The organism is Streptomyces sp. NBC_01352, assembly GCF_036237295.1.
Taxonomy (GTDB): Bacteria; Actinomycetota; Actinomycetes; order Streptomycetales; family Streptomycetaceae; genus Streptomyces; species Streptomyces plumbiresistens.
Genome location: NZ_CP108354.1, coordinates 1,252,920 through 1,310,590, shown reverse-complemented (window position 1 = coordinate 1,310,590; position 57,671 = coordinate 1,252,920). Strand labels below are relative to the sequence as shown.

Genomic DNA, 57,671 nt, shown 5'->3' with positions numbered 1-57,671 from the left:
ACCGCTGCGCCCCCACCACAATGACTCCCCGAACAGGGCCCGCCCACCATCCGCATTGGGGCGGGCCCTGTTCACCACGGCACACCGCTACTCGCGCGTGAACGTCCCCAGGCCGTTCTCGTCGAATGCCTCGATCGTCACCCGGGTCGCCTTCCCGTCCTTGACGTCGCGGAAGGTGACGCCGGAGGGGCCGGTGGCGTTCTCGCCGGTGGTCTCGAAGCTGAACGTGTCGCCGTCGTAGTGGGTCAGGCGGAACGTCTTCGGTTCCGGGCCCAGTCGCATGGTCAGGGTGCCGTCCGTCGCGGTGACGGTCAGAGGGCCGTAGTAGTCGCTGGCGTAGGTGCCGGTGTAGGCGCTGTCGGCGCGGGCCGCGGACGCATCCTCGGGCGGCTCGGCGTAGTCGGTGGGGGAGCGCTCCTCCTGTTCCTGCTGCTCGTAGACCTTGGCGACCAGGTCGAGCCAGTCCGCCGTCGGCCTGCCGTGCTGGGCGGTGTCGAAGAAGTCCAGGGCGATGGCGTCGGCGAGACCGACCGGCTGGCCGTTGGTGAGGACGACGATCCCGAGCTGTTCGCCCGGCAGCATGGTCACGTTGGTGTTCGCACCGAGGGCGAAGGCGCCGGAGTGGCTCAGCCGCAGGCGGCCGAGATCGTCGTAACTCACGTTCCAGCCCAGGCCGTAGAAGCTGGTGCGGCCGGCGGGCGCGGGCGGCGGCTGGGAGACGATCGCGGGGACGTGGGTGCGTTCCAGTGGTTCGGCCGGGATGATCCGCTCGCCGCCGAGTTCGCCGTTCGCCAGTTGCAGCCGGAGCCAGGCGGCCATGTCGCGGGCCGTGGAGCTCGCGCCGCCCGCCGGTGACTGGGCGTCGGCGTCGCGGACGTACCTGGCCTCCCAGGTGCCGTCGGCGCCCCGGACGTGGGTGAGAGCCTTGTCACCGGCCCTGGCGTAGTCGGCGAAACGCGAACTCGTGGCGTTCATGCCGGCCAGGTCGTAGAGCGTGTCCTCGGAGAGCTTCTCCCACGTGGTGTCCTTGGCGTTCGCGACCGCCTCGCCGGCCGCGGTCACCCCGTAGTTCGTGTACGCGTAGCTCGCGCGGAAGGGCGTCAGCGGCTCATGGCGCAGGTGGCCGAGGATGTACGACCGGTCGTAGCCGAGGTCTTCGAGGAGGTCACCGGCGTGGTCCGGCAGTCCGCTGCGGTGCGCGAACAGGTCGGCCACGGTGACGTGTTCGGTCACCCACCGGTCCTTGAGCGCGAAGCCCGGGAGGTGGCCGGCGACGGGGTCGTCCCAGTCGATCACCTTGTCGCCGACAGCCCCGGCCACCACGGTCGACGCCAACGGCTTGGACAGTGAGGCCAGTTGGAACACCGTGTCGGGGCCGACCGCCGCGGACCGCCCGGCCTCCCGCGTCCCGAATCCCGTCAGATGGACGACCCGGTCCTTGTACACGACCGCCACCGCGACGCCCGGCACGCCCGTCTCGTCCATCCCCTCCCGCACGATGCCGTCCAGTTTACCGACGGCCTCGTCCACGTCCTCCTGGGTGAGCTGCGGGGGCGGCTGCGGCGGGGGAGCGGCGGTGGCGGGGGCGGCGAGGAGGAGCGGAGCCAGGGCCGCCGCGACGGCTGCCGTCCTGACGTGGTGTGTCGTCCTGCACCGAACACCCATGTTCCTATTCAAGTCCTCGCCCGGGAGGTTGTCCTGTGGAGCGGGTCGCAGGAGATCGACGGCGACCATCAAGCGCAGGTGAACGCGGTCCGGTGCGTGCGCTGCCGAGACCGGCCGCCGTCGTGGACCGGGTGTTCCGCCTGGACGAGAACGCCGCGGCGCATCGCTACCACGGAAAGCGGGGCGACGGCAGAACGGCCCCGACGGTCCGGAGGAAGTCCGGCACCGTCGAGGCCGTCGCCGGCGTACTACGCGCCGCTCGCCTTGAGCATGTCCTCACGCTCGACCAGCTTCACGCGCTCGCGGCCCTGCGGCTCGCCCAGCGCCTTCTCCGCGGCGTCCAGCTTGTACCAGCCCTCCCAGGTGGTGAAGCGGACGCCCCGCTCGGCGAGGTACGCGTCCACCGCCTCGGGCTCGGGCGAACCCGGCGTCTGCAGACGGCCGTTGCCGTAGTCGTCCAGCAGGTTGGACACCGTCTCGTTGGCGTCGCCCTTGGTGTGGCCGATCAGACCGACGGGGCCGCGCCGGATCCAGCCGGTGACGTACGTGGACTGCAGGTGCTCGCCGCTCTCCTGGAGGACCCGGCCGCCCGCGTCCGGAACCGTGCCCGAGTCGAGGTCCCAGGGCAGCTTGGGCAGCTTGTCGGAGAGGTAGCCGACCGCGCGGTAGACCGCGGTGACGTCCCAGTCCTTGAACTCGCCGGTGCCCTTGACGTTGCCGGTGCCGTCCAGCGCGGTGCGCTCGGTGCGCAGACCGACGACCTTGCCGTCCTCGCCGAGGATCTCCGAGGGCGACTCGAAGAAGTGCAGGAACAGCTTGTGCGGGCGGTCGCCGACGTCGCGGATCGCCCAGTTCTCCAGGGTCTTGGCGACCATGTCGGCCTGCTTGTTGCCGCGCCGGGTCTCGATCGAGCCCTCGTCGTAGTCGATGTCCTCGGGGTCGACTATGACCTCGATGGTGGGGGAGTGGTCCAGCTCCCGCAGCTCCATCGGGCTGAACTTCGCCTGTGCCGGGCCACGGCGGCCGAACACGTGGACCTCAAGCGCCTTGTTGGCCTTCAGACCGTCGTGGACGTTCGGCGGGATCTCCGTCGGCAGCAGTTCGTCCGCGGTCTTGGCGAGGATGCGCGCCACGTCGAGCGCGACGTTCCCGACGCCGAGCACGGCGACCTTCTCGGCGTCCAGCGGCCAGGTGCGCGGCACGTCCGGGTGGCCGTCGTACCAGGAGACGAAGTCCGCGGCGCCGTACGAGCCGTCGAGCTCGATGCCGGGGAGGGGCAGCTCGCGGTCGGCCGTCGCGCCGGTGGAGAAGATCACGGCGTCGTAGAAGGCCCGCAGGTCGTCCAGGCTGATGTCGGTCGGGTAGTCGACGTTGCCGAACAGACGGATCTGCGGCTTGTCGAGCACCTGGTGGAGGGCGGTGATGATGCCCTTGATGCGGGGGTGGTCGGGGGCCACGCCGTAACGGATCAGGCCGAACGGGGCCGGCATCCGCTCGAAGAGGTCGATGGACACACCAGGTTCGGCGGCCACCTCGGACTTGAGCAGGGCGTCGGCGGCGTAGATTCCGGCGGGGCCGGCTCCGACGATTGCTACCCGCAGGGGGCGGGGCATGATCAGGTTCCCTTCGAGCGGCGATAGATCGACTCGACGGGAAGCCTAAACTAAGGCAAGCCTTAGTCGGTACGCGGGTCCGGTCTATGAGCCCATAAGGTCACTTTATGAGTGGGCCGCCCGACCAGGGTGCTTCGGACGCTTCGGTCATCGAGTGGTCCTGGGCCGAACCGGAGGCGTTCGCCGAACTGTGCAACCGCTACGCCGACGACATCCACCGGTACGCGGCCCGTCGGCTCGGCACCTAGGCGGCCGACGCCCTGATGGCCGAGACCCGGGCCGGTGGGCGCGGTGCGTTCCCGGCCACTGTTCACGGCAGCGACTGCTCGGCCCAGATCACCTTGCCGTCGGGCGTGTAGCGCGTGCCCCAGCGTTCGGAGAGCTGCGCGACGAGGAACAGGCCGCGCCCGCCCTCGTCGGTCATGGCCGCGTAGCGCAGATGCGGCGAGGTGCTGCTGCTGTCGAAGACCTCGCAGATCAGGGTGCGGTCGTGCAGCACCCGGACGTGGATGGGGTCACCGCCGTAGCGGATCGCGTTGGTGACGAGCTCGCTGAGGATCAGCTCGGTCGTGAACGTCAGCTCGTCCAGGCCCCACCGGGCGAGCTGCCTGCTGACCGAGGCTCGTACCTCCCCGACGGCCGCCGGGTCGCCCGGCACCTGCCACTCGGCGATCCGGTCGGGCGTCAGCGACCGGGTGCGCGCCACGATGAGGGCGATGTCGTCGCCGGCGCGGGCCGTGAGCCGGGAGTCGTCGAGGACGACCCGGCAGGTCTCCTCGGGTGAGCGGCCGGCCCGTTCCAGTGCGCCGCGCAGCAGTTCCAGACCCTCGTCGATGTCCCGCTCCCGGTCCTCGACGAGCCCGTCCGTGTAGAGCACGAGACGGCTGCCCTCGGCCAGTTCGAGCTCGGCCGTCTCGAAGGGCAGGCCCCCGAGGCCGAGCGGGGGGCCGGCCGGCACCTCGGGGAACTCGACGCTGCCGTCCGGGTGGATCAGTGCGGGCGGCGGGTGTCCCGCCCGGGCGATGGTGCACAGCCGGGACACCGGGTCGTAGATCGCGTACAGGCAGGTCGCCCCGGTGACCGGGGCGTTGGCGCCCTCCGCCGCCTCGTCCTGGTCGATGCGCCCGACCAACTCGTCGAGCAGCGCGAGGAGTTCGTTCGGCGGGAGGTCCAGGGCGGAGAAGTTGTGCACCGCCGTACGCAGGCGTCCCATGGTGGCCGCGGCGTGCAGTCCGTGCCCGACGACGTCACCCACCACGAGCGCGACGCGGGCACCGGACAGCGGCAGTACGTCGAACCAGTCGCCGCCGACCCCCTCCTGCGCGGGCAGATAGCGGTAGGCGATCTCCAGGGCGTCCTGCGCGGGCAGGTTGCGGGGCAGCAGACTGCGCTGCAGTGTCACCGCCATGTTGTGCTCGCGCGTGTAGCGGCGCGCGTTGTCGATGGACACCGCGGCCCGGGCGACCAGTTCCTCGGCGAGGGCCACCTCGTCCACGTCGAACGGCTCGGGCTTCTCGGACCGCCAGAAACTGACCACCCCCAGCACCAGGCTGCCCGCCCGCAGCGGCACGGCGATCAGTGAATGGATGCCGTAGGTCACCACCTGCGCGGAGCGCTCCAGGTCCTGCGCCTGCCAGCCCGCGGCCTCGCTCAGCCGCGGCTCGACCACGGCCTGTTCCGCGGCGAGGCAGCGTGCCTGCGGCGAGGTGTCGACGAGCCGGATCCGCTCGCCGACGGGGTACAGCGGGGCGTCCTTGCGGATCCCGTTCACGGCCGTGCGGCGCAGCGCGGTCGCCGCCTGCGGCTGTCCGCCGCTCAGTACGGCGTCGAACAGGTCCACCGTGACGAAGTCCGCGAACCGGGGCACGGCCAGCTCCGCCAACTCCTCGGCGGTACGGGTCACGTCCAGGCTCGTGCCGATGGCCACCCCGGCGTCGTACAGCATGTTCAGGCGCTCCCGCGCCGTCTCCGCCCGCCCGGACAGGGCGCGCAGTTCCGTGGAGTCGCGCAGGGTGGCGACGCTGCCGGGCGGGCCGCCCTTGCTGTCCGTGGTCCGCTGGTTGATCGCCAGCAGCCGGTCCTTGACCAGGTGCACCTCGTCCGTGGCGACCCGTCCGGAGGCCAGCAGGCCGGACGTGTCGGGGGCGAGGCCGAGGTCGAAGACATGCCGTCCCTCGGCGTCGTCGGGCAGGTCGAGCAGCCGGTGCGCCTCGTCGTTGGCGAGCAGCAGGGTGCCCTCGCCGCCGACGATGAGTACGCCTTCCCGCACGGCGTGCAGCACCGCGTCGTGGTGTTCGTACATCCGGGTCATCTCGTGCGGGCCCAGGCCGTGTGTCTGCCGCAGCAGCCGTCGGCTCACCAGCGCGGTGCCGGCCGTGGCGAGGGCGAGGCCCGCCGCCGCGGCGACCAGCACCAGCGGGAGCTGCCGGTCTGCGGTGCCGCCGACGCTCTCGGTGGTGATGCCCGCCGACACCAGACCCACGACCTTGCCGTCGTCCGCCTTGACGGGTACGACGGCCTGCACCAGCGGGCCGATCGTGCCCGTGATCTCCTCGGTGACGGTCCGTCCGGCCAGCGCCGGGGCGATCGTGCCGACGAACTTCTTGCCGATGCGGTCCGTCTTGGGATGGCTGTAGCGGATGCCGTCGGTGTTCATGACGACGATGAAGTCCACGTCCGTGGCCTTGCGGGCCGCCTCGGCTCGCGGCTGGAGCACCGCCGACGGATCGGGGGCGCGCAGTGCCTCGACGGTCCCCGGCGCGTTGGCGAACGTCTCGGCGACGGCGACCGAACGGTTGCGGGCCTCCTGCGTGCTGTCGTGGCGCACCTGGAGCACCAGGGCCACCACCGCGGCCACGACCAGCAGCAGCACGATCACCACTTGCAGGACGAACACCTGTCCGGCGACGCTGCGTCCGCCCAGTGCCGACCGCAGGCCCGACCGGCCCGTGCCGCGCCGGTTTCCGGTGAGCGGATGGCCCGGCTGCTTCCCGGGCCGCCGCGGATGCCCGTCGGGCGCTCCAAGGGCGCGGTCGGGCGCATGGGAGGGGCGCGGACCGCTGGGACGACGGGTCGACCGGGCCCCGGATCGACCCAAGAGCCGGACCATGTGCCCATGTCTACACTGCCGCGCCTCAGGAGGCGAGGGCGTCACCGGGCGTGACAGCCATGGCTTCGGACGCCTGCCGTCGCCGGGATGCGCGGTGACCTCCCACTTCGGGCCTCATCGCGCGGTGCGGCGGGTGGCGAGCAGGAGGGCGATGTCGTCCGGGCGGTCGACGGCGTGGCGGGCCGTCGTGGTGAGGCGGTCGGCCACGCCCGCCAGCGCGCGTCCGCCCGGGCGGACGGCGGGGGCACCGGCCCTGGCGAGGGCCACGCGCAGCGCGCCGATGCCGTCGTCGATGTCGTCGCCGGGCTTCTCGACGAGCCCGTCGGTGTAGAGCGCGAGGATGGCTCCGGGCTCCATGCGCAGCTCCGTCACCGGGTAGCGGGCCCGCCCGTCCACGCCGAGCACCACCCCGCCGGCCAGATCGAGGGCGTGGGTACGGCCGTCCGCCTGGCGCAGCAGCGGCGGCAGGTGCCCGGCGCGGGCCGCCAGGGCCACCCCGGTGGCGGGGTCCAGCCGGATGTAGCAGCAGCTCGCGAACAGCCCGGGATCGAGGTCCATGAGGAGGTGGTTGGTGCCGCTCATGACCTCATCGGGGGGCCGGTCGCTGAGCGCGAACGCCCTTACGGCGGTGCGCAGTTGGCCCATGGTCGCCGCCGCCTGCACGCCGTGCCCCTGGACGTCCCCGATGACCAGGGCGATGCCGTCGCCGGACTCCACGACGTCGTACCAGTCGCCGCCCACGTCCATGCCCTGCGTGCCGGGCAGGTAACGCCCCGCGGTCTCCACCTGTGGGTGCGACGACAGCCGTCGGGGGAGCAGTGCCTGCTGCAGCCCGCGGGCGAGGGCGGCCTCGTTCTCGTAGCGCTGCGCCTTCTCCATGGCGTGGGCGATGAGTCCGGCGAGCGCGGTGAGCACCGTGCGTTCCTCGCCGCTGAAGCTGCGCGCCCGGTCGAAGCCCAGGATGCAGGAGCCGACCGAGCGGCCGGAGGCGATCAGCGGCAGGAAGGCGCGGGCGCCCTCGGAGGCGTCCAGCTGGATTCCGGGGTAGGCGGCGGCCAACTGCTGCATGGAGTCGAAGAAGAGCGGCCGGCCGGTGGTGAGCGTCTCGACGCCCGGCAGCCGCTCGTCGAGTCCCACCCCTTCGAACGGGGCGAGGAACCCCGGGGGGAAGCCGCTTTCCCAGGCCAGCCAAAGATGCCGGTCCTGGAGCAGATAGATGGCCAGCCGGCGGCCGCCGAACGCGGGCAGCAGCTCCCGCATCACGACGGCGGACACCTGGCGGGCGGTGACCGCCTCCGTCAGCGCGATCGCGAGGACGATGGGGCGGTACACCGGCGCCGGCGTGGCGAGGCCGTCCGCGGGCGTCTCGGCGGGGGCGGTGTCCGCCACCCGGCTCGCCGGACGGACCGTGCAGGTCAGCCGGTCCGGGCCGGGATGCACGGCGAGCGCGAGCCAGTCGCCCTCGGACGGCAGCGACACGGGCTCGGCAGCGTTCGCGGCGGGTCGCTCGACGTGGAAGTGCACCGGGTCCGGCGACAGCAGGGCCCCGCGCAGATGGTCCTCGACGTCGGGCCGGCCGAGCCACGGCACGGCGTCCCACAGGGCCCGGCCCAGCAGCTCGGTCGGCGGCCGGCGCAGCAACTGCGCGGCGCGCGGATTGGCGTAGACGATCAGGCCCTCCCGGTCGAGGCAGAACACCCCGTCCGGCAGCAGGTCGGCCGCCGCGTCCGCGGTGGCGTGGAGACCCGGATCGAGGACGATGCCGCGCACCGGGCCCGGGCCGGGCGGCGTGGTCGGCGGGGCGGCCGGGGCCGCCGGGTCGTTGGGGTGCCACCCGGTGGCCTCGTAGGGACTCCACAGGTCCATCAGCCGCAGTTCGCCGTCGGTGGTCCGCAGGTACAGCGGCAGGGTCGGAGGCCTGCCGACGGCCGTGTCCCGCAGGGCGAGCAGGATCCGGTTCGCCTCGGACGGGGCCACGGCGTCCGCGAACGCCTCCACGGCTCCGGTGAACTCCGTCGGCGGCACGCCCAGCAGGGTGTGCAGACCCTCGTCCCCGGTCACCAGACCGGTCTCGGGCGTCCACACGAATCGCCCGATGCGCGCGAGCGGCGGACGCGGGGCCGGTGGCCGGACGCACAGCGGCTCGTCGTCCCAGGCGACCGGGGCCGCCTCGTCGTCAAGGTTCCGCAGGGCCGCACCCAGGTCCTGGCCCAGCCGGGCCAGCCGGTCACGCTCGGGCAGCACCTCGGCGGCGTCCTGGACGGAGGGGCGCAGCACGGTGAGGACGCCGTACATGTCGGAACCGGCCACCACCGGCACGTACAGGGAGCCGAACTGGAAGGGCAGGCCGGCCGCGAACTGGGGGTAGCGGCGCATCGTCTCCGTGGCGTTCGGCAGCACCACCTGGACGCCCAGCCGATGGGCGTCCGCGACGGGGAAGGGACGGTCCGCGTGCAGCCGCCACCAGGGGCGGAACAAGGGGCCGGGCAGTCCGGCGAGCACGGCCAGGCGCAGCAGTCCGGGGGTGGAGGAGCGCAGGTAGACGCCTCCCGCGTGGCCGCCGGCCGTGCTGACCGCCTCCATCGAGGCGTCGATCAGCAGCGCCGCCAGCCGTGCGGGCTTCGGCTGTGCGTCCTGGGAGCTCCCAGTCATCGGCCCTACCTCGTCCGTGCGCCGTCACGCGGGCGACACAGCAAGAATGCGCCACGACGGGCCCGGACCGCACCTGGGAGGCGACAGCAATCCAGTGGGGAACCCGTGCTCCCTCCGTGATCGGCGGCGTCAGCGGCTGCCGGTCCAGTTGTGGGCCACGTCCACCACGACCCGGTCCGAGATCTGCAGCACCCGGAACGGCAGCCGGGCGCGGACTCCCAGTCCGACCTGCGTCTCGCCCTCGAAGCTGCCGGCGAACCGGGTGTCCTTGAAGGTGCGGTGGTCGGACAGGTCCACGCCGGGCAGCGGGCGTGCCACCCGCCCTGGATAGGTGGGGGCTCCGGTCTCGGGGGCGTAGGCGGGTGCGGCGACCCGTACCTCGAGGACGGCTCCGCCCCCGACGGATATCGGACGGCCCGATCCGTCCTGACGGAGGCGGTCGACGTAGCGGACCCAGTAGCCGAGGCGGGTGCCGCCGCCGGGGACGTCGACGACCAGCCGGTCGTAGCAGGCGTGGCTGCCGGTCCTGATGTTCTTCACCGGCGCCGTCGTGCCGGAGGCGCGGGACTTGTCCAGGCTGCCCCAGCCGGTGGGGCACGCCGTGGCCGCGTCGGCCGGGATCGCGGTGAGGGTCCAGGCGGCGCTCATGAGGACCGCCGCGGCCCATGCTGTTCTGCTTCGTCTCATGATGTCCCCCGAGACGTTGATGTGTCTGTTATCGGGTGAGACATCCGACTTGGCCGAAAGGTTGCACTATTCGCCGTGAAATTAGACCCACCTCTCGAAACATTCGAGAATTCTGACGAATGTTCAGTGCCCCTTGCTCTCGCAGAGCTTTCTGAGCCAATTGCGCTGACTCGGTGTTCGACCCGTTGACGCCTTCAGGGGCCGCTCATATGGTCTGCGACGCCATTCCGAAATCTGCTCGAAACTTTCGGTATCAAGAAAGGGGACGAGATGGTCACCCGCACGTCCATCCGCCTCGGCATGGCGAGCCTGCTCGCCATGGCCGGGGTCACCGCCCTGTCGGCACCGGCCGACGCCGCGAGCACCCTCGGTGCCGCGGCGGCCGAGAAGGGCCGCTACTTCGGCACCGCCGTCGCCGCGAACCACCTGGGCGAATCCGCGTACGTCTCCACCCTCGACACCGAGTTCAACTCGGTGACCCCCGAGAACGAGATGAAGTGGGACGCCGTCGAGAGCACCCGGAACTCCTTCAACTTCGCCGCCGCGGACCAGATCGTGAGCCACGCCCAGAGCAAGGGTATGAAGGTCCGCGGACACACCCTGGTCTGGCACTCGCAACTGCCGAGCTGGGTCGGCACGCTCGCCGCCGCCGACCTCAGAACGGCGATGAACAACCACATCAACCAGGTCATGGGCCACTACAAGGGCAAGATCCACTCCTGGGACGTCGTCAACGAGGCCTTCCAGGACGGCAGCAGCGGAGCCCGGCGCAGCTCGCCGTTCCAGGACAAGCTCGGCAACGGCTTCATCGAGGAGGCGTTCCGCACCGCACGCGCGGCGGACCCGGCGGCCAAGCTCTGCTACAACGACTACAACACCGACGGCGTCAACGCGAAGAGCAATGCCGTCTACAACCTGGTCAAGGACTTCAAGGCCCGCGGCGTGCCCATCGACTGCGTCGGCTTCCAGTCCCACTTCAACAGCGCCTCCCCGGTCCCGGCCGACTACCAGGCCAACCTCCAGCGCTTCGCCGACCTCGGCGTCGACGTCCAGATCACCGAGCTGGACATCGAGGGCTCCGGCACCGCCCAGGCCACCAGCTACGGCAACGCGGTGAAGGCTTGTCTCGCCGTCTCCCGCTGCACCGGCATCACGGTCTGGGGCGTCACCGACAAGTACTCCTGGCGCGCCAGCGGCACACCCTTGCTGTTCGACGGCAACTACAACAAGAAGGCCGCCTACACCGCCGTACTCACCGCGCTGGGCGGCAGCAGCTCCGGCGGTGGCGGTACGGCCGCCTGTTCCGTGACGTACAGCAAGCAGGAGGAGTGGGGCGACCGCTTCAACGGCAGGGTCACCGTCACCGCGGGCAGCTCCGCGATCACCACCTGGACGACGACGGTGACCGTCACCGCCCCGCAGAAGATCTCCACCACCTGGAACGGCACACCCACCTGGGACGGCAGCGGCAACGTCATGACGATGAAGCCGAACGGCAACGGCAGCCTGGCCGCCGGAGCGTCGACGAGCTTCGGCTTCACGGTCATGAAGAACGGCAGCACCGCGGCCCCTGTGCTGGGCTCCTGCACGGCGTCCTGACCGCCCTGGCCCCGCTCCCGACAGAGCCCGGGCCTCCCGGCCGATGTGGCCGAAGCCACGTCACTGATGTGGCCGAAGCCACGTCACCGAGGAGGCCCGGGCCATGTCGTCCGGCAGGACCCGCGGGCTACCGTTCGCGCAGTCCCCCTGTCTCACCACACACATCGGGCGGCCCGGCAGTGCAAGCAGATCTCTCCCCGGTCATCGCGGCGACCGCCCAGTGGCTGACCTGCGCCTACCCGTCGGGCGGCGGCGCGCTGTCCTCCGCCCTGTGCGAAGTGCAGGCACGGCAGGCCGTGACGGTCGCGGCCTGGCTCCGGTATCCCACGCCGATGGACGCCGCGCTCGTCGGCATGGCCGGGCCCGGCGGCTCGGCCCGGCTCGACTGGATCACCGGCGCCGACGGGACCGGCGCCCGGGACACGGACGAGCACGCCTGGCGCACCTGGGTCGACGAGGTCGTGGCGAGCTGGGCGGCCTGTCTGCTCACCGACCCGGAACTGGCCGACCTGGCGGTGGCCGCACTCGCCGAAGGCAGCCACACGGCAGGTGTGTCCGCCGAGTTCCGCCGCCTGCTCGCACCCGACGAGGCGGACCGCCGCGCGGCGGCCCTCCTGCGCCACCCCGACCTGCTGGCTCCCGTGGCCGAACTCCACCACTCCCAGCTCGTGGCCCACCTGAAGCCGGGCCAGGCCCTGATCGCCTGAGGCGGCCGACGGTCAGTCGTGCTTGCCGCGGCCCGTCAGCGCGTCCCGCAACCGGTCGACGAGGCCGGCCCCCGGTGCCAGCAGCTTGTTGGCCGGAGGCGTGTCCGGGGCGGACGGGTGCGGCCGGGTCGGCGCCATCTTCTTGGCCATCCGCACTTTGTCCCCCAGGCCGTCGAGGGCCTCCGGCGGACACGCCGCCCGCAGCTGCGGGAAGAGGTTCTGCTCCTCGTCGGCGATGTGGGAGCGGATCTCGGTCATCAGCATCCCCATGAGCCGGTCGAACTCGGGGTCCTCCGCCTCGCAGCCCTCCAGGTCCTTCATGATCTGCTCGGCCCTGGAGTGGTCCTCGATCTCCTTGTCCGCCATCGTGTTCCCGTTCACCAAGTGCTCGCGCACCGCCGGGTAGAGGTACTCCTCCTCGGCCACCGAGTGCCGTACCAGCTCCATCGTGGCCTGCTCGGCGTACACCTTGCGGTCCTTGTCACCGAACGGCAGGGCCTCGATCCGACCGAAGATGTCCTCGACCTCCCGGTGATCGGTCACCAGCTCGTCGATGACGTTTCCGCCGTGTCCCATGCTCTCCACCTCCAGCCAGACGCAGCGGCTCCGGGGCAGACCCGCCACGGCCCCCGAGTGCCCACCGGCGCCCCCACTACGCGCGGTCAAAGCCCCTGCCGAACGGGTGTGGGTGGGGCACTCGAAGGAACTCGCACCGGGACACAGGCGTACGACGCCCCGGGAGGCCGACGTGACCGACGCTCTGGACGAAGTGCTCGCGCGAGTACGCGGGGAAGTGGCCGCCAGGGCCGAGCGGCTGTGGGACGTCGCGCTGACCCTGCACACCGAGCCCGAGTACGCCTTCGAGGAGCACCGGGCGGCGGCACTGCTCTGCGGCGAACTCGCCTGGGAGGGGTTCGTCGTCGAACGGGGCGTCGCCGGACTGCCCACCGCCTTCTCCGCACGCTCGGGCGCGCGGCCCAGGCCCGCGGTGGCCCTGCTCCTGGAGTACGACGCCCTGCCCGGCCTCGGGCACGCGTGCGGCCACAACCTGATCGCCGCCGCCGGTCTCGGCGCCGCGCTGGCCGTGCGGGCCACCCTGCCCGCCGACGCCGGAAGCGTGTGGGCCGTGGGCACGCCCGCCGAGGAAGGCGGTGGCGGCAAGGTCACCGAGGTCGAGGCCGGGCTGTTCGACGACGTCGACGCCGCGCTGATGTTCCATCCCGGCGTGTACAGCTGGCGGTGGGCGCCGCTGACCGCACAGGCCCAGTACCGGGTCGCCTTCCATGGACGGGCCGCGCACCCCACCGGCAACCCCACCGAGGGCATCGACGCCCTCGCGGCGCTGATCCAGCTGTTCAACACCCTCGCCGTGGTCGGGCGACGGCTGCCCCAGGGCTCCCACGTCCAGGGCATCGTCACCGACGGCGGCCGGGCGACGAACATCGTCCCCGAGTACGCCGAGGGCCTGTTCGGGCTGCGCGCCGCGACGACCGCCGCCCTGGACGACCTGGCCGGGGAGCTCCTGACCTGCGCGCACGGCGTGGCCCGGGCGACGGGCACGACGGTTACCGTCGAACGCGCCACACCGCGCTACGAGCACTTCCGCGACAGCGCGGTGCTGTCCGAACGGTTCGCCCGTCACCTCATCCGCACGGGCCACGGCATCACGCCCCCCGAACCGGGCGTGTACCTGGGCTCCTCCGACATCGGCAACGTCAGCGGGCGCGTCCCGGCCATCCACCCCTTCGTGGCGATCATGGATCCGGACGGCTCCGACCACACCCCCGAGTTCGCCGCCGCGGCGGCCTCCGACCGGGGCCGGGAGGCGATGCTCGCGGCGGCGGAGGCACTGGCCTGCACGGCGGCCGAGGTGCTCCTGCGCCCGGAGGTGCGGGAACGGGCGTGGCAGGACCTCACGGCCGCGGCACTGTGAGGCAGGGGTTCACGCGGGGTCGCACCGGGCACAGCGGGTCATTCGGCAAGGAGTTCGGCGGGGTGCAGCTGGTACACGTTGAACGCTCGCCGGATGACCGGCTGGGCCACGTTACGCACCCGTACGCCACCGGCCGTCATCCCGTGCTCGGTGCCCGCATGGGCGTGGCCGTGGACGGAGAGGTCGGCACCGGCCGTGTCGATCGCCTCCGCCAGCAGATAGCTGCCGAGGAACGGGTAGATCTCCGGCGGCTCGCCGGCCAGGGTGTCGGCGACGGGGGAGAAGTGGGTGAGCGCGATCCGCAGTTCGCAGCCCTTGTCCGCCAGGTCCTCCAGTGCCGTGTGCAGCGCGTCCGCGCTGCGCCGGGTGTAGCGGACGAACTCCTTCATCAGCGGCTCGCCGAACTCGCCGGCGCTGCGTCCGACGAACCCGCCGCCGAAGCCCTTGGCTCCGGCTACGCCGAGGCGCGTACCGTCGCACTCGACGACCGTGCCCTCGCCCTCCAGCACCCTCACACCCGCGTCCTGGAGGATGGCGGTGACCTCTTGGGGCTGCTCGTCGTGATGGTCGTGGTTGCCGAGCACCGCGACGACCGGCACCGGAAGCCCCCGCACCTCCTGGGCCACCACCCGGGCCTCCTCCGGCGTGCCGTGCCGGGTCAGGTCACCCGCCAGAAGCAGCAGGTCGGCGCAGTCGGGCAGGGTGTCGAAGGCGGGCCGCAGCAGGCCCTGACTGTCGGGCCCCATGTGGATGTCACCCACGGCGGCGACGCGGATCATGGCAGGTCCTCCGCATGGTCGGGGGAGGTAATCTCCGCCACCACGACGTCCGTGTGCACGGAGATCCCGGTCAGCTCCTCGCGGACGGTCCGCAGTACCGTCTCGCGGCACTGTGTGGAGGGCACCGTGCCGGTCACCACGACCGATCCGGCCCGCACCTCCGCCCGTACGCCCAGTTCACCTAGTTCCTCGGCGGCGAGCCGGTCGCGCAGGTGGGCGACGCGGTACTCGACGTTCTCCGTGGCCGGGGCATGGCCCACTCCGTGGGCCCGCCCCGCGCCGGTCTCGCTCATCGCCGTTCCTCCTTCGGCCTCGGCGGAATGACCTCGAGCCGCTCCAGGAAGTAGAAGAACGCGTCGGGCATCGGGTCGTCGCCGCACGCCCGCCGCATCCGCTCCCAGTCGACCTTCTCCCGCAGCGTCCGGGCGATCGGGAGCACCGCCCCGAAGTCGCAGTGGTGCTCGGAGAAGGCGGCCACCAGACTGTGCACCAGATCGGTCGGCGACAGCACCGGCATGAACACCGAGTCGACCGACAACTCCTGTGCGCGCTCCAGCAGTTCCGTGGTGACCGGCTGGTGCGCCAGCTCGAAGATCAGGTCGACCTGCTGTCCCAGACAGCTGGACTTGAGCAGCCAGTCCTCGGGCGGCGTGTACACCGGCAGTCCGGCCTCGCGCAGGGTCTGGGCAACGGCGTCCGCGTCCTCGGGCCGGAAGCAGAAGTCGACGTCGTGCTGGAGGTTCTGGGTGCTTCCGTGCGCGTACACGGCGACACTGCCCGCCAGCGCGAAGGCGTGTCCCTTGCGTTTGAGGATCGAGCCGACCTGCTTGGTGGCCTGCAGGATCGCCTGATTGCGATCCAGGGGCAGGTCGTCGGCGAGCACGTCGTTCTGCGGGACGAGTTCGGGGTCTCCCGTTGCCAGACGCAGTTCCGCGACGCCTGCGCGCTGGTCCAGAGCGTCGTCGTCCGCGTGCCGCGTCATCGCTTCCCCCTTTCCTGGTCGACTTTCCTGGTCGACGGCGAGCCCCGAGTACCCGGCGCGCCGCCATCGACACGAACGCCGCACGCACGCGGGGACGCGAGGGCGTCACTCGGCCGTCCGTTTCGGGGCACCCGGTTCCCATGAACGGCAACGACACTCAGCAGCAGACCTCCCCGGAGGAACGCCGCACCGTCGAGCGACTGGTGCCGGTCTGGCTGGAGGAGACGGAGCGGCACGACAGCGCCGCGGCCCGTGAGGCCCGTACGGGCTGGGAGCGGGGCTCGCTGTCGGACCGGTCCGCCCAGGACCTGGCCCACTGGGTCACCGCCCGGGTCACCGACACGGGCTTCAACGAGGAGGAGGCCCGCAGGTGGAGGGCCCCGTCCGGATCACCCCCGCGGACAAGGAGACCGTCCACCGCTGGCTGACGGCACACGGCCACCGGATCTGACTCCGCGGCCGCCCGCACCTACGCAGTATCGAGAGCGCGGACGCCGTCCTCAGCCCTCGGTCTTCTGCTCGGTCCACGTCCACGCGTACTGCAGCCAGTCCGCCACCGTCAGAGCACTCAACCCGACAGACACCAGGCGGGCGGCCCGCGGTGCGGCGGCGTAGGAGGCGACCAGGCTTCCGGCCACCCAGGCGGCGGTGCAGAAGGGGCAGGAGACGAGTTCTCCGACGGCCCGGCGGACACCGCTGCCGCGGGGCGCGTCGTTGACCTCGCCGCCTGCCCCCTCCTCCGCACGGCGGGTGAACGGCGCCCGTACGAAGCTGGTGATCCGGTCCTTGGACAGCAGCCTGGACGCCTTGAACGTCGCGGTGCCGAGCAGTGCCACGTCCCAGGGCGGTACACGGTCGGGCAGCCGCACACCACGACGCCGTGCCGCAACGGAGAACAGCACCGCACCGGAGGCGAACGCCGTGGCGAGCGTGGCATAGCCCGTGAGAGGCACCTCGTCCTGGTCGTCGTAACGTCCGTCGTCAGTGGCCATGCCGCCCCGGGTGCGCCGGTCGTCCCGTCGGCACACGTGACGGGCCGGCGGCCGCAACAGGATCACCGGCCGGGGTGACGGACTCGAGGGGCCGGGTACCCGAGCGGCCGCACGGACGTGACCGACCGGCGGCGGCCGCCCCGCAGCCCGGTCCACGTGTCGCAGCAGCCACGAGTCGAAGGAGCCCAACGAACATGACGGACGTGTCGAGCAAGGGGCCCGCTCCGGACGACGACCGGAAGGTGCTCACCAACCGACAGGGCCACCCCGTTCACGACAACCAGAACCAGCGCACGGTCGGCGCCCGCGGCCCGGCGACCCTGGAGAACTACCAGTTCCTGGAGAAGATCAGCCACTTCGACCGGGAGCGGATCCCGGAGCGGGTCGTCCACGCCCGGGGCGTGACCGCGTACGGCTACTTCGAGGCCTACGGAGCCTGGGGCGACGAGCCGATCAGCCGCTTCACCCGGGCCAAACTCTTCCAGGAGCGCGGCAAGCGGACCGACCTGGCCGTCCGCTTCTCCACCGTCATCGGGGGCCGTGACTCCTCCGAGGCCGCCCGTGATCCGCGCGGCTTCGCGGTGAAGTTCTACACGGAGGACGGCAACTGGGACCTGGTCGGCAACAACCTGGGCGTCTTCTTCATCCGGGACGCGATCAAGTTCCCGGACGTCATCCACGCCCTCAAGCCCGACCCGGTGACCTTCGAGCAGCAGCCGCGGCGCATCTTCGACTTCATGTCGCAGACACCCGAGTCCATGCACATGCTGGTCAACCTGTTCAGCCCGCGCGGCATCCCGGCGGACTACCGCCATATGCAGGGGTTCGGCGTCAACACCTACAAGTGGGTCAACGACGAGGGGCGGACCGTCCTGGTCAAGTACCACTGGATGCCCGAGCAGGGCGTGCGCAGCATGACCGAGGAGGACGCCGCGAACGTCCAGGCGGAGGGCCTCGGCCACGCCACCAAGGACCTGTACGAATCCGTGGAGCGCGGCGACTACCCGGAGTGGGAGCTCCTCGTCCAGATGATGGACGACCACGACCACCCGGAGCTCGACTTCGACCCGCTGGACGACACGAAGACCTGGCCCGAGCAGGAGTTCCCGCCCAAGCCGGTCGGCAAGATGGTGCTGAACCGCATGCCGGAGAACTTCTTCGCCGAGAACGAGCAGATCTCCTTCGGCACCGGCGTCCTCGTCGACGGTCTGGACTTCTCCGACGACAAGATGCTCGTCGGCCGCACCTTCTCCTACAGCGACACCCAGCGCCACCGCGTCGGCCCCAACTACCTCCAGCTGCCGGTGAACCACGCGAAGAACGCCGACGTACGCACCAACCAGCGCGACGGCCAGATGACCTACCACGTGGACGGCGCGGGCGAGCGGGCCGACGTCAACTACGAGCCCTCGATCAGGGGCGGTCTGCGCGAGGCCGAGTACCCCACGCAGGACGAACAGGGACCGGAGATCCACGGGCGGCTCACCCGCAGGCGCATCCCCCGCACCAACGACTATCTGCAGGCGGGCCAGCGCTACCTGCTGCTGGAGGAGTGGGAACGCGAGGACCTGGTCAAGAACTTCACCGACCTGCTCGCCCAGTGCGACCGGCCGGTGCAGGAACGCATGGTCTGGCACTTCCTGCTGGTGGAGAACGACCTCGGTCTGCGGGTCGGCGACGCCCTGGGCATCAGCCCTGACGACGTCTCGGGCCTGGAGCCACTGGCCTCCCAGGACCTGACCGACGAGGACCGGGAGCGCCTGGCCAGGCTCGGCAAGAACCCGCCGCGGGACGTCGAGGGCCTCACCATGACCCACTGTGTCCCCAACGAGCGGCACGTGGTGACCAGGTGAACGCGTGACCAGGTGACCGGCGTGACCGGGCGGGTGCCGGGTGCCGGGCGCGGTCTGGACGACCCGCCCGGCACCGGCGTCCGCACCGGTCAGGAGGGCCGGTCAGGGCCGGTCAGGCGGGCAGTTTGGCCCGCAGGCGGCCGGCCGTCGCGGCGGGCCCGGCGGTGGCTCGGACGGAACGGCGCACCAGATGTGCGTCCCGCCGCAGGTCATGGGCGGTGTGGCGACCTCGCCACCACAGCGAGGGGTGCCCGGCGGTGTCGTCCGCCGCGATGAGCAGCCCACCGAGCATCGACAGGTTCTTCAGGAAGTGGATGAGCTGCTGCTCGCGCTCGGCGGAATCCTCGGCCTCCCAGAACCGGTGCCCGGCGATCGTCGTGGGCACGAGGGTGCCCGCGATGGCCAGCGCCGCGACCCGCGGGACACGGCCGATGCCGAGCAGCACACCCGCCGCCACCTGTACGGCGCCGCTGAGACGTACGACCTGTTCGGTGCGGTCCGGCAGCGCCTCGACGCGTTCGGTGACCGGTTGGACGACGGGCTCGGCCACGGGGGCCACCGCCTCGGGATCGCGCAGTGAGTTCAGGCCGCCGGCGACGAACATCGAGGCGAGCATCGGGCGGCCGACCAGACGCAGAAGACTCATGAGGCCTCTCCAGGGGTGTGGGGGCAAGCTGCGCTCCCCGGGTTCCCGACCGGTGGCGGCTCATTCGACGCCGGCCACTCCGCCCGCGTCGTCCTGGTTCAGTTCGCACAGGCCGGGAACGCGGTCCGGCGTACGCCAGGACCCGAGGCGAGGAAGAAACGGTGCGCCGATGACCGAGTACGAACGTTCCCGCACGATGCCGGCTCAGCCGGAGCACGTCTTCGACCAGGCCAGTCAGGTGGAGCAGCTGGACGCCTGGCTGCCCGGCGCCCTGCACGTGCGCGTCGACGACCCGCCTGCCGTCACCGTGCACGAGGACCACAGCGACCAGGACACCCCGGCGCTGCTCCAGTCGCGTCGTGATCAGATGCGGCTCGAGTGGGGAACGCGCGAGCAGGGCAGCTACGCCGGCTGGCTGCAGGTCGCCGGGCTCGACAGCGGGGCCAGTGAGGTGACCGTGCACCTGTCGTTCTTCGACGACAGCCACGACCCCGGCCACCAGACCGTCCAGGACGCCCTGGACAGCAGCCTGCGCCGCCTGGAGGAGCAGGTCCGCCTGCGCGTCGACAACGCGGCGGGCTGACGCCGGGCCCGACCGGCCGGGTCGGGCCGACCGTCAGCGCTGTGAGTACCTCCCTGTCCGGTAGCTCGGCCGGATCCCGGTCCTGCGCCGGATGGCGACGACCCGCAGGGCCAGCGCCACGGCCAACAGCACCCAGGCCACGACGCAGTACGCCCACGCGGTCACGCCCCGCGCCACGCCGACGGCGCTCCAGATCGCCCAGAGGGCCAGCACCGTGCACAGCGCGGTCCACGCGATGTCCGAGATACGGCTGCGCAGTTGCCCCCGCTGGTTCGTACCCGGTTCGAGATCGCCGAGCCCGGAACTGTCCGCTGCGCCTCGCAGTGTCACGGTTCGCTCCCTTCGCTCACAGGTGTGTGGGCTTCCCGGGTACCCCCGTACGGACCGCGTAGCGCGGCGGGGAACGTGGCCCGACACGGGCACGGCCCCCCGGCTCGTAAGAGATTTCTGTGAATTTCCGAGACGGTTGAACACCCGCGGTCCCGGCTCCGTATAGGGGCGGGGGATTTCCATGCCCGTACGGACGACACGCGCAGGAGTACTTCCGTGGGACACAACAGGCGCAGACGCCCAACAGGCGCACGACGTGCGACCTTTGCCGCAGTGGCACTGATGCTGGGCGGCGGTGGGCTGATGGCGGTCAACGTGTACGCCTCGGCGACCGACGGCGGTGGGCCGGGCGACGAGGGGGACGGCCGCACGCGGGTGCTGGGAGCCGCGACGATCGACTGCCCGGACGTCGGCACCCAGTTGACCACCGTGCCCGACGAGGCGGGGACGGAGGTCGACACGGAACTCGCCGCCCTGGACCAGCAGGTGGCCGAGGCCTACCGCAAACTCCAGGACCCGGCACAGAACGCGGAGCCCGAGAGCGGGATCATGGACCCCCTCAAGGAGGACCGCGCCGCGACGATCGAGCGCATCAACGCCGCCATCGAGCGGGTGGGGGACCGCCCCGAGGGACTCGACGCCCTGGCGGCCTGCACACTGCGCGAGCCCCAGAACCAGACCGGCGAGCAGGACGGCGGCGAGGAGCAGCAGGGCGACGGCCAGGACCAGGGAGACGGCCAGGACCAGGACGGCGGTGCCCAGCAGCCGGGCAACGGCGGCCAGGCAGGCAACGGCCCCGTGGCCGCCGACTACGCGGACATCACGACCGTCCAGCCCAGCGCGGCGAACGCCCAGGCGGACGCCTCCGGTGGCACCTTCGTCACCAGCTGCGGGGTGAACGAGGGCGGCCTGTTCAACTCGGACAACGTGATCGTCGCCCCGGGTGTCTCCAACGGAGCCCACCACTTCCACGACTACGTCGGCAACCAGGCCAACGACGCCTTCGCCAGCGATGAGGACCTCGCCAACGGCGAGACGAGCTGCGTGGACCAGGGCGACAGGTCGTCGTACTACTGGCCCGTGCTGCGGCTGCAGAACGGCACGCAGGAGCAGGACGCGGCCGCCCCGGGCGGCGGCATCGAGGGCAACGCCGGCGAGATCGTCACGCCCCGGCAGGTCACCCTCACGTTCGTGGGCAGCCCGCGCGGCGAGGTCACGGCCATGCCGAGGCTCCTGCGCATCATCACCGGCGACGCCAAGGCCTTCGTCAACGGAACCGCGAACGCCAACGCCTCCTGGAGCTGCACCGGGTTCGAGGACCGGCAGCTGAAGGACAAGTACCCGCTGTGTCCGCAGGGCAGCGACGTGGTGCGCACGTTCAAGTTCCAGAGCTGCTGGGACGGCCGGAACATCGACAGCGCCAACCACCGCACCCATGTGGCGTTCGCCCAGGCCGACGGCGCCTGCCCGGCCGGATTCACGGCCATCCCGCAGCTCGTGCAGCGCATCGTCTACGACGTCGACGCGCCGAGCCTTCAGGACGGCGGCCGTACCACCCCGCTCTTCGCGGTGGACTCCTTCCCGGAGCAGCTGCACAAGCCCGTCACCGACCACGGCGACTTCATCAACGTCTTCGACGAGGACCTGATGGGGGAGATGGTCGACTGCATCAACGAGGGCCGACAGTGCGGCGCCGGCGCGGACCAGGACCCCGGCAACGGTGAGGACCCGCAGGACCCGCCGGCCGACGACCCGGCGGACCAGCCGTCCGAGCAGCCCACCGAGCAGCCGTCCGACAAGCCGACCGAGCAGCCGACGGCGGCTCCCGCCCCCTCGAACGGCGACGACAACGGCAACGGCGGTGACAACAACAACGGCGGCAACGGCGAGCAGGGCGACAACGGCCAGGCGAAGCCCGACGCCTCGCCCACGGCACCGGCCGGCGACGAACCCGAGGACGAGCCCAAGAGCGACACCAAGCCCACGCCGGCACCGAGCGCCTCCGCCACCCTCCCCGAGGCCTGGTCGAACGACCTGGTCGAGACCGGCGAGGACGACAGCACCGCCTCCGGCACCCCGACGACCGGAGCCGTGGCCCAGCCGCCCGCCGGCGCCGGGACCGAGCCACAGACGGCCGGTGGCTCACTGGCCGAGACCGGCAGCCAGCTGTGGCCCGCCGCGGCCGGAGCGGTTCTTCTCATCTGCGGCTTCGTACTGCTGCGGCGCACCCGGCGCGGTTCCCTGTAGGCCGGCCCGGCTCGACGCGCGGAAAGGCGCACCCCTGCCTACGATCACTTGACGTGGGACACGCATTCGAAGAGCTCGTGGAGAAACAGCGCGCGGCGGACCAGGCACACCATCGGGTCGAGGACCTGAGCCACGCCTACGGTCCGCCCGCCGAGCACAAGTGGTCCATGAAACAGACCACCACGTACGAGACCGCGTTCCGTGCCTGGCGCGATCTCGATCGCGACATCCGGACCGCGGTGGCGGAGTACGCGAAGGAGCAGGGCCGGCCGCGCCAGGAGGTGGAGACGGACGTCCGGGCGGCCGTGCGCCGTCCGCAGCCGCAGTAGGGACCCGGTACGGCGGGACCGAAATCTTGCCGTACCGGCAACTCTCCTTGGCCGCCGACCGGGCGCGACGCAGGCTTGGGCCTCATGACCCACATCCACGCGACGACGCAGGCCTCCGAGTTCTGGGAAGCCCGTTACAAGGACAGCGAACGAGTCTGGAGCGGCCGCCCCAATCCGCTCCTCGTACGGGAGGCGAGCCACCTCCCACCGGGTACCGCCCTGGACCTCGGCTGCGGTGAGGGGGCCGACGCGGTGTGGCTGGCCTCGCGCGGCTGGCAGGTCACCGGCGTCGACATCTCGTCCACCGCCCTCGAACGTGCCGCCGCACACGCCGCCGAGGCCGGGGTGGGCGACCGTACGGCATGGGAACGGCACGAGCTGGGCACGACGTTTCCCCGGGGCTCCTTCGCCCTGGTCAACGCCCAGTTCCTGCAGTCCCCGGTGCACCTGGACCAGCGGGGCGTCCTGCGGCAGGCCGCCGCCGCGGTCGCCGAGGGCGGCACGCTCCTGATCGTCATGCACGCCGGGTGGCCGTCGTGGCAGAGCGAACCGCCCTTCGAGGCGGAGTTCCCCACGCTGGAGGGCACCCTCGCGGAACTCGCGCTGCCCGAGGAGAGCTGGTGCGTGGAAACCATGGGCGCGGTACGCAGGGAAAGCGTTTCGCCCGAGGGGGTCGAGGGATACCGCGAGGACAACGTCTGGCGGATCCGACGTACATAAGGGCCGGGAATTGGTGTCCGCGTTTGGAAATCACGGCGACGGCTACCCGACCCGTGGATACACCCGCAGTCAAACGCGGCTTGGAGTGATGGAACGTGGCCGGAGACCAGAAGGCCAAGGCGAAGAAGGAACAGGCCAAGGGAAAGGCCAAGGAGGCGATCGGCCGCACGACGGGCAACGAGCAGATGGAGGCCGAGGGCCGGGGCGGCCAGGCGAAGGGTGACGCACGTCAGGCCAAGGAGAAGGGGAAGGACACCTTCAAGCACTGACGGTGCCTGAACCGACCGAAACTCGACCACACTCTCAGCGGGATCCCCATTCCACACCCGGGGATCCCGCTGACTGCTCTGTCACCGGATGACAAAGGCCCGAAAAGCCACTGCGTTCCCGTGAGCACCGCCTGAATACCCAGCGTTCACGGCCCTACCGTCCGGCTATGAACCTGAGTCGCAGCAAGAAGAATCGCAGTGGGAAAAGAACGTGGCGCAGTGCCGCCCTTGCGGTGCTGCTGATTGCGGGGGCGCTCACGGCCGCCTCCCCGGGCGCCGCGCAGGCGCGCGCCGAGCGGACCGAGACGCCCGTGACCTCGGCGTCCCCGGCCGCCGGGGTGACCGAGTCGCTGGTGCGGGTGAAGGTGCCGCTGCCCGCGTCCGCCGGGGTCCGTCCGGCGGCGTGCGACTGGCTGTCGTACCTGCGCTACCGCTCCTCCGACGGGCCGGCCGCCTCCGCCGAGGCCGACCGGATCCTCGTGGCCCAGCCGGGCATCCTTGAAGGGGCCGGTGCCTTCGACAGCGTCGCCCGCAACACCGTGGCACGAGCCGCCGAGCAGGGCAGCCACATCGAGTTCTGGGCGCTGGACCGCCGCTCCAACTGCCTGGAGGACCGCACCGGAATCGCCTCCGGCGACCAGCACACGGCCGTCGACTACTACTACCGGGGCAAGCAGGTCGAAGGCCGGACCTTCGCCGGATACGTCACCGACGACCGCCTCGGCTGGATGGCGAAGCTCGGCATCGAGCAGACCGTCCGCGACCAGTACGACCTGCTCACCGCCGAGCTGCCCGACCAGGGGCTGCGCAAGAGCAAGGTGCTGTGCGGCGGCCACTCGCTCGGCGGTGTGATCACCGGCTACTTCGCGGCCGCCGACTTCGACGGCGACCGGGCCACCACCTCGGACGCCGGCTACAACCAGTGCGTCGGCTACTTCGCCCTCGACACCACCGTCTCCACCTCACTGGCCGACCTCAGCGGCAGCATCCCGGACGACACCAACCTGCCCGACATCGGCCTCGGACACGGCGCGGTGCAGGCCGGGCTCGACAGCGGGGTGCTGCCCCGCTCCCTGTCCGCTCCGGTGCTGCTCAACCCCGAGACCATGACCGTGCTCGCCATCGCCGGCCTCGGTGCGCTCCGGGACCCCGGCGGCGAGGCCGACCTGCCCCGCTATCTGCCGTCGAACGTCAACATCGAGGCCACCAACCGCTTCCTCTTCTCCAAGGACACCGCGACCTTCCTCAAGGGCTCACCCACGGTGAAGGACTTCCGGCTCACCAACGAGGCGATGCTGGGGGCCCTGATGGACGACAACTCGGTACCGCTCGCGTTCCTGCAGAGCAGCGTGGGCTTCTTCGACGGCGGGCCGGTCGTCGACAAGGACTTCCCCGCCGCCAACGGCGGCGACCAGCAGGCGGGCCTGTTCGGCACCGACTACAAGGCCATCCCCGCCCAGCCGAACGGTCCGCTGTACACATGGCGGAACTACGACCGTGTCGGCGACCCCGACGACCCCGGACACCGGTCAGCCGACGGCACGCCGTTCACCTCGGCCGCCAAGGAGGTCACCGACATCCAGGAGCTGGCCCGCAGCATGGCCGAACAGCCGCTGGACTTCACCGAGCAGTACTTCCCGACCAAGCTGGTCACCGACATCCAGCTGGCGACCTCGCCGCAGGTGAAGCGGCTCGTCGTCCATCCCGAGGGGCTCACCGCCAACCCGACGCTCACCGTGCTCGCGGGCGACGGACTGCTGGCGGGCCGCGCACCGGCCGACCTGGACCCGGTGATCGCCGAGGGCTACCAGCACCTCGACGTGCTGACCGCGGCGCCCGTACAGAACAACGGACTTCCCGAGCCCGTCTCCACCAGCCTCGCCGGATTCGCCGGGAACCCCGCATAGCGGTCCTCGCACGGCTGTGGGCCCGGGAGGATTCCTCCCGGGCCCACGGGCACGTGTACGGCTCAGACCTTGCCGGCGGCGAACGTGGCCGCCTCGTCGGCGTCGTCGCGGTAGCTGAGGTGGGCCCCCGTGTCGCCCCCTCCGGACTCGCAGACGGGGTCGCCCTCTGCGCAGATGTCGAAGGTGCGGCTCTGGTAGGTGCCGGTGACGCTCTTGCCGATGGCCCGGATCGGGTTGCCGAACAGCAGCACGGCGGAGACCTTCGGTTCGAGGGCGGCGGGGATCGAGGCGACGATGGGGCTGCCGACCACCGCACCCGCGCTGCTGATACCGATCGAGTTGTCGACGACGTTCGCGCCCTGCGAATATCCCACCAGAATGAAACGCTGGTTCGGACACGTGGCCGCTTGGCTTGTCACGTGGTTGACGAGATCCCTGTTGCCCTGCGCCGCTGAGGTCAGGGAAAGGTTCGCCGGATAGTTCACGCTGTAGCTGGACAGGGTTTTGCCGGTGATTTTCCTTTGGAGTTCGGAATACACCGGGTCTCCGACGATGAAGCCGAGCGTGCCCGGCTCGAAGGTGCCGCGGGCCGATACGACCTCGACGTCGGTGCAGGGCGCGGCTGTTGCGGTGGGGGCCGACACAGTCGCCAGTCCGGCCCCGCCGGCCAATGAGAGCGCGGCGAGGCACAAGCGGATACGCATGGGGAATCCTCCGCGTGCGGGGCGCGTGATGCGCCTGCGAAATGGAACGGCCCCGAACGTATTCGCTTTTCCAGCGGAGTGTTATGCAGAGGATTATGGAATTGTCGCGGCTTTTTGTGCTCTCGTGAGCAGCGTTCCCGACGGGAATTTCATTGGCTGTCCGGCGCCTGCTCGCGCAATGCCTCGGCGCGCAATGCCAGCACGAGGTCCAGGCGGGTGTCCGGCTCGTGCAGGGCCTCGCCGAAGAGCTTCTCCAGCTGCCGGAGGCGGTAGCGGACCGTCTGCGGGTGGATGTGGAGCCGGGCGGCGACGTCGGGCACGTTGCTGCCGCTGAGCAGCCAGGCCAGCAGGGTCTCGGCGAGGCGGGGACGCTGCCCCGGGGAGACGGCGTCCAGCGGGGCCAGGACCCGTGCCTGCAACCGGGCGAGCAGCGGTTCGTCGCAGTGCAGCAGCAGCGTCGACAGATGGTCGGCGCAGTGCACCACGCCCTGCCGGGGCAGGATCCCGCGGCCCATCAGGCCCAGGGCCCGGGTGGCCCAGCGCAGGGACTGCGCCGCCTCGGTCACGCCGACCGTCGGGCCGATCGCGGCCGGCCGTCCGCGCAGCGCGAGGGCGAACGCCCGGCCGCCGAAACGACCGGACACGTCCGGGTCGGGCACCAGCATGCGCGGCGGCCGCGACGCCATGTCCACCAGCGCGCCCGCGGCGGCCAGCGGCCGCTCCTCCTCGCGCTGTTCCGGCCCGGCCGCCAGCGCCACGACGGCGACCTGCCGCGGCACCGGCCACCGCGCACCGTGCGCGAGATCCTGCACGGCCTCCAAGGCGACCGGCCCCTCGCCCAGCAGCAGGTCGAGCAGGCGCTTGCGACGCCGTTCCACCTCGTCCGTGCTGTGCGACCGGGCCTCCGCGTAGCCGGCCGCGGCCGCCTCCGCGACCTCGTGCACGGTCCGGAACGCGAGTTCGCCCAGTGCCGTCACGACCGCCGAGTCCAGCCCGAGCTGTTCTGCGGTACGGCCCATCAGCCGCCAGGCGTGCAGCCCTCCGACCCGCAGCGCCGACTGCAGCGCGTCCAGGCTGCGGCCCTCCAGGGCCTCGCCGCGCCCGAGTTCGTAGTACGTCGCGGCGATCGCGTCGCCCTGGCCGCGCGGGTCGGCGATGTGGTCGACGAACAGCGTCAGCGCCTGCACCACCCCGGCTCTGAGGTTGCGCCGGTCGTTGCCGTCGGCCAGGCGGAGGTACTCGGGAACCTGTCTGCGCACCTCCTCCTCCACCTCGTCGGCGACGGATTCGAGCTGCGCGCGCAGTAACTCGGCCAGGTCGGGCGGCACCTGCGGTGCTCCGGGGCCGGCCGGCACGCCGTGCGGGACGGGGACAGCCATCGCGGACACTCCTTTCACCCGGAAGCGACTCACCCGCGGGTTGTTTCCCGTGAGGCGAGTGGGACGTCCTGTGTTGGACGGACGATCCCTGCGCTCCGTTCCGTGCCCCGCCGGCTCCGACATCACTCGGGCAGCCCCAGCGCATGGGCGAGCATCGGCCACGACGCCGCGAACTCCCCCTTCCAGTACGCCCAGCTGTGCCCCCCTCCCGCGTAGAAGTGCGTGGTGACCGGGACGCCGAGCCGCGCGAGCGTGTCCGTGAAGCTGTGCGCGGAGGGCCACAGGGCGCTCTCCAGTGCCCCGGGCAGCGGATCACCGCTCCCGCCGGCCAGCCCGCTGCCGTTGGACACGTACAGGGAGGTGCCGCGCAGCCCCTGCGCGCGGGCGCGCGGGTTGAAGTCGCGCCAGGTGAGCAGGTTCAGGATCGGGCTGCCCCACAGCGAGTGCCGCGACAGGTTCTCGCGGGCCACGATGGCGTCCATGATGACCGGCACGCCGGGCGCGGTGGTGTCGAGGATGCCGCTGTAGGAGGCCGCGGCGGTGAAGGCGCCCGGGTGCCGGGCGGCGTGCGCCATGGCCCCGTACCCGCCGGTGGACACCCCGGCGACGGCCCGCACGCCGGAGGCCCGGTAGTCGCGGCGCAGCAGCGCGGGCACCTCCTCGACCTGGAATCTCTCGTAGTCGCGCCCGTCGCGCCAGGCGGTGGGAATGCCGGTGGGGCCCGCGTCCGGCATCGCCACGATCAGGTCCCGGCCCTCGGTGAAGGCCTCGATGTCGGTCTCCCGGGTCCAGGACGTGTAGTCGTCGTGGGCACCGTGCAGCAGGTACAGCACGGGGTACGTCCGGTCCGGCCGCGTGTCGAATCCCGACGGCAGGATCAGCCGCACCGCCGCGTCGCGGCCCAGCGCGGCGGAGTTCACGGACAGGTCCAGGGTGCGCGGCCCGAGCCGGGTCGCGGCCCGGGCCCGGCCGGTGGCGGCCCCGGTTCCGAACAGGACGGCCAGACCGGCTACGGCGGCCGCCTTGGCGACGGTACGCCGGGGCACTTCGGTGGGGCGGTGGGGCATGGCGGCTCCTCGGCTCTCGGTTCAGTGGTTCTGCTGGGCTCCTCCGCCGGCGTGCGCCCGCTCGCCGAGCAGCCGCCGCAGATGGACGGCGATCTCGTCGACGTGCGGCGGATCGAGCAGCGACAGATGGTGCCCGGGCACGGGGACGACCTCCAGGCGCGAGCACACCTCGTCCCAGCCCAGCGCCTCGTCGTCCCGGTCGTACGCCGGGTCGCGCACGGTGTGCGGCGCGGGTTCGGTGGCCCGGTAGAGCACCACCGGGCCGTCGTAGGTGCCCGGCCGGTGCGCCTCGCCGACCCTCAGGTCGAGGTAGGAGGCCCGCTGGTGGTCCAGTGCCGCCGCGGGCACGTCGACGGCCTCGCGCAGCGCCCGCAGCACGGCGTCGATACGGTCGCCGTCGTCGGCCGTCGCCACGAGTTCGTCGTAGGGCAACTCCAGCCGGGCACCGTAGGTCTCCTCGACGTGCCGGGCGAAGCCCTCGAGGTGGGCGCGGATCCGGTCGGCCGGTGAGCGCCCCGGCTGGGGGAGGGGCCGTACGGAGTCGATGAGCACCACCAGCTCCACGTCCCGCCCGGCGGCCGTCAGGTGCCGGGCGGTCTCCTGCGCGACGAACCCGCCGAAGGACCAACCACCCAGCACACACGGCCCGTCGGGACGGGTGGTGGCGATGACCTCCGCATACCGGCGGGCCTTCTCCGCCACCGTCCGCGCTGCTTCCACCCGCTCCAGCCCGTGGACCGGCCGGTCGTCCCCGAGCCGTTCGGCCAGCGCCCGGTAGACGTCGGTCGGTCCGCCGGCGGCGTGCACGAGGAAGAGCGGGGACCCGGAACCGGCGTCCCGCAGCACCGTCACGGGCGAGCCCTCGCCCACCACCCGCCGGATACGCCCGGCCGCTTCCTCGACGGTGGCGGTGCCGAGCAGGTCGCGCAGCGGCAGCTCGATCCCGAACTCGCGCTCCACGGCCGTACGGATGCGGACGGCCATCAGCGAGTCCAGCCCGAGGTCGGCCCACGCGGCGTCCGGTGTGATCCGGGCCGCGGGGTGCCCGGTGACGGCGGCCACGTGCTGGCTGAGCCGGGCGACGACGGACGTGGATTCGGTCCGAACGGAGGCTGACCTGGCCCGAGGGGGCGCGACGGGTGCCTCCGCGGACGCCTTCCCGCGGTCCCGAGCCCCGTCCGTCCACCAGTGCCGCTCATGCCGCCAGCGCGGTGCGGGCAGGTCGATGACCCGGCCGGGCGCCAGGGGCAGGGCGAGCCCCGCGGCGTACAGGGCCCCGAGCTGCCGCACGAACCCGGTCGAGCCGTCCGCGTCGCGGCGCAGGGTGCCGACGGCGAGGGCCTCGGGCACGGTGTCCACCACGGCCCGCGTCAGGACCGGGTGCGGCGAGATCTCCACGAAGACGGTGTGGCCGTCGGCGGCGGCCGCCGCCAGCGCCCGGTCCAGGCGCACGGGCCGCCGCAGGTTGGCCGCCCAGTGCGCCGCGTCGAACTCGCAGTCCCCGCGCGGGTCGTCCAGGACGGTGGAGTACACGGGCACGCGCCGCCGCCGCCCCTGAATCCCGGACAACGCCTCGGTCAGCTCCGGCAACAGCGCGTCGACCTGCGGCGAATGCCCGGCGCCCACCACCCGCATGGCCCGCGCCGCCCGGCCCTCCCGCTCCAGCCGGCGTACGAGCCGACCCACCTCCGCCTCGTCCCCGGTGACGACCTTCTGACGTGGCGAGGAGTGCACGGCGACCTGGACGCCGGGCAACTCCCGTAGAAGGGCGTCCAGTTCGTCGTCGTCCAGGTCCACGACCGCCATCGCGCCCCCGCTCAGCCGGCTCAGCAGCCGGGCCCGTACGGCGATCACGCGGGCCGCGTCCGACACGTCCAGGGCGCCCGCGCAGACGGCGGCGGCCACTTCGCCCATGGAGTGGCCGATCACGGCGGCGGGTTCGACACCGTAGGAGCGCCACAACTCGGCTAGCGCCACCTGAAGGCCGAACAGGACGGGCTGCGCGACCTCCAGGCGGTCCAGGCCGTCGCCGGACGCCAGCCGGTCGTAGAGGGACAGACCGCACTCCGCGGCCAGCTGCGGATCGAGCTTCTCCACGGCGGCCGCGAACGCGGGCTCCTCGTCCAGCAGCCGCCGGCCCATGCCGGCCCACTGGCTGCCGTACCCGGAGAACACCCACACCGGCCCAGGTCCGACGAGACCGCGCTCGCCCGTGACGACCCGTGCGTCGGGGCGCCGGGCCGCCAACGCACCGAGCGCGTCCGCGAGTTCGCCCTGGTCGCGGGCGGCGACGGCGGCCCGCACGGGCCCGCGACCGGTGCGCCCGGCGAGGGTGCGGGCCACGTCGGCGAGGCGCGCGGTGCCGCCCTCGCCCGTGCGGAGCCAGTCGGCGAGCCGGGCCGCGGTGTCGCGGACGCGTTCGGTGTCGACGTCGGAGAGCGGGTACAGGCGGGCGGCGGGTTCCGCCCCGGCGTCGGCAACCAGGCCTCCCGGCCGCCATTCCTCCAGTACGGCATGGGCGTTGGTGCCGCTGAACCCGAAGCCGGAGACCCCGGCGGTGGCGGTGCCGCCGTAACGGGGCCACGGTTCCGGCTCGGTCACCACCCGAAGGCGGGCATCGCCCAGGGCGCCGCCGTCAGCGCAGTGCAGGGAGGACGGGATGCGGTCGTGGTGGAGGGCGAGGACCGTCTTGACCAGGCCGGCGATGCCCGCGGCGGACTCCAGGTGGCCGAGGTTGCCCTTGACGGAGCCCAGCAGCAGCGGCTGGTCGGGGTCGCGGCCGGCGCCGAGGACGGCATCGAGGGCGCCCGCCTCGATCGGGTCGCCGAGCGGAGTGCCGGTCCCGTGCGCCTCGACGTAGTCGACACCCGCCGGATCGAGCCCGGCCCGGGCGTACGCGCTCCTGAGCACGGCCTGCTGGGCGGCGGGGTTGGGCGCCATCAGGCCGCCGGACCGGCCGTCGGAGTTGACGGCGGTGGCACGGACGACCGCCAGCACCCGGTCACCGTCCCGCTCGGCGTCGGACAGCCGCTTCAACAGCACGGCCGCGCACCCCTCACCCCGGCCGATCCCGTCGGCCCCCGCCGAGAACGGCTTGCACCGCCCGTCCGGCGCCAGCGCCCCCGCCCGCCCGAAGGCGACACCGACGGTGGGGGAGAGCAGCAGGTTGACCCCGGCGGCGATCGCCGTGTCGCTCTCGCCGGTCCGCAGACTGACACAGGCCTGGTGCACGGCGACCAACGAGGACGAACAGGCCGTGTCCACGGCCACGCTCGGCCCATGGGTGTCCAGGACGTACGCCAGCCGCCCGGCGGCGACGCTCAGGGCCGCACCGGCCGGTGCCCACGGATCGACGGCGGCCGGGTCGGCCCCGGTGAGCTGCCCGTACTCCGGCGCGGAGATGCCGACGAAGACACCGGTCGCGGTACCCGCCAGGGACGCGGCCGGGACGGCGGCATGGTCGAGCGCCTCGTGGACGACCTCCAGCAGGATCCGCTGCTGCGGGTCCATCACCGCCGCCTCACGCGGGGTGACATGGAAGAAGTCCGCGTCGAACCCGGCGACGTCGTCGAGATAGCCGCCGTACGAGGGCGCGTCGGCGGGCGGAAACGCCGTGAAGTCGCGCCACCGGTCCTCGGGCACCCGCCGGATCGCGTCGACGTCCTCGCACAGCAGCCGCCAGTAGTCGGCCGGCCCGTGCACCCCGCCGGGCAGCCGGCAACCGACCCCGATCACGGCGACCGGCTCACCGGGCGCCGTGGTGACAGGCACCGGGACGGAGACGACCTCCTCCGCACCGCGGCACAGCCGGGCCACCAGCGCGTCGCCGGTCGGCGTCTCCCACAGCAGCGTGGAGGGCAGTTCACGACCGAGCAGGTGCGAGAGTTCCCCGGCCAGGACGACCGCGTCCCGCGAGGACATGCCGAGATCCGCGAGCGGCCGGTCCAGTGGGACGTTCTCGGCAGCCATGTCGTTCCAGGCGGCCGCCCGCTCGGCGATCAGCCGACGCAGCGCCGCCGCGTCGACGCCCGTCATCCCACGCCTCCGGACACCCAGACGGGCCGCCCGTAGGCGCCCTCCAGATAGCGCGCCCGGGTGAGCGCCCGCGACACCTTGCCGCTCGACGTGCGAGGCACGGTCCCCGGAGCCACCAGCACCACGTCCGCCGGTCGCAGCCCGTGCCGTGAGGACACCGCCGCGCGCACCGCACGGACCAACTCGGGTACGTCGATCGCGTCGAGGCGCGTGCTGCGCGCGTGCTCGGCCACGACCACGACCCGCTCACCCCCCGAACCGGGCACCGAGAACGCGGCGAGCCGGTCGCGGCGCACCGCGGGGTGCGCCTCCTGGGCGGTGGCCTCGACGTCCTGCGGGTAGTGGTTGCGCCCGTCGACGACGATGAGGTCCTTGAGCCGCCCGGTGACCACCAACTGCCCGTCCAGCACGGTCCCCAGATCGCCGGTCCGCAACCAGCGGCCACCGGCGTCCGGATCCGCCACCTCACCGCCGAAGACGTCCCGGCTCTCCGCGTCCCGGTTCCGGTAACCCCGCCCGACGTTGGGCCCCTGCACCCGGATCTCACCCACCTCGCCCTCGGACAGGACGACACCCGTCGCGGGGTCGGTGATCCGCACCCGCTGCCCGGCCGGCGTACCGCAGCCGGCCAGCAGCACGGCCCGGGGATCGTCCGGCCGGGCGGGCAGGGCCTTGCCGGCGGCGAGGGCGTCCCGGTCGAGAGCGAACCGGCGCAAGGGCTCACCGGGCCGGGCGGCACTGACGAAGACCGTCGCCTCGGCCAGCCCGTACGAGGGACAGTGACAGTCCGCCGGCAGCCCACGCTCCGCGAAGGCGGCGTGGAAGCGGTCGACGGTACCGGGGCGTACCGGCTCGCTGCCGTTGATCAGCGCGGCGACAGCGTCCAGCCGCAGATCCGCCTTCTGCTCGGCGGTGACGGCGGAGGCGCAGTAGTCGTAGGCGAAGTTGGGCGCGGCGGTGAGCGCCCGCGGATGCGCGGCCAGCAGCCGCAGCCAGCGCACCGGCTGGTGCAGGAACGCCGCCGGATCCATGAGCACCGACAGCAGCCCCCGCACGACGGGAGCGGCCACACTCAGCACCAGCCCCATGTCGTGGTACAGCGGCAGCCAGCCGACGCAGGTCACCGGATGCGCGTCGGCGCCGTAGGCGGTCAGCGCCTGCCGCGCGTTGGCGACGACATTGCCGTGGGTGATCTCCACGCCCGCGGGCGCCCGCGTCGACCCGGAGGTGTACTGCAGATAGGCGACCTCCCCCTCGTCCACGGCGACCGGCCGCCAGTGCTGGGCGGCGGCGTCGGCGACCTGGTCGGCGGTGACGACGCGCACGGAGTCACCCGCGCAGAACTCCCGTACGGACTCCAGCTCGCGACCGGTGGTCACCACGACCGCACAAGAGGCGTCGGCCAGAACCCCCGCGAGCCGGTCGGCATGTCCCGGCAGACCGGGCGGGTACAGGGGTACGGCCACCATCCCGGCCGTCAGTGCGGCCAGGAAGGCGGTGACGTACTCGACGCCCTGCGGGCACAGCAGCGCGACCCGGGCTCCCGGTTCGGCCTCCTCCAAGAGCCGGGCGGCGAGCGCCCGTACCCGCAGGTCCAGGCGCCGCCAGGTCAGGGTGCGGTGTACGCCACGCGAGTGCGGGGCGGGGTGGTCGACGAAAGTGAACGCCCGGCGGTCGGGGGCGACTTCGGCCCAGTGCCGCACGTATTCCGGCAGGGTCCGGCAGACGGGCGTGAGCGGGGGGCGGCTGTCCTTCAAGGGGGTGGCTCCTCACGTCGCGGAAACGTCTTGCGGGGCGGAGGCGTTGCACGGTCGAACGGAACGGGGGCTGATGGGGGCTCAGAGCGGGATGTTGCCGTGCCTGCGCTGCGGCATCGGCGCCCGCTTGCCCTTCAGCGCGCGCAGGGCGCGGCAGACGTGGGCGCGCGTCTCGCGCGGGGCGATGACGGCGTCGACGTATCCGCGTTCGGCGGCGAGATAAGGGGTGCCGTACGTGCTCTCGTACGCGGCCACGAGACGGGCACGCAGCGCCTCGGGATCGTCCGCGGCGGCGAGTTCACGCCGGTGCAGCACCCCGACCGCGCCCTCGGCGCCCATGACGGCGATCCGGGCGGTGGGCCAGGCGAGGTTGACGTCGGCGCCCAGATGCTTGGAGCCCATCACCGCGTAGCCGCCCCCGTACGCCTTGCGTACCACCACGGTCACCTTGGGAACGGTCGCCTCTGCGTAGGCGTACAACAGCTTGGCGCCCCGCCGGATGATCCCGCCCCGCTCCTGCCGCACGCCGGACAGATAGCCCGGCACGTCGGCGAAGGTGAGCAGCGGGATGCCGAAGGCGTCGCAGAACCGCACGAACCGCGCGGCCTTCTCGGAGGCGTCGATGTCGAGCACCCCGGCCGAATGCAGTGGCTGGTTGGCGACGATGCCGACCGAACGGCCCTCGACCCGGGCCAGGGCGCAGATGATGTTCGGCGCGAACAGCTCCTGCACGTCGAGGAGCTCACCGTCGTCGACGACCGCCCGCAGGATGTCGCGCATGTCGTAGACCTGCGCGAGCCGGTCGGGGACGATCTCGTCGAGCCAGTCCGCGGCGGGGGCGCATCCCGGGGCGTAGTCCGGCGGCCGTTCGAGATTGTTGGCGGGCAGATACGACAACAGGTCCCGTACGGTCTCCAGGGCGTCGCCCTCGTCGGCGGCGAGGAAGTGCGCGTTGCCGTTGACGGCGTTGCTGGCCCGTGCGCCGCCCAGGTCCTCGGCGGTGGTGCGCTCGCCGGTCACGGCCTTGATGACGTCGGGCCCGGTGACGAACATGTGCGAGGCGCCGTCCACCATCACCGTGAAGTCGGTGATGGCCGGCGAGTACGCGGCCCCGCCCGCGCACGGCCCGAGCACGACGGAGATCTGCGGGATCACCCCGGACGCCTGCACGTTGCGGCGCACCAGCTCGGCGTAGAGGGCGAGGGAGGCGACGCCCTCCTGGATGCGGGCGCCGCCGGAGTCGTTGAGCCCGACGACCGGACAGCCGGTCTTGAGGGCGAGGTCCATCAGGGCGACGGTCTTCTCCCCGAAGGCCTCGCCCATGCTGCCGCCGAAGACGGTGGAGTCCTGGGCGAACACACACACCGGACGGCCGTCGACCGTGCCGTGCCCGGTGACGACCCCGTCACCGTACGGCCGGCGTCCTGTGCCGTCGGCCGTCCGGGCCCGGACGAACTGCCCCGTCTCGGTGAAGGACCCCGGGTCCAGCAGCCGCTCGATCCGTTCCCGGGCCCCGAACTCCCCGCGTCTTCTCGGCCCGCCCGGCGCCAGCGCCGCCGCTCGGCGGCGTTCCAGTTCGGCGACACGGTCGACGGTGCGGTCGGGTAAACACGGCGTCTCGGCCGTCTCGGCCGTTTCGGCCGCCTCGGGTGTCGTCACCTCTGTCGTCACAGCCACCTCCGAAGTCGCCTTCGAATATGGCAGCGACCAGGAGGCGGCCCGGGCGGATCGGCGGTGCGTTTGCCTGAGGTGAGTGCGCGGGGACGCCGGTTAGTCCCGCTGTGACAACCGGCCCGTGTCCGGCGTCAGTACCAGCCCGTCTGGGCCAGGACATGGCCGTCGCAGGCGAGCAGGGCGCGCGAGACACGGCCGTTGAGGTTGTTGCCGATCTTCGTGTAGGCGTAGGTGATGCCCGGGTCGACGGTCTCCGAGACCCACCCGTCGGCCCGTCCGGCACCGGAGTTGGACCGTTCGAGAACGGCGGCGCAGTTGGCCCGGGAGTTCTCGATCCGCGCGAAGGACCCGCACTTGCTCGAGTAGAAGTACTTCAGCGCCATCCCCTCGGCGTACCGGGTGGCGCCGACCTGCCCGAAGGTGCCCGAGCAGCTGGAGATGGTGGGGTACTGACCCTCCATCCCGTAGGCCCCGTAGTTCCCGCCCTGGAAGGGCGCGGCCTGGGCGGAGGCCGGGGTGAGCGCCAGCACCGCGGCGGCGCCTGAGGTGGCCAGCAGAGTGGTGAACGATCGACGGCTCATGAGCCCTCTTCCCTGTGTCGGCGATGTCCTGACGTGCGGTCGCCGACCGGCTTCCCCCGTCCGCGACTCGTCTTGGACCCTAGGAGGCGGGAACGCCGAGAGGTACCTGACACATGTCAGGGTGGCGAGGCGCCGTGCCGACGGTCAGGCCAGGTGGGCGAAGACGACCAGGTTCTCCGTGTAGTCCTTGACCCTGCGGTCGTAGTCGCCCGCACAGGTGATGAGCCGGACCTGGGCCTGCGGGGTGTCGGCGTACACCCGCCGGTCGGGGAAGTTCTTCTTGTGGAAGGTCTCCACGCTGTCGACCACGAAGGTCGCCGTACGCCGGTCCGCCCGCGTGACCCGGAAGGTGTCCCCTTCGTCCAGTTCACGGAGGTCGGCGAAGACTGCGGGAGACGTCGCCGTGTCGACGTGCCCGGCGATGATCGCCGTACCCGGCTCGCCGGGAGAGGCTCCCTTGGCGTGCCAGCCGACCAGGTTGACGTCGTCGGCGGGCGGCGGTTCGAGCTGCCCGTCGGGGCCGATGGCGAGGGCGGTGAAGGGGGCGTCGACGGAGATCTCCGGGATGATCAGGCGCAGCGGTGTCGCCCGCGGCAGCCGCTTTCCCGCCGGCTCTTCGGGCGGCTCTTCGGCCGGCTGGGCCGACGCTCCCGGCTGCGCGGCACGCGGCTGCGCGACACGGGGCGGAGGCGCTGAGTCGTCCGGCGTGTCACGGTTGCCGATCATGGTCAGGGCCAGGGCCAGAAGGGCCACGGCGCACAGCACCAGCCAGCTCGACCGGGGCTTCTGCCCGGCCGGTGCCGGGTCGGCGCCGGGTGCCGGGTCGGTGTTGTCGGGGGAGGAAGAGGGAGCTGCCATCGGACACCACCTCACTCGGGCACGGCAGCGCGGGGGATGGGGGACAGGGAACCGCCGGCCGGGCCGCCACCCGGCGCACGAGTGGCGGCCGCGGCCGCTATCGCGTCCGGCATGGATCAGGCCACGTTTCCGGCCGACCTGTTGCGGCGCACCGCGTACAGACCGGTGCCGGCGACCGCCAGGACGGCCAGCCCGCCGGCGGTCACACCCGGCGAGGCAAGCGCGCCGCCTCCGGTGTGCATCCCGCCACGGGGCTTGTCGTGGTCGCCCTTGCCGTAGTCACCCTTGCTGTGGTCCCCCTTCGAGTAACCGCTGTCGGACGAGTCCTTGTAGGTCTCCGGGTCGTGCTTGGGGTCCTTGGCGGTGCCCCACTCCTCGTCGTCCGCGACGGTCAGCGCGCCGCCGCCGGTGTGCATGCCGCCGTACGGCTTGTCGTGCTTGCCGTCCTTGTCGTGCTCCTTCTCCTTGCCGTACGAAGAGCTCTCGTGGCTGTCCGAGGACTTCTGGCCCCAGTCACCGTCGGCCGCTTGGGCGCCCGGGGCGGCGATCCCGACGACGGCCGCGGCCGCCGCCGCGGCCAGGAGCATGCGTGTAGAGCGCATCTGCATTCCTTCCGCCTCGGCCGGGACAGCTGCCACTTCGTCAGCTGACGTAACCCGGCCTCGACGTGATCCACCGTCAGTCAGCTTTCGGGATCCCACCACTCCAGAGGCTCACTCGGGCGAACGGCGGTGGCGCAGACGTGGTCTCGGCCTCACCTCAGGACCGCTTCCCAGGTGTCGACGGCGTAGTGGACGCTCATCCCGTTGCGCGCGTACAACTCGGGCGCCCCGGTGGCGTTGGCGGTGTCCACGCCGAGCCCCACCGCGTCCCGTCCCCGCGTGGCGAACGCGGCGAACGCGTGCCGCAGCAGGAACCCGCCCAGCCCCCGCCCCCGGGCCTCGCGCAACACGCCGATACTGCGGATCCACCCCATGGCCTCGCGGTCGTCACGGGCGATCAGGAACCCCACGTCCCCGAGGTCTTCGGCGCTGACGATCCACACCAGGGACCAGTCGAGCCTGTCGGCGTCGATGTCGTGCAGCCACTGGCCGTACGCGCGCGGCTGGAAGTCGAAGTGCTCGGCGAACCCGGCCTGGTAGAGCTGGTGGACGCGCACCCGGTCCGCCTCGGCCTCGCAGGAGCGCACCCGCACCCCGGCGGGCGGTGTGGGCGGCAGGTGCTCGGCGGGCCGCAGGGCCCGCCGCAACACGTGATACCGCCGGACGACCGTCCATCCCCGTGCGCGGAGCAGTCCCGTGTCCAGCGTGGGCGCCACGTTGAGATGCAGATGCACCACGGCCCGCTCGGCACCGTTCGCACGCGCCTTGTCCAGCGCCCTGGCCGCCATCGCGTCCAGAATCCGCTCCCCGGCCGGCTGGTGATCGGGCAGCACATAGTGGTCGGCGTCGATGCGTTCGCCCTTCGACTCGTCCCACAGCAGCCCGTACGCGACCAGCCGCTCCCCCTCGAAGGCCAGCCAGGAGTCCCGCTCGAGATCGGTTTCCGGATGCTTGAGATCCGCCTCGACCGTGTGCAGATCGGTCTCGCCCCGGCCGATCTCGATCAGGTCGACCGCGTTGAGCAGGTCCGTGATGACCGGGGCGTCGGCGAGCGAGGCGGGGCGCAGCGGAGAGGACATGGGGTCAGGGTCCGGCGGGTGGAGTGGCCGCCGCAACGGGTTTTCGCCGGGCGACGCGTCACCGCGACCCGGTGGCCGGATCCTTGGCCGGGCGTACGGCCCGGTCGGGGGCGGCGTGGACCTTCGGGCCCGTAAGGGCGGCGTCGTCGGGAGGTCCGGGCACGCGCGAACTCCATGGTCCGGCGCGCGGACCGCAGGCCCGCGCGCCGGCGTGCGACGGTCAGGCGAGGCGGTGGACGTGCTGGTCGGACAGCTCGTAGCGGGCGCCGACGACGGCCAGTTGACCGGCGCTCACCTTCGCGGCGAGATCCGGCTCGGCGGCGAGCCGCGCGTGGACGGCCCGGATGTTGGCGTCGATGGTCGAGTCGACGCGGGCGTCGCCTTCCTTGGCGCGGTCGATGTTCGGTGCTATCTGGTCGGCCAGATACTGGATGTGGGCGGGCAGCTCCTCGCCGGAGATGTCCGCCTCGACGGCGGCGCGCACGGCACCGCACGACTGGTGGCCGAGCACCAGGACCAGCGGGATCTCGAGTTCGAGGACGCCGTACGCGATGCTGCCGAGCACGGCCTCGTCCAGGACTTCCCCGGCGGTGCGCACGGTGAGCAGGTCACCGAGGCCCTGGTCGAAGACGAGCTCCGGCGGTACCCGGGAGTCGACGCACCCGAGGACGACGGCGAACGGGTGCTGGCCCGACGTCAGAGTCTGCCGGACGGCGGGTGTTTCGTCCGGGTGCTTCTCCCGGTAGGTGCGCCAGCGCTCGTTGCCCGCGGTCAGCTCCCGTAGGGCCTCTTGGGGGGTGCTGGGCCTGCGGCTCGTGCCACGGCTCGCGCCGGAGGCGGGGACCGCGCCCAGGGTGACGCCGGTGCCGAGGACCGCGGCACCGGTCAGACCGGCGCGCAGGAAGCCACGGCGGGCGGGACGGGCCGCGCCGAAGCGGGTGCGGGTGGCGGCGGCCGGCTGGAGACCCGAGGGTCTGAGGGGGGTGTCTTCAGAGTTCACGGACATGAACGTATGTCCGAGTCCGGGGTTGATCCCTGGCGTTACCCAACCATGGCCGGATGCGGGAAAGTCATCAGCGGATCATGGCCTCCTCTTGGGATTGGCCAGCGCTTTCCTTGACCTTGACGGGTATGTCCGTGTGCCACGCGTGAAGTCGGGCAGCAGCTGTGACGTGTGCCGGACGATCGGCGCGATGCAGACGATGTCGGGAGAAAGGCGGCAGCGTGGTCAAGGCGGGGCCCGAGGGGCAGGCCAGGCTGGGGGTGCGGTGCGGGTACGGCCGGTGGGCCGGAACGCGAGGGCGATGGGCGCGGTCGCCGGTCAGGGCGCGACGCGGTGGAGGCGCGCGTCGGCCCGGGCGGACGAGTACAGGAACTCGACCACCATCGCCCCGGCCCCGATGACACCGGCGTGCTCACCGAGCCGTGAGGTGACGACCTGGAGGTTGGCGGTCGTACGGGGAATCGCGCGCTGGTAGAGCAGTTCGCGGACGCCGGTCATGAACGGGGCTCCGGACAGGTCCCCGGCGAGCATCAGGACCCCCGGATTGAGGAGGGTGACCACGGTGACCAGGACCTCGCCCGCGCGGCGCCCGGCCTCCCGGGCCAGCCGGATGGCGTCGGGGTGGCCTTCCGCGAGCAGCCGGCGTACGTCGGAGCCCGACGCGGTGGCCACGCCCAGGTCGGACAGCTGTCTGGCCAGGGCCCGGCCGCTGGCCACGGCGGCCAGACAGCCGTGCGAACCGCACATGCACAACGCGTCGGGCCGGTCGTGCAGCCGGATGTGGCCGATGTCGCCGGAGCCGCCGTCGATACCGCGGTAGAGCTTGCCGCCCACGACGACACCGGCGCCGATGCCGGTGGACACCTTCACCAGGACGAACGCCGAGCAGTCGCGGTGGCCTGCCTGGTGCTCGGCCAGCGCCATGAGGTTCGCGTCGTTGTCCACGAAGACGGGGACGGGGCCGCCCTGCGCACCGGCCCCCACATGATCGGCGTACGCCTTCTGCAGGCGTTCCCGAATGGGGTACCGGTCCCAGCCGGGCATGATCGGCGGCTCGACGACCCGTCCCGTCTCCCAGTCGACGGGGCCCGGCACGGACAGCCCGATGCCGCAGACGTGGGCGGCGTCGATGCCGGCCGCGGCGATCAGGCCGGGGAACCAGCGGGCGAGCCGGTCCAGCACCTCGTCCGGGCCGTCGGTGATGGGCAGCGGGCCGGTGTGCTCGGCGAGGAGGGTGCCCGCGAGGTCGAGGACCGCGGCGCGCGCGTGCCGGGTTTCGAGGTCGACGGCGATGACCGAGGCGTGCGAGGGGTCGAAGACGATCCGGTGGGAGGGCCGGCCGCCGGTCGAGGCGCCGCTGGTGTGGCGCAGCCAGCCGGCCCGGTTGAGGAGGTCCAGGCGCTGTCCGATGGTCGACCGGGACAGCCCCGTGGCGCGTTGCAGGTCGGCGCGGGTGTTGGCGCGACCGTCGCGGATCAGCTGGAGCACGTCCCCCGCGCTGACCTGGCTCGGCGTCGTCATGAGTGCCCCCATCGCTCAGCTCTTGTCCGCGCCGCTGGTCAGGCCTTCGGTGAGCAGGCGTTCGGCGGCGAAGAACAGGAGTACCACGGGGATCGTCAGCACCACGGAGCCCGCCATCAGGACGGTCTTGGGCACTTCGACGCCGCCGGACAGCTGCGCCAGGCCCAGGGAGACGGTCCACTTGTCGGGATCGGCGGCCAGGAAGAGCAGCGCGAAGAGAAACTCGTTCCAGGCGATCATGAACACGTACAGGCCGGTCGCCATCAGGGACGGCAGCGCGAGCGGCAGGATCACCTTGCGGACGGTCTGCAGGCGGCTGCAGCCGTCGAGCGCCGCCGCCTCCTCGACGGAGCGGGGGATGGTGACGAGGTAGTTCTTCAGCATGTAGACCGACACCGGCACGGTCTGGGCGACGTAGACCACGGCCAGCCCGATCAGGCTGGAGGACAGTCCGAGCCTGGCGAAGATGACGAACAGCGGGACGGCGAGCAGGGTCGCCGGGAACAGGTACACGGCCAGGAACAGCGCACTGACCTGGCGGTGGCCGAAGAACTTCAGCCGGCTGACGGCGTAGGCGCCCGGCACGGCCGCCAGCAGGGTCAGGGCGACCGTGCCGAGGGACACCAGCGCGGAGTTGAGCAGGAACCGCAGGAAGCCTTGGCCGCCGTCGTCGGTGGACCGCAGGACGTCGCGGTAGGTGGACAGGGTGAAGTCCCCGGCCGACACCCACAACGAGCCCGGGTCGAGCAGGAGCGCGTCGATGGGCTTCACCGACAGCAGCAGCATGTAGAAGAAGGGCAGCAGGGTGATCACGGCGAGGAACGCGATGACCAGCCGGCGGAGCACGCCGAAGAGTTGCTCCTCGAAGCGGGCCCTGGTCAGGGTGGCCCTGTGCGTCATGACTCCTCCTGGACCCTGGCGCCGAAGAACCTGAAGTAGAGGCCCAGCAGGAAGACCAGCGAGACGGCCAGGACGAGTGACTGGGCGGCGGCCGCGCCGACGTCGTAGCGGGCGGTGAGGAAGTCGTAGACGCGGACGGCGGCCACGTCGGTGCCCGCGCCGCCTCCCGTGAGCAGGTAGACGTCGTCGAACTTGTTGAACGTCATGATGAACCGCAGCACGCACAACAGGGCGATCACCGGCATCAGTTGGGGCAGCAGGATGTGGCGGAACCGCTGCGAGACGGTCGCCCCGTCGACCAGGGCGGCCTCCTCCAGTCCGTCCGGCACGGCCTGCAGCCGGGCCAGGAGGAACAGGAAGGCGAACGGGAAGTAGCGCCAGCACTCGAAGGCGATGACGGTCAGCAGGGCCAGCGGGATGTCGAAGTGCACGCCGGCCAGGTGGACTTCGTAGGTGCGCGCGGACAGGAAGGCGATCGGGTCGTCCCAGCCGAACAGGCGCCGCCCCCAGTCGTTGACCACGCCGTACTGCGGGCTCAGGGCGACCTGCCAGGTGAAGGCCACGGCGACGACGGGGGCGACGTACGGCAGCAGCATCGCCGCGCGCAGCAGTCCGCGGCCGTGGAAGGGCCTGCGCAGGGCGAGCGCGGCGACCAGACCGAGGGTGACGGAGCCCAGCGTGGCACCGGCGGTGTACAGCAGCGTGGTGGTCAGGCTGGACCAGAAGCCGGCGGAGTCGAAGACCTGGGCGAAGTTGTCGAGGGACCAGTTGCCGAACAGGCCCATGCCCTGGATGTCGACGAGTCTGGCGTCCTGGAACGCCAGCAGCACCGTCCACAGGATGGGCAGGACGACCACCACGAGGACCACGAGGAAGGTGGGGGAGACGAAGGCGAGGCCCGCCCGGTTGGCGCGGCGTTCGGCGGTCATCGGGCGGCGGGCCCGGGGCGGGGGCGGCCCGTTGGGCTTGGGGCCGGCTTCCCGGCGCTGCGGTGCGCCGGCGGGGGCTGTGGTCATGAGGAGCCCTTCGTGACGTCCGGGCGGGCGGCTACTGCAGGGACTACTGCAGGGACTTCTTCAGGGCGGCGACCTCGTCGGCGGCTTCGCGTGCCGCCTCGGAGGGCGAGGTCTGTCCGCCGGTCATGGCGCTGATGGCCTTGGGCACGGGCAGTTCGCCGTTGGTGGCGCCGACGAGGGCCCCTTCGCCCTGGGTGATGCCCCAGCGCCGCATCCTGCCGACGCCGGCGGCGAGTTGGTCGAGCAGACTGGCTGGGAAGACCTCGTCGAACGGCTCGCGGGTGTCGACCCCGATGTCGCTGTGCCGCCAGGCGTCGAGATAGCGGTCGGGCTGCGCGGCCGTCCCTTCGCGGACGGGGATCTTGCCCTCGGGCGCCATGCCGAACCAGGGCTCGTAGCCGGTGCCCATCATGTACTCGACGAACTCGCGGGAGGCGGCCGTCTCGGCCGTCCTGGTGGTCACCCACGAGGTGATCTCGCCGAACTGCGCCGCCTCGGTGGCGTCGGGGCCCTTCATCGCGGTGACGATGCCGCTGTTGCGGGACAGGAACCGCGGGTCCGCCTCGCACGCGGAGCAGCTGGGCAGGGCGTCCTTCCGCAGACCGGCGAGTTCGTCCAGCAGGAACGACGACCAGACGACCATGGAGGAGCGGCCCGCGAAGTAGGTGGCGCGGGTGGAGTCGACGGTCTGGGTGCCCGGGGCGCCGTGGACGCGGGCGAGTTGGTCGTACGTACGGAAGGCGGTTTCGCACTGGGGGGACTCGAGGGCCACCTCGTGGCGGTCGTCGACGAGTTGGCAGTCGTTGGCCAGGGCCAGGCTCTCGAAGCTCTGCGAGGTGAACACGTCACCCGGGTCGGTGGCCGCCGAGACACCGTCGTGGCCGTCGGTGGTCAGCGCCTCGGCGGCGGCCACGGCCCTCGCGTAGGTGTCGGGGGCCGCCAGCTGTTTCCGGTCGAACTGGTCCTTGCGGTACACGAGCAGCTGCAGCCAGGCGTCGGAGGGAACGCCCAGGCTCGTACTCCCGTCGGAGGTCAGGGCGAGCGCGTTGGGATTGAAGGTGCCGCGCCCGAGTTCGTCGACGATCCGCTTCGGGATGTCGGTGTTGAGCAACTCGTTCGTGTACATCTGCCAGATCTGGCTCAGCGTGGTGGCCCCGATGACGTCGGGGAGCGTGCCGGAGGCCGCCGCCGACATGATGAGCTGGGGCAACTGGGCCTCGGCGACACCGACCAGACGCACGGTGATCCCGGTCTTCCGCTCGAACGCGTCGACGATCTTCTGGGTCGCCGCGACCCGGTCCGGAAGGCTCTCCTGGGACCAGACGGTGATCTCCCGGTCGGGTCTTCCCGGCCCGGTACCGCTGGAGCAGCCCGTCAGCAGCCCTAACCCCAGAACTGCCGTGATGCCCACCGCGATCAGCTTCGACCGCCGGCTCTTGGCGCGCATGGCGTGTCCTCAAATCGACTTACGTCTGGTCAGCACGCATCTCAGCACCAGTTTTGCGTGTTGACAAGACATAAGTGGGGGTTATTGTCGACTCAACCGACACCCGCACCCCCTTCGGAGCCATCCGTGGAATGCGCTGTCCAGCCCGCCGACCTACGCCCGATTCCGAGGGGCACCCTCAGGACCGCCGTCCAGGAGCAACTCCTTCCGGGGGACACCCTGCAGGCCAAGTGGGACATCGCCCAGGAGTCCGGCTACGACGCCATCGAACTGCGCGCCAGAGGCGACTTCCACTTCACGGCCCGCCTCGACGAACTGCGGCAGGCCCGCAAGGACGGCGTGGTCATGCCGACGGTGTGCGTCGACATGCCGCACTTCTTCGGCGCCTTCGACGAGGACCAACGCCGCGACGCCATCGCCCAGTTGAAGGCGCAGCTCACCGTGATCGCGGAACTCGGCGGCCTCGGCGTGCAGACCCCGGCCGCCTACGGCATGTTCTCCCGCCGCCTGCCGCCCTTCGAACCCCCGCGCACCGAGCAGGAGGACCGCGAGATCCTGCTGACCGGTCTGACCGAACTCGGCGAGCACGCGCGGGCGGAGGGCGTCACCCTCTTCCTGGAGCCCCTCAACCGGTACGAGGACCACATGGTCAACCGGCTCGACCAGGCCGCCGACCTGATCCGCGCGACCGGCATGGACTGCATCAGGATCGGCATCGACAGCTACCACATGAACATCGAGGAGAGCGACCCCGTCGCCGCGATCCTCGCCCACGCCGACCTGATCGGCCACGCCCAGGTCTCCGACTCCAACCGCCTCCAGCCCGGCGCCGGCCATCTCGACTGGCCGGCCTGGCTCAGCGCCCTGCACACCATCGGCTACGACGGCCACCTCGTCGCCGAATGCCGCCTCACCGGCGACCCGGTCGAGGCCGTCCGCTCCATCCCCGCCTTCCTGCAGAGGTCCGGCGCGTGAGGGGCCTCCTGGACCGGCCCGCGCCCACCGCGTCCGCAGCCCTGACACTGCGGCGCGGTGCGGCGCGGGTCCTTCTCGACAACTGGACCGGCACCTCCACCGTCCCCTCCCGCACCCTCTACCCCCACCAGTGGAGCTGGGACTCCGCCTTCATCGCCATCGGCCTGCGCCACCTGTCCGCCCGCCGCGCCCAGCGGGAACTCGAATCGCTGCTCGCCGGGCAGTGGGCCGACGGACGCCTGCCGCACATCGTCTTCAACCCGGCCCTGCCGCCCGACGCGTACTTCCCCAGCCCGGACTTCTGGCAGTCCTCCCGCGCCGGGCGGACCGCGGGCGCCCCGTCGACGCCGGAGACCTCGGGCATCGTCCAACCGCCCGTGCACGCCCTCGCGGCCTGGCTCGTCCACCGCGCGGACCCCGCGGAATCGCGCCGCCGGGGCTTCCTGGCCCGTGCCTACCCACGGCTCGTCGCCTGGCACGACTACCTGCTCACCCGCCGCGACCTCGGCGGCGGGGGACTGGCGGCCGTCGTCCACCCGTGGGAGCCCGGCATGGACAACAGCCCCTGCTGGGACGGGCCTCTGCAGCGCGTCGACCCCGCGGCACCCGACGCCTACCACCGCGCCGACCTGAACCACGGCAACCCCGCCGACCGGCCCACCGACCTGGACTACGGCCGCTACGTCCGGCTGGCGGCCGACTACCGCGACGCCGAGTACGACGACCACGCGGCACGGCACCGCTTCGCGGTGGAGGACCCCTGCTTCAACGCCCTGCTGATCGTCAGCGAGTCGGCGCTCGCCGACATGGCCGGCGAGCTGGGCAGGTCGGGTGCACCGCACACGGCACGGGCCGCCGAGCTCACCCGACGGCTCGTCAGCCGCCTGTGGGACGACAGGTCCGGCCTCTTCCGCGTCCGCGATCTCGCCACCGACGCCCTCGTCGACGAACGCAGCGTCACCGGCCTCGTCCCGCTCGCCGTCCCGCACCTCTCGCGGGACGTCGTCAAGCGCCTGCACGAGACGCTCGACGGCCCCCACTTCAAGGCACCGGCCACGCAGCTGATCCCCAGCTACGACGTCACCGGCCACGCCTTCGACCCGCACCGCTACTGGCGCGGCCCGGCCTGGTTCAACACGGCCTGGCTGATCCACCGGGGCCTGCGCACGCACGGCCTGACAGCGCAGGCCGAGCGCCTGCGGCAGGGTTTCCTCGCGGAGGCGGGCCGCTCCGACTTCGCCGAGTACGTCGACCCCGTCACCGGCGGGGGCCGCGGTGCCCGCCGCTTCTCCTGGACCGCGGCCCTCACCCTCGATCTGCTCTCCGCCTGAGGTGTGCAAATGCAGTTGTGCACTGCATTTGAGACAACCTGACTGGAGAAAAGGTGCAGACCTATTCCGGGCGGCCCGCTTCCCCCAGGTTGCCCGGCGTCGAGGGCATATGCCGAAGGTGTGAATGAGTCAGCCTCGGAAATCGAATAGTTCTGCCGGTTGATTGTTCAACGGGCGCGCTGCGACAATCCCCTCCCGGCAGCGTCGTCACCCACCGACGTATGAGCCGGTCGCCGAACAGGGCCCGCAGTCCAGCGGAAATTCGAATCACGCGAATTTCGGATTCACGAACCCCCCACAAAGTCCGCGCAGAGCATGAAGGTGCCATTTTGTCGACTCCCGAACGTGCCGGGCAACGATCGGTGTCCCACGATCCCGCGTACCGGTCCCTCCGCCGCGCCCACCGCAGATTCGGAAGCCGCTCGACGGCCCTCGCCGTCGGTGGATTTCTTCTCTACGTACTGCTGTCCAGCTTCGCGCCCGGCCTGATGAACAGCTCCCTGAGCGGTCACCTCACGCTCGGACTGGCCCTGGGGCTCGGACAGTTCGTGATGATGGCGGTGATCGTGTGGCGCTACCTGGTCCACATGCGCACCCGCGTCACACCGGTGACCCGCGGCCTGCGCGGACTCGCGCGCCACCACGACGAGGTCGCGGCACGAGGACGGGCGGCGGCCCAACCGCCGGTGGCCCCCGGGGCGGGGGAGTTCCGCCCGTGGTGACGACCGGCGCCGCGGTCGTGGACCGCTTCGGCCTGCAACTGACGCTCGTGCTCTTCCTGTCCGTGGTGGTGGTCACCCTGTTCACCGCGTTGCTGACCGCACCGCAACGCGACGAGATCAGTGAGTTCTACCTCGGCAACCGCACCATGACCCCGCTGCGCAACGGGCTGGCGATGTGCGGGGACTACCTGTCGGCCGCAACCCTGCTGGGCAGCACAGGCCTGGTCGCCCTGACCGGATACGACGGACTGCTGTACCTGTGCGGCACCGCGGTCGCCTGGATGATGGTCCTGCTGCTGGTCGCCGAACCCCTGCGCAACGCGGGCAAGTACACGCTGGGCGACACCCTGGCGCTGCGCCTGAAGCACATGCAGCGGCCGGTACGACTCGCCCTGGCCCTGTGCACGCTCGCCATCACCACCCTCTACCTGGTGGCCCAACTCGTCGGCAGTGTCGCCCTGCTGACCCAGTTCACCGGCGAACCCAGCGCCACCACCCGCACCCTGTGCGTCGTCGTCATCGGCACCATCGTCATCGTGTACGCGGCCATCGGCGGCATGCCCGGCGCCACGTTCATCCAGATCGTCAAAGCCGTGATGCTGATCTCGGGTGTCACGGTGACCGCGGTGATGGTGCTGAACCGCTTCGACTGGAACATCGACGCCCTGCTCGCCGCCGCGGCGGACAACAGCGGCTCGGGTACCCGCTTCCTGGAACCCGGGCTCCGCTACGGCGCCAGCACCACCAGCAAACTCGACTTCTTCAGCCTGCAGTTGGCCATCGTCCTCGGCCTGGCCGCGCTCCCGCACGTGATGATGCGGCTGCTCGCCCCGAAGTCGAGCAGCGTCCTGCGCTCCTCCGTGGTGTGGGCCATGGGCCTGGTCAGCCTCGTCTGCCTGGCAGCGGGCATTCTCGGCCTGGGCGCCACCGCCATCGTCGGCCGGGACACCATCGCGCAGACCGACCGCAAGGGCGACGCGGCCGTTCTGCTGCTGGCGCACGACCTGGGCGGCGCCGTCCTCACCGCCCTCCTGTCCTGCCTGGCCTTCGTCACCCTCCTGGCGGTCGCCGCGGGCCTCACCCTGGCCGCGGCCTCCTCCCTCGCCCACGACCTCTACGGCGAGGTGATCCGCAAGGGCAGGGCGAAGGAGACGGAGGAACTCGCCGTGGCCCGGCTCTCGGCCGTCGTCATCGGCGTCCTCGGCATGCTGCTCGCCCTCGTCTCCTGGGGCGCCAACACCGCCACCCTGGCCTTCCTCGCCTTCGCCATCGCCGCCTCCGCCATCCTGCCGACACTCGTCTACACGCTCTTCTGGCGGCGCTTCACCGCACAGGGCGCCCTGCTCAGCCTCTGCGGCGGCCTCCTGTGCTCCGTCCTGCTCGTCGTCTTCTCGCCCGTCGTCTCCTCCACCCCCACCTCGCTCTACCCCGCCGCCGACTTCGCCTGGTTCCCGCTGCAGAACCCCGGTCTCGTCTCCATCCCGGCCGGCTTCCTGCTGGGCTGGCTCGGATCGGTACTGAGCCGGCCCGAAACCCCGGAGACCTACGAGGACTTCGAGGTCCGCACCCTCGTCGGAGTCGACTAGAGGTGTTCGAGGCGTTTGGACCGACAAGTCGTAGCAGCGTGGGTCAACAGACGGTCGGTCCATTCCTCCGTCCCTTTGAGGCCGGATGGTGAATGTGTGGAGTTTTCGTTCCTCATCCATGCGCAGGAGGTGCGCAGGTTGTGCGGTGCGGCTCCGGAAAGCTCGGTCACTCGATGCGGGCTTGCGGCAACAACTTATGTGCAGTACTTAGGTGAATCATGAATTTGTTCAGCCGGGGCACGCCGTTCCGCCGCCCGGAACCGGCCACCGCTCCCAAGCCCCCCACAGCGTCACCGGCTGCCGCCACCACAGCCCTTCTGGATCCCGCACTGGCAACGCTGACCGGGGAATGGGTCATCGACCCCGCCCACAGCAGGATCGGTTTCTCCGTGCGCCACGCCATGGTCACCACGGTGCGCGGAGCCTTCACGGAATACCAGAGCCGCCTGTACTTCGACGGCCGCGACCCGGCCCGCTCGCAGGCGGAAATCATCATCAACACCGCCAGCGTCGACACCGGCGTGGAACAACGGGACGCCCACCTGGTGGGCCGTGACTTCCTTGACGCCAGGGCCTACCCGCGCATGCGTTTCACCAGTACCTCGGTCGAACTCGCGGACACCGACGTCTACCGCATGACCGGCGACCTCACCATCAAGAACTCCACCCGCCCCGTCGTCCTGGAACTCACCTACATAGGCCACGTCACCGACCCCTTCGGATACGACCGTGTCGGCTTCGACGGCACCACCACCATCGACCGCTCCGAATGGGGCCTGACGTACAGCACCAGACTGGCCGAAGGCGGCGCCATGGTGAGTGAAAAGGTGCGTCTCCAATTCGACATCGCCGCAATTCGCACTCCGCCCGTCGGCTGACGGAATTCGGACGTCGCCATCCGTCCGGCTACCAGTGCAGCGGAAGGCCGGCGAGGCAGTCGTCGAGCAGGCCGGAGATGATCCGGTGGTCGTTGAGGGAGGGGTGCCAGTCGCAGCCGACGTGGTCCAGGCCGGGGTCGTCGTAGTACCAGTGGCGGACCCGGTCGTCGCCCTGCCGGTTGCGCTCCTGGACGATGCGCAGGGTGGCCCGGGCGAACGCCGTGGTGTTGGAGAGGTGGGCGGCGCTGACCACGAGGAAGGTCTTCGGGCCGTACCGGGCGCGCAGCTTGTCGAGAAAGCCCTGATACGCGGTCTCGTAGGCGGCGACCAGCTCGTCCTCCGTGCTCCAGCGCTCGCCGGGATTGAGCGGGGTGGAGAAGTCGTTGATGCCCAGACCGACCACGACGACCTGGGGCCGCCAGGTGCCGGGATTCCGCCAGACATCGCCCTCGACGTTCAGCAGCGCCCGATCGTAATAAGTGCGGAAGTCGGTATCGGGGCTGCTGCCGTTGTAGTTGCGGACCATGCCCCGGCCGGAGAAGGCGTTGATCTGGTAGTCGGCATTGAGCTTCCGGGCGGTGAGGGCACCGAAGGCGAGATCGGCGTTGCTGTTCCGGTTCACTCCTCCGTTGGTCGAACAGTCGCGTGTGCCGGAGACATTGCCGTATCCGGCGGTGAAGGAGTCACCGATGAACTCGATCTGCCGGCTCCGCGCCCGCGGCCCGGGGAGGACGGTGCCCCCAGGTGGGGCGACGAACCCGCCGAACCGGCCCGCCGCCCACGGGCTTTCGGTGCGCTTGACGAGCCGCACGCCGTGCTCGGCGTCGGAGAGGCCGTCGACCCAGGAGAGGGTCCGGCCCGGAGTGACCAGCGTGACGAGGGTCGTTCCGTCGATCTGGACGTCGTAGTCGTTGTCGGCGTCGTCGAGGGCGATGCCGACGCCGGTACCGCGGAACCGGCCCTCGAAGCAGATGCCGGGCCAGGTGTATCGCACCCACCCGTCGGCGGCGCTCTTGACCCGGCCCACCGTGTGGTACCGGGCCCGCGCGCCGGATGCCTGCGCGGGAGGGGCGATCGCGGCGACGGCGCCCGCACCGGCGGCGGTCATCAACGTCCTTCTGGATAAGCGGCCAGGCGTGTGCATGTGGGCCTCCTCGGCGACGGCGGCGTGGGGCTGGAGATCATGGGAGCGCTCCCATGACCTCCGTTCTATAGAAAGTGACCGCCACTCAGGTCTCCGTCAACCCCTGGCGAAAACCTGGTCCCGGAGGTCGGCGGCCCGCATGAGATCGTTGGCCCTGCGACCACCGAGACACCGGCGCGCCCGTTCGCGCGGCACCGGTGTCAGGGACGTCGGGATGCCGAGCCTGTCGGCCGTTATGACCATGGAGGGAGAGCCAGGGCAGGGACCCGAGGTACGCAGGGAGACCGATGACACCGGGTACACCGATCACATCGTGTATGCGGAACGCGGGAACCCCGAGGGCCGCCCGACGCACCATGAACGCGAACCGACGAACCACGAGCGAGGCCGAGCCGGACGGCTCCGACAGACATGAGGGGTCCGCGCGAGCGCTGGCCCGGCTCGCGCTGCTGTGCGTGGCCGGCGCCGTCGCGTCAGTGGTCGCCGGCGCCGGCCAGTGGTTCATCCTGCTGCTCGGCCTGGCCGGACTCGCCCTGGCCGGCGCGGGCATCTGGTGGGCTCTCGCGCACCGGGGAGTGGCGCGCCTGCTCGGTGCCCTGCTGGCGCTGGCCGCACCCGTCGGTGTCCTGATCCTGTACGCCGTATCGGGCCTGTGGCCGGTGGCGGTGACCGCGCTCGCCTTGTGGGCGGCGGCGCTGGCCTGCGCCAGGAGCGCGTTGCGGCGCCTGCGCAAGCCGCACGGCGTACGCTCCCGTTCGGTCCGGCCGCCCCGCCGCCCGGTACTGATCATGAACCCGAGGTCCGGGGGCGGAAAGGTCTCCCGGCACGGGCTGGCCGAGCGGGCCGAGGCGCTGGGCGCCCGCGTGATGATGCTCGACCTCGACGCCGGACCGGACGCGGTGACGCTGGCTCGGCGGGCCGTGGCCGAGGGCGCGGACCTGCTCGGCGTGGCGGGCGGTGACGGGACGCAGGCCCTGGTGGCGGGCGTGGCGGCCGAGCACGGTGTGCCGTTCGTCGTCCTGGCGGCCGGGACCCGCAACCACCTGGCCATGGACCTGGGCCTGGACCGCGACCACCCGGTGAGCGGCCTGGACGCCCTCTCGGACGGCGTGGAACTCCGTATCGACCTGGGCGACGTGGCCGGGCGGCCGTTCGTCAACACGGTCTCCTTCGGGGCGTACGCGGAGATCGTCCAGAGCCCCGACTACCGGGACGCCAAGGCCGCCACCGCGCTCGACCACCTGCCGGGCCTGCTGGTCGGCGAGACCGGCACGGTCCTGGACGTGGAGACCGACGACGCGCGCGTGCACGCCCCTCAGACGTTGCTGGTGAGCAACAACCCCTACGGACGGGCCGACCCCCTCGGCGGCGGGCGCAGACCGCGGCTCGACGGGGGCAAGCTCGGCGTGATCGCGATCCGGGTGGAGGGCGCGGCGCAGGCCGCCGAACTGGCGCTGCGCGGCGAACGGGCCAGCAGCATCACCTCCCTGACGTCGCGTCGGGTGGTCGTGAACGCCGACGACGAGCTCATTCCGGTGGCCGTCGACGGTGAAGCGCTCACCCTGCCCCCTCCCGTGGTGTGCACGGTGCGTCCCGGCGCACTGCGCGTGCGCGTGCCCAGACATCGTCCCGGCGCCTCGTACGTCGCCCCGTCCGTCGACTGGCGGCGGGTGGTCCGCCTCGCGCTCGGCCACGATCCCCTTCCGATCCGCACGAACCAGGAGCAGAGCGATGCTTGACCGCCCGCTGCCGCACGACCGGTCACAGCGAGGTCTGATGCGTGATCTCGCCGCCCTCGACCAGGCGCTCTACGAGGCCGTGACGGTCACCAGGACGCCCGCGTTGGACGCCGCCCTGCGGCGGCTGTCCGCGGCGGCGGACCACTCGAAGATCTCCTTCGTGGTCGCCGGGTTCCTGGCGCTGCGCCCCGGTCGGCCGCGCCGCGCCGCCGTCCTGGGCCTCGCTGCCGTCGGCGTCGCCTCGACGACCGCCAACCTGCTCGGCAAACGTCTGGTCCGCCGGCGCCGGCCCCACCGCGCCGAGGACTCGCCGTTTCCGTGGCGGCACGTGCCCATGCCGGCCTCCGCGTCCTTCCCCTCGGGCCACACGGCCTCGGCTGTCGCCTTCGCCGCGGCCGTGGGACCCGCGTTCCCGGCCGCCACGGTTCCCCTCGGCCTGCTGGCCTGCGCGGTGGGCTATTCACGGATCCACACCGGCGTGCACTACCCGGGAGACGTCGTCGCCGGCGCCGTACTGGGAACAGGTGCGGCGGCCGCGGTCCTCGCGGCGGCCCGCTGGGACGACTGAGCAGGGGCGCGTTCGGCCCGCCCAGGGGCAGGGCCATGGTGACGCCCGAACACGCCACGGTCGGTCGCGGTGCCGCGGTGCCGTGGTGCCGCGGTGCGTGAGGGCGTGGTGGCCGAGCCGTGGGCACGGGAACGGGAACGGGCGGAAGCATGCGCTGGACCCGCCCGCCTCCCGCCGGGCGACCGGGGGGTGCCGCAGAGTCTTCCTGCGGGAGTCGGCCGCGGTGGAAGCCGACCCGCAGCGGCGCACGACAGCGGCCAAGGGCCGGGGGAGACCGGCCGCATCGAGCACACCGCCCACCGAGTCGAGCGAGGCGAGGGCTGACTCCAGCGGCCGCGGCAATCCCGACCACGCTCGCCGGCAAGGCGTCGGCCTCATCTGTCGCGGTCGGCGGCAGCGGCGCCGTTCGCCCAGTCGGCTCGGCGAGTCGGCCCGCGGCCGCCGGTCAGGAGGGCGTGGTGGTGGTACGGCCGCGGGTGACGCGCAGGAGGTCCAGTTTCCCCGCGTCGCTGCTTCCGGTCGCTGCCGTGTAGGTGACCATGCGCAGGTCCGCGCCGGGGACGACGAGGACGTCGCAGTCGAGCAGGATGTCGCCGGTCTCCGGGTGCCGGATCGTCTTGCGGTCGGTGGTGTGCTGCACGGCGGCCGTCTGCGTGGCCCAGTGACGGGCGAAGGTGCCGGACGTTTCCCGCAGTTCCGTCACGAGACGATCGAGCTGGGCGTCCCCGGGACAGCGGGAGGCGGCGTCCTTGAGGTCGGCGACGATCGACGCCTCGAAGGCGTCCTGTCCGCGCTCGGACTGCGTGGGCAGCATCGCGGCGTGCGCGAGGCCGTTGCCGAACAGGGCGCGGGCGAGGTTGCGTTCGGCGGCCGGGACCATGGTGGGGTCGCCGTGCAGGGCGGAGCGAAAGCGGGCGACCAGGGTGCCCAACACCGTTCGGCGCACCCGGCTGAGCAGCAGTCCTGGCAACAGGACTCACTCCCACTCAGTCTTTAGGAACGGTTCTTCGCGCGTCCCTGCTCCAGGCGCAGGACGTAGTCGACGGACAGCCCGGCCAGTTGCGCGAGTTCCTCGCGGCGCAGTCCCGGAGCACGACGGCCGTTCGTCACGGTGAAGCCCGCGTCGGCCGGGGAGAGGCGGTCGCGCCAGGCACGCAGGAGTGCGGAGAAGTCGGAACGGGAGGCAGCCATGGGTGCATTCTCGCCGCCCGGCGCCGCATCAGCCTGGGTACTGCCAGTCCTGGTGACGGGGACGGCACTGGTTGGGGTGGTCAGCGGCGGCGAGTGTGGAGATGCGCCTGAACCGGGCGCCCACAGCTGACCAGTTGAGGAGTCCCATGAACCACACCATCGTGATGACGGGCGCGAGCCGCGGGATCGGCCGCGTCGCCGCGGAGCACATCCTGCGCCGGTCTCCGGACGCGCACCTGCGCGTCGTGGCCCGCGGATCCTCCGGTGCGCGGCTCGTCGCGGAACTCGGCGCGGGCGGGCACAGGGTCTCGTACGTCGCGGCGGACCTCGGCTCGCTGGAGAGCGTCGGCTCGGCGGCCATCGGGATCCGCGACCGGCTCGACCGCGGTGAACTGCCGCCGCTGCGCGGCTTCGTGGGGAACGCGGGCATCCAGTACACGAACGCGCTCACCGAGGGACCCGAGGGGTTCGAGTCCACGTTCGCCGTCAACGTGCTCGCCAACCACCTGTTCGTCCGCCTGCTCCGGGACCGCTTCGCCGCTCCCGCCCGGATCGTGATCACCGTCAGCGACACCCACTTCGGCGACTTCCGGCACAACCTGGGCATGGTGCCCGGCCCGGTCTGGAGGTCCCCGGACGTCCTGGCCCGCACGGGTGCCTTCCCCGAGCCGCACACCACCGCCGCCGGGCGCACCGCGTACTCGACGAGCAAGCTGGCCGCCCTCTGCCTCGTGCACGAGTACGCGCGCCGCCTGCCGGCCGGGATCGACGCCGTTGCCTACAATCCCGGCTTCGTCCCCGGCACCGGTCTCGCCCGCAACGCGGACCCCGTCTCCCGGTTCGCGATGCGCCGCGTCCTGCCGGCACTGACCCTCACCCCGTTCGCCACCGGCCGCAGCGCCGCGGGCCGCTGCCTGGCCGACGTCGTCCTCGGCACGACCCGGGCGCCGACGGGCTCCTACGTCGACCGCGCCCGGGTGGCCCGCTCGTCGCGGGAGTCCTACGACCCACAGCGCGAAGCCGAACTCTGGGCTGCCGCCGAACAGTTCACCGAGGCGCACGCCGTCAGGACGGATGCGCGCTGAGGTGAGAATCGGCGTCCCGCGGTGCCACCGCCTCATCAGGTCACTTGTCCCGGACCCTTGACTCGGAGCCCATCCAGTCGCGATCCTCGTCGCATATCTTGCGCCGGTCATGACAATCCCGCCTTCGGGTCCCGGGATCGTCGGGCTCCTCGACCGCGCCACCCCGCCGACCGAGGGACGAGGGCAGTGACCATGAGTGGACGCCCGTACCGCAGGCGCAAAGACGTCACCGTCGTCTCGCTGCTCCTCCTCGTGCTGGCCATGGCCCTCGGCCCCACGCCGAGTTCGGCGGCCGGCACCGACTGGTGGGTGCCGGCCGCCCGGCCCGCGCCGGACTCCCAGATCAACGTCAGCGGCGAGCCGTTCACCGGCACCAACGCCGAGGGCGAGGTGCGCGGGTTCGTCGACGCGCACAACCACCTGATGTCCAACGAGGCCTTCGGCGGCCGGCTCATCTGCGGCAAGACGTTCTCCGAGGCCGGCGTGGCCGACGCGCTCAAGGACTGTCCCGAGCACTACCCGGACGGCACGCTCGCGATCTTCGACTACATCACCCACGGCGGTGACGGCAGGCACGACCCGGTCGGCTGGCCCACGTTCAAGGACTGGCCGGCGTACGACTCGATGACCCATCAGGCCAACTACTACGCCTGGGTGGAGCGGGCCTGGCGCGGCGGACAGCGCGTCCTCGTCAACGACCTCGTCACCAACGGCATGATCTGCTCGGTGTACCCCTTCAAGGACCGCGGCTGCGACGAGATGACCTCGATCCGGCTCCAGGCGAAGCTGACGTACGACCTCCAGGCCCACATCGACAAGATGTACGGCGGCCCCGGCAAGGGCTGGTTCCGGATCGTCCTCGACAGCGCTCAGGCCCGACAGGTCATCGAGCAGGGCAAGTTGGCGGTCATCCTGGGCGTGGAGACGTCCGAGCCGTTCGGCTGCAAGCAGATCCTGGACATCGCGCAGTGCAGCAAGGCCGACATCGACGCCGGGCTGGACGAGCTGTACGGGCTGGGCGTGCGCAGCATGTTCCTGTGCCACAAGTTCGACAACGCGCTGTGCGGGGTCCGCTTCGACGAGGACGGGCTCGGTACGGCGATCAACGTCGGCCAGTTCCTGTCGACGGGTACCTTCTGGCGGACGGAGAAGTGCACCGGACCGCAGAAGGACAACCCCATCGGCGGCGCGGCGACCGAGGCCGAGGCGGACCTCCCGGACGGCGTC

At 71.7% G+C, this 57,671-nt stretch carries 49 protein-coding genes and 2 pseudogenes (1 of these 51 only partly in view); 21 read left to right on the top strand and 30 right to left on the bottom strand.

Annotation, left to right across the window (positions count from 1 at the left end):
- Positions 1-87: 87 nt before the first annotated feature.
- Positions 88-1,665 (bottom strand): serine hydrolase, encoded by a 1,578-nt coding sequence (locus OG252_RS06310; protein ID WP_329334359.1) that lies wholly within the window; start codon positions 1,663-1,665, stop codon positions 88-90.
- A gap of 248 nt (positions 1,666-1,913) precedes the next feature.
- A complete protein-coding gene (locus tag OG252_RS06305) occupies positions 1,914-3,278 on the bottom strand; it encodes an FAD-dependent oxidoreductase (RefSeq protein WP_329334357.1) in 1,365 nt (454 codons plus the stop codon).
- A gap of 107 nt (positions 3,279-3,385) precedes the next feature.
- On the opposite strand from OG252_RS06305, the pseudogene OG252_RS06300 reads away from it, so the two are divergent.
- Positions 3,386-3,523 (top strand): annotated as a pseudogene (locus OG252_RS06300) (RNA polymerase subunit sigma-70); the annotation flags it as partial.
- 65 nt (positions 3,524-3,588) lie between these two features.
- Here the strand turns inward: OG252_RS06300 and OG252_RS06295 are convergent.
- From OG252_RS06295 to OG252_RS06285, 3 genes are all read right to left on the bottom strand, one after another.
- Positions 3,589-6,387 carry a SpoIIE family protein phosphatase gene (locus tag OG252_RS06295; protein WP_266451410.1) on the bottom strand — a complete coding sequence of 933 codons (2,799 nt, stop codon included), beginning with the start codon at positions 6,385-6,387 and terminating at the stop codon, positions 3,589-3,591.
- Positions 6,388-6,501: 114 nt separating this feature from the next.
- Positions 6,502-9,039 carry a SpoIIE family protein phosphatase gene (locus OG252_RS06290; protein WP_329334354.1) on the bottom strand — a complete coding sequence of 846 codons (2,538 nt, stop codon included), beginning with the start codon at positions 9,037-9,039 and terminating at the stop codon, positions 6,502-6,504.
- Between the two features lie 129 nt (positions 9,040-9,168).
- Positions 9,169-9,726, bottom strand: a complete 558-nt coding sequence (locus OG252_RS06285; RefSeq protein ID WP_406497508.1) for an AMIN-like domain-containing (lipo)protein — start codon at positions 9,724-9,726, stop codon at positions 9,169-9,171.
- Between the two features lie 270 nt (positions 9,727-9,996).
- Here OG252_RS06285 and OG252_RS06280 point away from each other — a divergent pair, with 270 nt between their 5' ends.
- Both OG252_RS06280 and OG252_RS06275 read left to right on the top strand, forming a co-directional pair.
- The gene (locus OG252_RS06280; RefSeq protein ID WP_266451412.1) at positions 9,997-11,325 is read left to right on the top strand and encodes an endo-1,4-beta-xylanase; all 1,329 of its coding nucleotides are present in this window, start codon (positions 9,997-9,999) and stop codon (positions 11,323-11,325) included.
- A 179-nt stretch (positions 11,326-11,504) separates the two neighbouring features.
- Positions 11,505-12,032, top strand: a complete 528-nt coding sequence (locus tag OG252_RS06275) for a hypothetical protein (protein WP_266451413.1) — start codon at positions 11,505-11,507, stop codon at positions 12,030-12,032.
- A 12-nt stretch (positions 12,033-12,044) separates the two neighbouring features.
- Here the strand turns inward: OG252_RS06275 and OG252_RS06270 are convergent, their stop codons facing one another.
- Positions 12,045-12,608, bottom strand: a complete 564-nt coding sequence (locus tag OG252_RS06270; RefSeq protein WP_329334350.1) for a hemerythrin domain-containing protein — start codon at positions 12,606-12,608, stop codon at positions 12,045-12,047.
- Between the two features lie 172 nt (positions 12,609-12,780).
- On the opposite strand from OG252_RS06270, the gene OG252_RS06265 reads away from it, so the two are divergent.
- Complete coding sequence (locus OG252_RS06265; protein ID WP_329334348.1) at positions 12,781-13,965, top strand: amidohydrolase; 1,185 nt, start codon at positions 12,781-12,783, stop codon at positions 13,963-13,965.
- A 38-nt stretch (positions 13,966-14,003) separates the two neighbouring features.
- On the opposite strand, the gene OG252_RS06260 is transcribed toward OG252_RS06265, so the two are convergent.
- The 3 genes from OG252_RS06260 to OG252_RS06250 are packed head-to-tail and all read right to left on the bottom strand — an operon-like array spanning position 14,004 to position 15,726.
- Complete coding sequence (locus OG252_RS06260) at positions 14,004-14,744, bottom strand: metallophosphoesterase family protein (RefSeq protein ID WP_329334346.1); 741 nt, start codon at positions 14,742-14,744, stop codon at positions 14,004-14,006.
- Positions 14,741-15,037: a BON domain-containing protein gene (locus tag OG252_RS06255; RefSeq protein WP_329334345.1), complete on the bottom strand. Its 297-nt coding sequence runs from the start codon at positions 15,035-15,037 to the stop codon at positions 14,741-14,743. The genes OG252_RS06260 and OG252_RS06255 overlap by 4 nt, the downstream gene beginning before the upstream one ends.
- A complete protein-coding gene (locus OG252_RS06250; protein ID WP_329334343.1) occupies positions 15,034-15,726 on the bottom strand; it encodes a hypothetical protein in 693 nt (230 codons plus the stop codon). Before OG252_RS06250 ends, OG252_RS06255 begins: the two co-directional genes overlap by 4 nt.
- Before the next feature lie 140 nt (positions 15,727-15,866).
- On the opposite strand from OG252_RS06250, the gene OG252_RS06245 reads away from it, so the two are divergent.
- The gene (locus OG252_RS06245) at positions 15,867-16,154 is read left to right on the top strand and encodes a hypothetical protein (protein WP_329334341.1); all 288 of its coding nucleotides are present in this window, start codon (positions 15,867-15,869) and stop codon (positions 16,152-16,154) included.
- Positions 16,155-16,226: 72 nt separating this feature from the next.
- Here OG252_RS06245 and OG252_RS06240 read toward each other — a convergent pair whose 3' ends face one another.
- A complete protein-coding gene (locus OG252_RS06240; protein WP_266451420.1) occupies positions 16,227-16,718 on the bottom strand; it encodes a DUF1360 domain-containing protein in 492 nt (163 codons plus the stop codon).
- Positions 16,719-16,912: 194 nt separating this feature from the next.
- Here OG252_RS06240 and OG252_RS06235 point away from each other — a divergent pair, with 194 nt between their 5' ends.
- Positions 16,913-18,571, top strand: a complete 1,659-nt coding sequence (locus tag OG252_RS06235; protein ID WP_329334339.1) for a catalase — start codon at positions 16,913-16,915, stop codon at positions 18,569-18,571.
- 112 nt (positions 18,572-18,683) lie between these two features.
- Here OG252_RS06235 and OG252_RS06230 read toward each other — a convergent pair whose 3' ends face one another.
- Positions 18,684-19,217: a DoxX family protein gene (locus OG252_RS06230; RefSeq protein ID WP_266451422.1), complete on the bottom strand. Its 534-nt coding sequence runs from the start codon at positions 19,215-19,217 to the stop codon at positions 18,684-18,686.
- Between the two features lie 169 nt (positions 19,218-19,386).
- On the opposite strand from OG252_RS06230, the gene OG252_RS06225 reads away from it, so the two are divergent.
- The gene (locus OG252_RS06225) at positions 19,387-19,800 is read left to right on the top strand and encodes an SRPBCC family protein (RefSeq protein WP_266451423.1); all 414 of its coding nucleotides are present in this window, start codon (positions 19,387-19,389) and stop codon (positions 19,798-19,800) included.
- Between the two features lie 33 nt (positions 19,801-19,833).
- On the opposite strand, the gene OG252_RS06220 is transcribed toward OG252_RS06225, so the two are convergent.
- Positions 19,834-20,130 (bottom strand): hypothetical protein, encoded by a 297-nt coding sequence (locus OG252_RS06220; RefSeq protein WP_266451424.1) that lies wholly within the window; start codon positions 20,128-20,130, stop codon positions 19,834-19,836.
- Positions 20,131-20,412: 282 nt separating this feature from the next.
- On the opposite strand from OG252_RS06220, the gene OG252_RS06215 reads away from it, so the two are divergent.
- The 5 genes from OG252_RS06215 (at position 20,413) to OG252_RS06195 (ending at position 25,602) form a co-directional block, all read left to right on the top strand.
- Complete coding sequence (locus OG252_RS06215) at positions 20,413-22,377, top strand: DUF1996 domain-containing protein (protein ID WP_329345092.1); 1,965 nt, start codon at positions 20,413-20,415, stop codon at positions 22,375-22,377.
- Positions 22,378-22,430: 53 nt separating this feature from the next.
- Complete coding sequence (locus tag OG252_RS06210) at positions 22,431-22,706, top strand: hypothetical protein (protein ID WP_266451425.1); 276 nt, start codon at positions 22,431-22,433, stop codon at positions 22,704-22,706.
- Positions 22,707-22,790: 84 nt separating this feature from the next.
- Positions 22,791-23,426, top strand: a complete 636-nt coding sequence (locus tag OG252_RS06205; protein ID WP_266451426.1) for a class I SAM-dependent methyltransferase — start codon at positions 22,791-22,793, stop codon at positions 23,424-23,426.
- A gap of 95 nt (positions 23,427-23,521) precedes the next feature.
- Positions 23,522-23,695, top strand: a complete 174-nt coding sequence (locus tag OG252_RS06200; RefSeq protein WP_266451427.1) for a CsbD family protein — start codon at positions 23,522-23,524, stop codon at positions 23,693-23,695.
- 233 nt (positions 23,696-23,928) lie between these two features.
- Complete coding sequence (locus OG252_RS06195; protein ID WP_329345091.1) at positions 23,929-25,602, top strand: hypothetical protein; 1,674 nt, start codon at positions 23,929-23,931, stop codon at positions 25,600-25,602.
- 62 nt (positions 25,603-25,664) lie between these two features.
- Here OG252_RS06195 and OG252_RS06190 read toward each other — a convergent pair whose 3' ends face one another.
- From OG252_RS06190 to OG252_RS06120, 15 genes are all read right to left on the bottom strand, one after another.
- Positions 25,665-26,306 carry a cutinase family protein gene (locus OG252_RS06190; RefSeq protein ID WP_266451428.1) on the bottom strand — a complete coding sequence of 214 codons (642 nt, stop codon included), beginning with the start codon at positions 26,304-26,306 and terminating at the stop codon, positions 25,665-25,667.
- 149 nt (positions 26,307-26,455) lie between these two features.
- Entirely contained in the window at positions 26,456-27,685 is a 1,230-nt protein-coding gene (locus OG252_RS06185; protein ID WP_266451429.1) for a PucR family transcriptional regulator, read from the bottom strand.
- A gap of 122 nt (positions 27,686-27,807) precedes the next feature.
- Positions 27,808-28,752 (bottom strand): alpha/beta hydrolase, encoded by a 945-nt coding sequence (locus tag OG252_RS06180; RefSeq protein ID WP_329334334.1) that lies wholly within the window; start codon positions 28,750-28,752, stop codon positions 27,808-27,810.
- A 21-nt stretch (positions 28,753-28,773) separates the two neighbouring features.
- Positions 28,774-32,787, bottom strand: coding sequence for an acyltransferase domain-containing protein (locus OG252_RS06175; RefSeq protein WP_329334332.1), 4,014 nt, complete (start codon positions 32,785-32,787; stop codon positions 28,774-28,776).
- Positions 32,784-34,544 (bottom strand): fatty acyl-AMP ligase, encoded by a 1,761-nt coding sequence (locus OG252_RS06170; protein WP_329334330.1) that lies wholly within the window; start codon positions 34,542-34,544, stop codon positions 32,784-32,786. The genes OG252_RS06175 and OG252_RS06170 overlap by 4 nt, the downstream gene beginning before the upstream one ends.
- Before the next feature lie 81 nt (positions 34,545-34,625).
- A complete protein-coding gene (locus OG252_RS06165; protein ID WP_443068485.1) occupies positions 34,626-36,119 on the bottom strand; it encodes an acyl-CoA carboxylase subunit beta in 1,494 nt (497 codons plus the stop codon).
- A gap of 230 nt (positions 36,120-36,349) precedes the next feature.
- Positions 36,350-36,799 (bottom strand): hypothetical protein, encoded by a 450-nt coding sequence (locus OG252_RS06160; protein WP_329334328.1) that lies wholly within the window; start codon positions 36,797-36,799, stop codon positions 36,350-36,352.
- A 144-nt stretch (positions 36,800-36,943) separates the two neighbouring features.
- Positions 36,944-37,657 carry a class F sortase gene (locus tag OG252_RS06155; RefSeq protein WP_329334326.1) on the bottom strand — a complete coding sequence of 238 codons (714 nt, stop codon included), beginning with the start codon at positions 37,655-37,657 and terminating at the stop codon, positions 36,944-36,946.
- 116 nt (positions 37,658-37,773) lie between these two features.
- Complete coding sequence (locus OG252_RS06150; protein ID WP_329334324.1) at positions 37,774-38,259, bottom strand: hypothetical protein; 486 nt, start codon at positions 38,257-38,259, stop codon at positions 37,774-37,776.
- Positions 38,260-38,411: 152 nt separating this feature from the next.
- Positions 38,412-39,338 (bottom strand): GNAT family N-acetyltransferase, encoded by a 927-nt coding sequence (locus OG252_RS06145; RefSeq protein WP_266451436.1) that lies wholly within the window; start codon positions 39,336-39,338, stop codon positions 38,412-38,414.
- Positions 39,339-39,558: 220 nt separating this feature from the next.
- Positions 39,559-40,338 (bottom strand): carbonic anhydrase, encoded by a 780-nt coding sequence (locus OG252_RS06140; protein ID WP_329334322.1) that lies wholly within the window; start codon positions 40,336-40,338, stop codon positions 39,559-39,561.
- A 321-nt stretch (positions 40,339-40,659) separates the two neighbouring features.
- On the bottom strand, positions 40,660-41,874 hold the full coding sequence (locus tag OG252_RS06135) for an ROK family transcriptional regulator (protein WP_329334320.1): 1,215 nt from the start codon (positions 41,872-41,874) through the stop codon (positions 40,660-40,662).
- A gap of 3 nt (positions 41,875-41,877) precedes the next feature.
- Positions 41,878-42,762, bottom strand: coding sequence for a carbohydrate ABC transporter permease (locus tag OG252_RS06130; protein ID WP_329334318.1), 885 nt, complete (start codon positions 42,760-42,762; stop codon positions 41,878-41,880).
- Positions 42,759-43,778 carry a carbohydrate ABC transporter permease gene (locus OG252_RS06125; protein ID WP_266451440.1) on the bottom strand — a complete coding sequence of 340 codons (1,020 nt, stop codon included), beginning with the start codon at positions 43,776-43,778 and terminating at the stop codon, positions 42,759-42,761. Before OG252_RS06125 ends, OG252_RS06130 begins: the two co-directional genes overlap by 4 nt.
- 43 nt (positions 43,779-43,821) lie before the next feature.
- A complete protein-coding gene (locus tag OG252_RS06120) occupies positions 43,822-45,225 on the bottom strand; it encodes an ABC transporter substrate-binding protein (RefSeq protein ID WP_266451441.1) in 1,404 nt (467 codons plus the stop codon).
- A gap of 126 nt (positions 45,226-45,351) precedes the next feature.
- Here OG252_RS06120 and OG252_RS06115 point away from each other — a divergent pair, with 126 nt between their 5' ends.
- The 5 genes from OG252_RS06115 (at position 45,352) to OG252_RS06095 (ending at position 50,717) form a co-directional block, all read left to right on the top strand.
- Entirely contained in the window at positions 45,352-46,200 is an 849-nt protein-coding gene (locus tag OG252_RS06115; protein WP_329334317.1) for a sugar phosphate isomerase/epimerase family protein, read from the top strand.
- Positions 46,197-47,531 (top strand): MGH1-like glycoside hydrolase domain-containing protein, encoded by a 1,335-nt coding sequence (locus OG252_RS06110; RefSeq protein ID WP_329334315.1) that lies wholly within the window; start codon positions 46,197-46,199, stop codon positions 47,529-47,531. The genes OG252_RS06115 and OG252_RS06110 overlap by 4 nt, the downstream gene beginning before the upstream one ends.
- A 362-nt stretch (positions 47,532-47,893) precedes the next feature.
- Entirely contained in the window at positions 47,894-48,253 is a 360-nt protein-coding gene (locus OG252_RS06105) for a DUF485 domain-containing protein (protein WP_266451444.1), read from the top strand.
- Entirely contained in the window at positions 48,247-49,839 is a 1,593-nt protein-coding gene (locus OG252_RS06100) for a solute symporter family protein (protein WP_266451445.1), read from the top strand. Before OG252_RS06105 ends, OG252_RS06100 begins: the two co-directional genes overlap by 7 nt.
- Before the next feature lie 218 nt (positions 49,840-50,057).
- Entirely contained in the window at positions 50,058-50,717 is a 660-nt protein-coding gene (locus OG252_RS06095; protein ID WP_329334314.1) for a YceI family protein, read from the top strand.
- 28 nt (positions 50,718-50,745) lie between these two features.
- On the opposite strand, the gene OG252_RS06090 is transcribed toward OG252_RS06095, so the two are convergent.
- Positions 50,746-51,825, bottom strand: a complete 1,080-nt coding sequence (locus OG252_RS06090) for an SGNH/GDSL hydrolase family protein (protein WP_329334312.1) — start codon at positions 51,823-51,825, stop codon at positions 50,746-50,748.
- A 392-nt stretch (positions 51,826-52,217) separates the two neighbouring features.
- Here OG252_RS06090 and OG252_RS06085 point away from each other — a divergent pair, with 392 nt between their 5' ends.
- Together OG252_RS06085 and OG252_RS06080 are read left to right on the top strand one after the other, a co-directional pair.
- On the top strand, positions 52,218-53,600 hold the full coding sequence (locus OG252_RS06085; protein ID WP_266451447.1) for a diacylglycerol/lipid kinase family protein: 1,383 nt from the start codon (positions 52,218-52,220) through the stop codon (positions 53,598-53,600).
- Complete coding sequence (locus tag OG252_RS06080; RefSeq protein WP_266451448.1) at positions 53,593-54,168, top strand: phosphatase PAP2 family protein; 576 nt, start codon at positions 53,593-53,595, stop codon at positions 54,166-54,168. The genes OG252_RS06085 and OG252_RS06080 overlap by 8 nt, the downstream gene beginning before the upstream one ends.
- Before the next feature lie 445 nt (positions 54,169-54,613).
- On the opposite strand, the gene OG252_RS06075 is transcribed toward OG252_RS06080, so the two are convergent.
- Together OG252_RS06075 and OG252_RS06070 are read right to left on the bottom strand one after the other, a co-directional pair.
- A complete protein-coding gene (locus OG252_RS06075; RefSeq protein WP_329334309.1) occupies positions 54,614-55,138 on the bottom strand; it encodes an MmyB family transcriptional regulator in 525 nt (174 codons plus the stop codon).
- Between the two features lie 26 nt (positions 55,139-55,164).
- A pseudogene (locus OG252_RS06070) lies at positions 55,165-55,359 on the bottom strand (helix-turn-helix domain-containing protein); the annotation flags it as partial.
- Positions 55,360-55,505: 146 nt separating this feature from the next.
- On the opposite strand from OG252_RS06070, the gene OG252_RS06065 reads away from it, so the two are divergent.
- Together OG252_RS06065 and OG252_RS06060 are read left to right on the top strand one after the other, a co-directional pair.
- Positions 55,506-56,444 (top strand): SDR family NAD(P)-dependent oxidoreductase, encoded by a 939-nt coding sequence (locus OG252_RS06065; RefSeq protein ID WP_329334304.1) that lies wholly within the window; start codon positions 55,506-55,508, stop codon positions 56,442-56,444.
- Positions 56,445-56,636: 192 nt separating this feature from the next.
- Positions 56,637-57,671, top strand: the 5' portion of a protein-coding gene (locus OG252_RS06060) for a galactose-binding domain-containing protein (protein WP_266451452.1). The gene runs 1,020 nt beyond the window's last position; the window shows 1,035 of its 2,055 coding nt (coding positions 1-1,035); it begins with the start codon at positions 56,637-56,639; the stop codon falls past the right edge of the window.

Bases quoted from the DNA above. Each gene is read 5' to 3' on its own strand.
- OG252_RS06120 (WP_266451441.1), bottom strand. From the start codon at position 45,225: ATGCGCGCCAAGAGCCGGCGGTCGAAGCTGATCGCGGTGGGCATCACG.
- OG252_RS06130 (WP_329334318.1), bottom strand. From the start codon at position 42,762: ATGACGCACAGGGCCACCCTGACCAGGGCCCGCTTCGAGGAGCAACTC.
- OG252_RS06225 (WP_266451423.1), top strand. From the start codon at position 19,387: ATGACCGAGTACGAACGTTCCCGCACGATGCCGGCTCAGCCGGAGCAC.
- OG252_RS06080 (WP_266451448.1), top strand. From the start codon at position 53,593: ATGCTTGACCGCCCGCTGCCGCACGACCGGTCACAGCGAGGTCTGATG.
- OG252_RS06125 (WP_266451440.1), bottom strand. From the start codon at position 43,778: ATGACCACAGCCCCCGCCGGCGCACCGCAGCGCCGGGAAGCCGGCCCC.
- OG252_RS06280 (WP_266451412.1), top strand. From the start codon at position 9,997: ATGGTCACCCGCACGTCCATCCGCCTCGGCATGGCGAGCCTGCTCGCC.
- OG252_RS06230 (WP_266451422.1), bottom strand. From the start codon at position 19,217: ATGAGTCTTCTGCGTCTGGTCGGCCGCCCGATGCTCGCCTCGATGTTC.
- OG252_RS06290 (WP_329334354.1), bottom strand. From the start codon at position 9,039: ATGACTGGGAGCTCCCAGGACGCACAGCCGAAGCCCGCACGGCTGGCG.
- OG252_RS06250 (WP_329334343.1), bottom strand. From the start codon at position 15,726: ATGACGCGGCACGCGGACGACGACGCTCTGGACCAGCGCGCAGGCGTC.
- OG252_RS06245 (WP_329334341.1), top strand. From the start codon at position 15,867: ATGAACGGCAACGACACTCAGCAGCAGACCTCCCCGGAGGAACGCCGC.
- OG252_RS06190 (WP_266451428.1), bottom strand. From the start codon at position 26,306: ATGCGTATCCGCTTGTGCCTCGCCGCGCTCTCATTGGCCGGCGGGGCC.
- OG252_RS06215 (WP_329345092.1), top strand. From the start codon at position 20,413: ATGCTGGGCGGCGGTGGGCTGATGGCGGTCAACGTGTACGCCTCGGCG.
- OG252_RS06085 (WP_266451447.1), top strand. From the start codon at position 52,218: ATGAACGCGAACCGACGAACCACGAGCGAGGCCGAGCCGGACGGCTCC.
- OG252_RS06145 (WP_266451436.1), bottom strand. From the start codon at position 39,338: ATGTCCTCTCCGCTGCGCCCCGCCTCGCTCGCCGACGCCCCGGTCATC.
- OG252_RS06295 (WP_266451410.1), bottom strand. From the start codon at position 6,387: ATGGTCCGGCTCTTGGGTCGATCCGGGGCCCGGTCGACCCGTCGTCCC.
- OG252_RS06285 (WP_406497508.1), bottom strand. From the start codon at position 9,726: ATGAGACGAAGCAGAACAGCATGGGCCGCGGCGGTCCTCATGAGCGCC.
- OG252_RS06255 (WP_329334345.1), bottom strand. From the start codon at position 15,037: ATGAGCGAGACCGGCGCGGGGCGGGCCCACGGAGTGGGCCATGCCCCG.
- OG252_RS06090 (WP_329334312.1), bottom strand. From the start codon at position 51,825: ATGACCGCCGCCGGTGCGGGCGCCGTCGCCGCGATCGCCCCTCCCGCG.
- OG252_RS06150 (WP_329334324.1), bottom strand. From the start codon at position 38,259: ATGCGCTCTACACGCATGCTCCTGGCCGCGGCGGCGGCCGCGGCCGTC.
- OG252_RS06175 (WP_329334332.1), bottom strand. From the start codon at position 32,787: ATGACGGGCGTCGACGCGGCGGCGCTGCGTCGGCTGATCGCCGAGCGG.
- OG252_RS06065 (WP_329334304.1), top strand. From the start codon at position 55,506: ATGAACCACACCATCGTGATGACGGGCGCGAGCCGCGGGATCGGCCGC.
- OG252_RS06235 (WP_329334339.1), top strand. From the start codon at position 16,913: ATGACGGACGTGTCGAGCAAGGGGCCCGCTCCGGACGACGACCGGAAG.
- OG252_RS06135 (WP_329334320.1), bottom strand. From the start codon at position 41,874: ATGGGGGCACTCATGACGACGCCGAGCCAGGTCAGCGCGGGGGACGTG.
- OG252_RS06305 (WP_329334357.1), bottom strand. From the start codon at position 3,278: ATGCCCCGCCCCCTGCGGGTAGCAATCGTCGGAGCCGGCCCCGCCGGA.
- OG252_RS06205 (WP_266451426.1), top strand. From the start codon at position 22,791: ATGACCCACATCCACGCGACGACGCAGGCCTCCGAGTTCTGGGAAGCC.
- OG252_RS06095 (WP_329334314.1), top strand. From the start codon at position 50,058: ATGAATTTGTTCAGCCGGGGCACGCCGTTCCGCCGCCCGGAACCGGCC.
- OG252_RS06155 (WP_329334326.1), bottom strand. From the start codon at position 37,657: ATGGCAGCTCCCTCTTCCTCCCCCGACAACACCGACCCGGCACCCGGC.
- OG252_RS06310 (WP_329334359.1), bottom strand. From the start codon at position 1,665: ATGGGTGTTCGGTGCAGGACGACACACCACGTCAGGACGGCAGCCGTC.
- OG252_RS06260 (WP_329334346.1), bottom strand. From the start codon at position 14,744: ATGATCCGCGTCGCCGCCGTGGGTGACATCCACATGGGGCCCGACAGT.
- OG252_RS06185 (WP_266451429.1), bottom strand. From the start codon at position 27,685: ATGGCTGTCCCCGTCCCGCACGGCGTGCCGGCCGGCCCCGGAGCACCG.
- OG252_RS06240 (WP_266451420.1), bottom strand. From the start codon at position 16,718: ATGGCCACTGACGACGGACGTTACGACGACCAGGACGAGGTGCCTCTC.
- OG252_RS06180 (WP_329334334.1), bottom strand. From the start codon at position 28,752: ATGCCCCACCGCCCCACCGAAGTGCCCCGGCGTACCGTCGCCAAGGCG.
- OG252_RS06160 (WP_329334328.1), bottom strand. From the start codon at position 36,799: ATGAGCCGTCGATCGTTCACCACTCTGCTGGCCACCTCAGGCGCCGCC.
- OG252_RS06270 (WP_329334350.1), bottom strand. From the start codon at position 12,608: ATGGGACACGGCGGAAACGTCATCGACGAGCTGGTGACCGATCACCGG.